Annotated in this window: 54 protein-coding genes (1 of these 54 cut by a window edge); 37 read left to right on the top strand and 17 right to left on the bottom strand. The window is 66.0% G+C overall.

Annotated features, from left to right (window positions below; all coding sequences use genetic code 11):
- Positions 1-128 carry the beginning of a DUF488 domain-containing protein gene (locus ABT313_RS00265; RefSeq protein WP_350846962.1) on the bottom strand. 241 nt of this gene lie to the left of the window's left edge, so the window shows 128 of its 369 coding nt (coding positions 1-128); the start codon lies at positions 126-128; its stop codon lies off the left edge, out of view.
- Positions 125-577: a MarR family winged helix-turn-helix transcriptional regulator gene (locus ABT313_RS00260; protein ID WP_350846959.1), complete on the bottom strand. Its 453-nt coding sequence runs from the start codon at positions 575-577 to the stop codon at positions 125-127. Before ABT313_RS00260 ends, ABT313_RS00265 begins: the two co-directional genes overlap by 4 nt.
- A gap of 200 nt (positions 578-777) precedes the next feature.
- Between ABT313_RS00260 and ABT313_RS00255 the strand changes: the two genes are divergently transcribed.
- The 12 genes from ABT313_RS00255 to ABT313_RS00200 all read left to right on the top strand — a co-directional run bounded on the left by ABT313_RS00255 (position 778) and on the right by ABT313_RS00200 (position 12,574).
- Positions 778-1,446 (top strand): V-type ATP synthase subunit D, encoded by a 669-nt coding sequence (locus ABT313_RS00255; protein WP_350846957.1) that lies wholly within the window; start codon positions 778-780, stop codon positions 1,444-1,446.
- Entirely contained in the window at positions 1,443-1,817 is a 375-nt protein-coding gene (locus ABT313_RS00250) for a hypothetical protein (protein ID WP_350846954.1), read from the top strand. The genes ABT313_RS00255 and ABT313_RS00250 overlap by 4 nt, the downstream gene beginning before the upstream one ends.
- Positions 1,814-3,757, top strand: a complete 1,944-nt coding sequence (locus tag ABT313_RS00245; RefSeq protein ID WP_350846951.1) for a V-type ATP synthase subunit I — start codon at positions 1,814-1,816, stop codon at positions 3,755-3,757. Before ABT313_RS00250 ends, ABT313_RS00245 begins: the two co-directional genes overlap by 4 nt.
- A gap of 13 nt (positions 3,758-3,770) precedes the next feature.
- On the top strand, positions 3,771-3,995 hold the full coding sequence (locus ABT313_RS00240; RefSeq protein ID WP_350846947.1) for an ATP synthase subunit C-like protein: 225 nt from the start codon (positions 3,771-3,773) through the stop codon (positions 3,993-3,995).
- The gene (locus tag ABT313_RS00235) at positions 3,995-4,558 is read left to right on the top strand and encodes a hypothetical protein (protein ID WP_350846944.1); all 564 of its coding nucleotides are present in this window, start codon (positions 3,995-3,997) and stop codon (positions 4,556-4,558) included. The genes ABT313_RS00240 and ABT313_RS00235 overlap by 1 nt, the downstream gene beginning before the upstream one ends.
- A complete protein-coding gene (locus tag ABT313_RS00230; protein ID WP_350846941.1) occupies positions 4,555-5,562 on the top strand; it encodes a V-type ATPase subunit in 1,008 nt (335 codons plus the stop codon). The genes ABT313_RS00235 and ABT313_RS00230 overlap by 4 nt, the downstream gene beginning before the upstream one ends.
- Before the next feature lie 26 nt (positions 5,563-5,588).
- Positions 5,589-5,930, top strand: coding sequence for a V-type ATP synthase subunit F (locus ABT313_RS00225; protein ID WP_350846938.1), 342 nt, complete (start codon positions 5,589-5,591; stop codon positions 5,928-5,930).
- Positions 5,927-7,669, top strand: a complete 1,743-nt coding sequence (locus ABT313_RS00220; protein WP_350846935.1) for a V-type ATP synthase subunit A — start codon at positions 5,927-5,929, stop codon at positions 7,667-7,669. Before ABT313_RS00225 ends, ABT313_RS00220 begins: the two co-directional genes overlap by 4 nt.
- Complete coding sequence (locus tag ABT313_RS00215; protein ID WP_350846932.1) at positions 7,666-9,078, top strand: V-type ATP synthase subunit B; 1,413 nt, start codon at positions 7,666-7,668, stop codon at positions 9,076-9,078. Before ABT313_RS00220 ends, ABT313_RS00215 begins: the two co-directional genes overlap by 4 nt.
- 232 nt (positions 9,079-9,310) lie before the next feature.
- Positions 9,311-10,384, top strand: coding sequence for a TerC/Alx family metal homeostasis membrane protein (locus ABT313_RS00210; protein ID WP_350846929.1), 1,074 nt, complete (start codon positions 9,311-9,313; stop codon positions 10,382-10,384).
- A gap of 294 nt (positions 10,385-10,678) precedes the next feature.
- Positions 10,679-11,467: a hypothetical protein gene (locus tag ABT313_RS00205; RefSeq protein ID WP_350846926.1), complete on the top strand. Its 789-nt coding sequence runs from the start codon at positions 10,679-10,681 to the stop codon at positions 11,465-11,467.
- A gap of 90 nt (positions 11,468-11,557) precedes the next feature.
- Positions 11,558-12,574 carry a cytochrome c oxidase assembly protein gene (locus tag ABT313_RS00200; protein ID WP_350846923.1) on the top strand — a complete coding sequence of 339 codons (1,017 nt, stop codon included), beginning with the start codon at positions 11,558-11,560 and terminating at the stop codon, positions 12,572-12,574.
- Positions 12,575-12,874: 300 nt separating this feature from the next.
- On the opposite strand, the gene ABT313_RS00195 is transcribed toward ABT313_RS00200, so the two are convergent.
- The 7 genes from ABT313_RS00195 to ABT313_RS00165 form a co-directional block, all read right to left on the bottom strand.
- The gene (locus tag ABT313_RS00195) at positions 12,875-13,870 is read right to left on the bottom strand and encodes a caspase family protein (protein WP_350846920.1); all 996 of its coding nucleotides are present in this window, start codon (positions 13,868-13,870) and stop codon (positions 12,875-12,877) included.
- A complete protein-coding gene (locus ABT313_RS00190; protein ID WP_350846917.1) occupies positions 13,860-14,204 on the bottom strand; it encodes an effector-associated constant component EACC1 in 345 nt (114 codons plus the stop codon). The genes ABT313_RS00195 and ABT313_RS00190 overlap by 11 nt, the downstream gene beginning before the upstream one ends.
- Before the next feature lie 105 nt (positions 14,205-14,309).
- A complete protein-coding gene (locus ABT313_RS00185; RefSeq protein WP_350846914.1) occupies positions 14,310-15,353 on the bottom strand; it encodes a slipin family protein in 1,044 nt (347 codons plus the stop codon).
- Between the two features lie 31 nt (positions 15,354-15,384).
- Positions 15,385-15,816 (bottom strand): DoxX family membrane protein, encoded by a 432-nt coding sequence (locus ABT313_RS00180; protein WP_350846911.1) that lies wholly within the window; start codon positions 15,814-15,816, stop codon positions 15,385-15,387.
- Positions 15,817-16,022: 206 nt separating this feature from the next.
- Complete coding sequence (locus tag ABT313_RS00175; RefSeq protein ID WP_350846909.1) at positions 16,023-16,967, bottom strand: NAD-dependent epimerase/dehydratase family protein; 945 nt, start codon at positions 16,965-16,967, stop codon at positions 16,023-16,025.
- 42 nt (positions 16,968-17,009) lie between these two features.
- On the bottom strand, positions 17,010-19,763 hold the full coding sequence (gene aceE, locus ABT313_RS00170; protein WP_350846906.1) for a pyruvate dehydrogenase (acetyl-transferring), homodimeric type: 2,754 nt from the start codon (positions 19,761-19,763) through the stop codon (positions 17,010-17,012).
- Positions 19,760-20,749, bottom strand: a complete 990-nt coding sequence (locus ABT313_RS00165; protein ID WP_350846903.1) for a universal stress protein — start codon at positions 20,747-20,749, stop codon at positions 19,760-19,762. Before ABT313_RS00165 ends, aceE begins: the two co-directional genes overlap by 4 nt.
- 183 nt (positions 20,750-20,932) lie before the next feature.
- Here ABT313_RS00165 and ABT313_RS00160 point away from each other — a divergent pair, with 183 nt between their 5' ends.
- The 3 genes from ABT313_RS00160 to tal all read left to right on the top strand — a co-directional run bounded on the left by ABT313_RS00160 (position 20,933) and on the right by tal (position 24,198).
- Positions 20,933-22,171: a PucR family transcriptional regulator gene (locus ABT313_RS00160; RefSeq protein ID WP_350846900.1), complete on the top strand. Its 1,239-nt coding sequence runs from the start codon at positions 20,933-20,935 to the stop codon at positions 22,169-22,171.
- A 121-nt stretch (positions 22,172-22,292) separates the two neighbouring features.
- Positions 22,293-23,045 carry a hypothetical protein gene (locus ABT313_RS00155; protein ID WP_350846897.1) on the top strand — a complete coding sequence of 251 codons (753 nt, stop codon included), beginning with the start codon at positions 22,293-22,295 and terminating at the stop codon, positions 23,043-23,045.
- A gap of 43 nt (positions 23,046-23,088) precedes the next feature.
- A complete protein-coding gene (gene tal / locus ABT313_RS00150; protein WP_350846894.1) occupies positions 23,089-24,198 on the top strand; it encodes a transaldolase in 1,110 nt (369 codons plus the stop codon).
- 66 nt (positions 24,199-24,264) lie between these two features.
- Here the strand turns inward: tal and ABT313_RS00145 are convergent, their stop codons facing one another.
- From ABT313_RS00145 to ABT313_RS00135, 3 genes are read right to left on the bottom strand one after another with little or no spacing between them, the layout of a single operon-like run.
- Positions 24,265-25,119, bottom strand: coding sequence for an NAD-dependent epimerase/dehydratase family protein (locus ABT313_RS00145; protein WP_350846891.1), 855 nt, complete (start codon positions 25,117-25,119; stop codon positions 24,265-24,267).
- Complete coding sequence (locus ABT313_RS00140; RefSeq protein ID WP_350846887.1) at positions 25,104-25,409, bottom strand: universal stress protein; 306 nt, start codon at positions 25,407-25,409, stop codon at positions 25,104-25,106. Before ABT313_RS00140 ends, ABT313_RS00145 begins: the two co-directional genes overlap by 16 nt.
- Positions 25,297-26,088 carry a universal stress protein gene (locus ABT313_RS00135; RefSeq protein ID WP_350846884.1) on the bottom strand — a complete coding sequence of 264 codons (792 nt, stop codon included), beginning with the start codon at positions 26,086-26,088 and terminating at the stop codon, positions 25,297-25,299. The genes ABT313_RS00140 and ABT313_RS00135 overlap by 113 nt, the downstream gene beginning before the upstream one ends.
- Before the next feature lie 585 nt (positions 26,089-26,673).
- Between ABT313_RS00135 and ABT313_RS00130 the strand changes: the two genes are divergently transcribed.
- From ABT313_RS00130 to ABT313_RS00080, 11 genes are all read left to right on the top strand, one after another.
- A complete protein-coding gene (locus tag ABT313_RS00130; protein WP_350846881.1) occupies positions 26,674-27,285 on the top strand; it encodes a toprim domain-containing protein in 612 nt (203 codons plus the stop codon).
- 88 nt (positions 27,286-27,373) lie between these two features.
- Complete coding sequence (locus ABT313_RS00125; protein ID WP_350846878.1) at positions 27,374-28,267, top strand: hypothetical protein; 894 nt, start codon at positions 27,374-27,376, stop codon at positions 28,265-28,267.
- On the top strand, positions 28,264-29,331 hold the full coding sequence (locus tag ABT313_RS00120; RefSeq protein ID WP_350846875.1) for a toprim domain-containing protein: 1,068 nt from the start codon (positions 28,264-28,266) through the stop codon (positions 29,329-29,331). Before ABT313_RS00125 ends, ABT313_RS00120 begins: the two co-directional genes overlap by 4 nt.
- A 49-nt stretch (positions 29,332-29,380) precedes the next feature.
- A complete protein-coding gene (locus tag ABT313_RS00115; RefSeq protein ID WP_350846872.1) occupies positions 29,381-30,118 on the top strand; it encodes a hypothetical protein in 738 nt (245 codons plus the stop codon).
- Between the two features lie 36 nt (positions 30,119-30,154).
- A complete protein-coding gene (locus tag ABT313_RS00110) occupies positions 30,155-30,919 on the top strand; it encodes a hypothetical protein (RefSeq protein ID WP_350846869.1) in 765 nt (254 codons plus the stop codon).
- Entirely contained in the window at positions 30,916-31,470 is a 555-nt protein-coding gene (locus tag ABT313_RS00105; RefSeq protein WP_350846866.1) for a CHAP domain-containing protein, read from the top strand. Before ABT313_RS00110 ends, ABT313_RS00105 begins: the two co-directional genes overlap by 4 nt.
- Before the next feature lie 11 nt (positions 31,471-31,481).
- A complete protein-coding gene (locus ABT313_RS00100) occupies positions 31,482-31,793 on the top strand; it encodes a DUF6112 family protein (protein ID WP_350846863.1) in 312 nt (103 codons plus the stop codon).
- 14 nt (positions 31,794-31,807) lie between these two features.
- Positions 31,808-33,019 carry a TrbL/VirB6 family protein gene (locus ABT313_RS00095; RefSeq protein ID WP_350846861.1) on the top strand — a complete coding sequence of 404 codons (1,212 nt, stop codon included), beginning with the start codon at positions 31,808-31,810 and terminating at the stop codon, positions 33,017-33,019.
- Complete coding sequence (locus ABT313_RS00090) at positions 33,016-34,452, top strand: SCO6880 family protein (RefSeq protein ID WP_350846858.1); 1,437 nt, start codon at positions 33,016-33,018, stop codon at positions 34,450-34,452. The genes ABT313_RS00095 and ABT313_RS00090 overlap by 4 nt, the downstream gene beginning before the upstream one ends.
- Complete coding sequence (locus ABT313_RS00085; protein WP_350846855.1) at positions 34,452-35,855, top strand: putative type IV secretion/conjugal transfer ATPase; 1,404 nt, start codon at positions 34,452-34,454, stop codon at positions 35,853-35,855. The genes ABT313_RS00090 and ABT313_RS00085 overlap by 1 nt, the downstream gene beginning before the upstream one ends.
- Positions 35,856-35,861: 6 nt before the next feature.
- A complete protein-coding gene (locus ABT313_RS00080; RefSeq protein WP_350846852.1) occupies positions 35,862-37,604 on the top strand; it encodes a type IV secretory system conjugative DNA transfer family protein in 1,743 nt (580 codons plus the stop codon).
- 428 nt (positions 37,605-38,032) lie between these two features.
- On the opposite strand, the gene ABT313_RS00075 is transcribed toward ABT313_RS00080, so the two are convergent.
- The 3 genes from ABT313_RS00075 to mobF form a co-directional block, all read right to left on the bottom strand.
- Positions 38,033-38,563 (bottom strand): hypothetical protein, encoded by a 531-nt coding sequence (locus ABT313_RS00075; protein WP_350846850.1) that lies wholly within the window; start codon positions 38,561-38,563, stop codon positions 38,033-38,035.
- Complete coding sequence (locus ABT313_RS44675) at positions 38,560-38,802, bottom strand: NucA/NucB deoxyribonuclease domain-containing protein (protein WP_502883941.1); 243 nt, start codon at positions 38,800-38,802, stop codon at positions 38,560-38,562. Before ABT313_RS44675 ends, ABT313_RS00075 begins: the two co-directional genes overlap by 4 nt.
- 66 nt (positions 38,803-38,868) lie before the next feature.
- The gene (gene mobF, locus ABT313_RS00070; RefSeq protein ID WP_350846847.1) at positions 38,869-42,495 is read right to left on the bottom strand and encodes a MobF family relaxase; all 3,627 of its coding nucleotides are present in this window, start codon (positions 42,493-42,495) and stop codon (positions 38,869-38,871) included.
- 503 nt (positions 42,496-42,998) lie between these two features.
- Between mobF and ABT313_RS00065 the strand changes: the two genes are divergently transcribed.
- The 5 genes from ABT313_RS00065 (at position 42,999) to ABT313_RS00045 (ending at position 50,079) form a co-directional block, all read left to right on the top strand.
- Positions 42,999-43,454, top strand: a complete 456-nt coding sequence (locus ABT313_RS00065) for a DUF4352 domain-containing protein (protein ID WP_350846844.1) — start codon at positions 42,999-43,001, stop codon at positions 43,452-43,454.
- Positions 43,455-43,662: 208 nt separating this feature from the next.
- The gene (locus ABT313_RS00060) at positions 43,663-44,349 is read left to right on the top strand and encodes a hypothetical protein (RefSeq protein ID WP_350846841.1); all 687 of its coding nucleotides are present in this window, start codon (positions 43,663-43,665) and stop codon (positions 44,347-44,349) included.
- Complete coding sequence (locus tag ABT313_RS00055; protein ID WP_350846838.1) at positions 44,346-46,331, top strand: AAA family ATPase; 1,986 nt, start codon at positions 44,346-44,348, stop codon at positions 46,329-46,331. Before ABT313_RS00060 ends, ABT313_RS00055 begins: the two co-directional genes overlap by 4 nt.
- 26 nt (positions 46,332-46,357) lie before the next feature.
- Positions 46,358-48,313, top strand: a complete 1,956-nt coding sequence (locus ABT313_RS00050) for a hypothetical protein (protein ID WP_350846835.1) — start codon at positions 46,358-46,360, stop codon at positions 48,311-48,313.
- A 602-nt stretch (positions 48,314-48,915) separates the two neighbouring features.
- Positions 48,916-50,079, top strand: coding sequence for a hypothetical protein (locus ABT313_RS00045; protein ID WP_350846832.1), 1,164 nt, complete (start codon positions 48,916-48,918; stop codon positions 50,077-50,079).
- Between the two features lie 46 nt (positions 50,080-50,125).
- On the opposite strand, the gene istB is transcribed toward ABT313_RS00045, so the two are convergent.
- Entirely contained in the window at positions 50,126-50,944 is an 819-nt protein-coding gene (istB, locus tag ABT313_RS00040) for an IS21-like element helper ATPase IstB (protein WP_350846829.1), read from the bottom strand.
- The gene (istA, locus tag ABT313_RS00035) at positions 50,944-52,182 is read right to left on the bottom strand and encodes an IS21 family transposase (protein WP_350846824.1); all 1,239 of its coding nucleotides are present in this window, start codon (positions 52,180-52,182) and stop codon (positions 50,944-50,946) included. Before istA ends, istB begins: the two co-directional genes overlap by 1 nt.
- A gap of 109 nt (positions 52,183-52,291) precedes the next feature.
- Here istA and ABT313_RS00030 point away from each other — a divergent pair, with 109 nt between their 5' ends.
- From ABT313_RS00030 to ABT313_RS00005, 6 genes are all read left to right on the top strand, one after another.
- Positions 52,292-52,597: a hypothetical protein gene (locus tag ABT313_RS00030; protein WP_350846821.1), complete on the top strand. Its 306-nt coding sequence runs from the start codon at positions 52,292-52,294 to the stop codon at positions 52,595-52,597.
- 919 nt (positions 52,598-53,516) lie between these two features.
- Positions 53,517-53,864: a hypothetical protein gene (locus tag ABT313_RS00025; protein ID WP_350846818.1), complete on the top strand. Its 348-nt coding sequence runs from the start codon at positions 53,517-53,519 to the stop codon at positions 53,862-53,864.
- Positions 53,845-55,161: a hypothetical protein gene (locus tag ABT313_RS00020; protein ID WP_350846815.1), complete on the top strand. Its 1,317-nt coding sequence runs from the start codon at positions 53,845-53,847 to the stop codon at positions 55,159-55,161. Before ABT313_RS00025 ends, ABT313_RS00020 begins: the two co-directional genes overlap by 20 nt.
- A 3-nt stretch (positions 55,162-55,164) precedes the next feature.
- Positions 55,165-56,160: an ImmA/IrrE family metallo-endopeptidase gene (locus ABT313_RS00015; protein WP_350846812.1), complete on the top strand. Its 996-nt coding sequence runs from the start codon at positions 55,165-55,167 to the stop codon at positions 56,158-56,160.
- A gap of 30 nt (positions 56,161-56,190) precedes the next feature.
- The gene (locus ABT313_RS00010) at positions 56,191-56,502 is read left to right on the top strand and encodes a hypothetical protein (protein WP_350846809.1); all 312 of its coding nucleotides are present in this window, start codon (positions 56,191-56,193) and stop codon (positions 56,500-56,502) included.
- On the top strand, positions 56,489-56,701 hold the full coding sequence (locus ABT313_RS00005) for a helix-turn-helix transcriptional regulator (RefSeq protein WP_350846805.1): 213 nt from the start codon (positions 56,489-56,491) through the stop codon (positions 56,699-56,701). The genes ABT313_RS00010 and ABT313_RS00005 overlap by 14 nt, the downstream gene beginning before the upstream one ends.
- Positions 56,702-56,911: the final 210 nt, after the last annotated feature.

Genomic DNA, 56,911 nt, shown 5'->3' with positions numbered 1-56,911 from the left:
AAGTCGATGGCGGCTGCTTCCTTGCGGATCCCCCGCGGCCACACGCGATCGACCAGCACCCGGATGCCGTCGCCGGCCGCGGGCCGGTCGTAGATCCTGCGGACGTGCACATCGTGGCGGCGTGTCATGCGACACCGTCCGCGGTTTCGCCCCAGTCTGGTACTGCGAGGGCCGTGCCCAGGCTCCGGAGCTCGTCGCGGTGGAGTGCGCTCAGCCGCGCCAACGCGCGCTCGCCGTGCTTCGTCAGCTGAACCCGGACCAGCCTGGCGTCCGTCGGATCCGGTGCCCTGGTCACGAGGTCCTGCAGCTGGACCCGGCTGACCAGTTCGCCGACGCTGTGATGGCGGAGCTGAAGGCGGTCGGCCAGTTCGCTCACCGTCGCCCATTCGCGGCCTGGAAATCCCTTCAACGCCAGTAACAACTGGTACTGCTGCGGTGTCATTCCATGACTGCGGACAGCCTGCTCGCTGAAGCGAAGATACCGGCGGATGCCGAAACGGAAGCGCGCCAGCGCCTCGAAATCCGCCTTGGTCAACGGCTCCGCGGCTTGCTTGTCGCGCATCGTGTCAGACGGCATGTGATCACGTCCTCGATGGTTCCACCGGGAGAGCCCGGTTCTGCTCCAAGTGTATCGCGTTACGACATACCTGCTGGCGCTGCACCGTTGCCGGTTCCCGGCAATCAACAAGCTGTGACCTTCGCCGATTGCGCCAATACCCGGCACCGCGGCGTACGGGCAGTGTCGGAGGTACCCGATCAAGCCTCCGGGAGCGTGCCATGCAATCACTCATCGCCACACGGAGCGAGTTGCTCGACCGCCGGCGGCGGGCGGTATTCGTCGCTCAGGGCCGCGACCTGCTCAAGGACAAGCGGACGGCGCTGGTCCGCGAGTTCCGCAACCACCAGACCGAGCTCCTGGACGGACTCGAGCGGCTCCGAGCCCTCGCAGCCCGGGCCCGGCACGTCCTCGACGAAGCCACCGCGGTGTGCGGGCCGGAGGCACTTACGTCCGGAGCCCTGGCCGCCGCGACAGGGATCGGAGCGGAGTTGCGTTCCCGGACCGTCGCGGGTGTTCACGTTTTCGATCTTCGCCATGACGCGGTACGACGCAACGCCGCAACCCGCGGGTGGGCGCCGGCGCTGGCCTCGTCTCATCTTGACGCCGTCGCGCTGGCATACGAGGAACAACTGGAGTGGCTGCTGGATCTGTGCGCGGTCGAGTTGAGCGTACGCCGGCTGGCCACCGAGATCGCGCGGACCACCACGCAGATCAACGCCTTGGACAACATCGTGCTCCCGCAACTGCATGACGAGGCGCGCCAGATCGCTCTCATCCTGGACGAGCGCGAACGCGAGGAACACGCCCGGCTCCGGCGAGCTCGCACCCGCCGCGCCTCCCGCGATGCGAGCTCCGACGGGGCCAGCCGCGTTCGGAGCGCGGCATGAGCCGGGTAGATGACGACAGTGGAACGGTAGATCCGGCGACTTCGCACGAGTTGGTGCGGGAGCTCGAGAAGTCGATCGCCGCCCGGCTTGCCGCGGCGGATCAGGCCCGCGATGAGGTGGCACTAGCTCAAGTGCAGGCGGAGCACCTCATCGCCGAGGCCGAAGCGCAGGCGGCGGAGGAGGCGCGGCAACGGACAACCGCGATCTTGTCCGCCGCCCGCGCCGAGGCCGCCCGGTTGACCCAGGCCGGCTACCACCGCGCAGCCGACCTGACCGCCGCCACTGCCAGGCGTCGCGACCGGGACGTCGCGACCGTCGTCGCCGCGGTCCTGCCCCGGACGAACATGGTGCAGGAGGTGGACGACTCATGAGGGTCCCACTCACGCAACTCGAGGTCGTCGGGCTTCGGCCGCGCCTGGACGACGCGCTGGCTGCGCTGCAAGAACTGCGACTGGCGGAGGTCGTGACGATCGTCGATCCTGGTGAGGCCCCGCCAGACCTCGCCGAGCTCATCGCTCGGACAGACGCAGTGCTCGGGCTCGTCGACCAGTACTTGTCCGCTCCGTCGCCGGGCCACACTGTGCTGAGCGATGCTGAGCTGCGCAGTACCCTCGCCCGCCTCGAGCCTGAGATCACAACGTTGCTGGCCACGGAAGAGGGGCTCCGCGGCGAGGCGGAATCGTTGCCTCGCTCCATCGATGCCTTGGACGCTCTGCAGCCGCTCGTACCGGAACTCGGCCAGCTGGACGACAGGCAGCTGGCAAACCTGGGCTTAGCCAGTATGGCGTTGGTCCTGGACGACCCGGACCTGCGGATCGTCCCTGCCCTGACGCGGCAACTTGCCGACCTGCTCGGTCGGGGCCACCTGCTGGTCACCTCCACGCCGGCACCTGGCAGCCCGGTCGGCTGTTTGCTGGTACTTCGTCGCCGCGACCTGCCTGCCGTCGACGCTCTGCTCGGCACGGAACGCATCGTCGAGGTCGGTATCCCGGCGGCGTACGCCGGTAGGTCATTGCGCGCGACTGTCGAGGCGATGCGGGAACGCCTCGTCGCAGTGCCTGGCGAGCGCGAGCGTCTACAGGACCGATTGGCAGCCACGGTCGCACCAGTCGCAGGGACTCTGCAACCCACTGCCGTCGCACTGCGAGCTCGCGCCGAACGAGCCGTGGCGGCAACGCAGGCTGATGTGTCCGCGCGGACGTTCGTACTTCGGCTCTGGGTCCCGACCAAAGAGACCGCGCGGATCGAGCAGACGCTGGCCGACCGACTCGGCCGGGCGGTCGCCGTCGAGCGCCTGGACAGCGGTGTCCAGGCCGAGGACCAGCCGGTACTGCTCCGGAACCGACCAGGCTGGCGGCCGTTCCAGCAGCTCGTCGGCCTGTTGTCCTGGCCGGCCCGTGGTGACCTGGACCCAACCGGGCTGACGGCGCTGGTTCTCCCGCTGTTCTTCGGCGTGATGGTCGGCGACCTGGTCTATGGCGCGATCCTGCTGGTTGCCGGGTGGTGGCTGAAATCGCGCCGGCCCAGGCAGGGCATTATCGGCGAAGTAGGCAAGGTGATGACTCTCGGCGGTGCCTGGGCTGTCGTCTTCGGGCTGTTGTACGGCGAAGCTCTCGGCAGCTTGGGCCACCGGCTCGGCTTGCCGGCGCTGTGGTTCTACCGAGGTGGTCCGACCGCGCTCGAGCCGCTGTTGCTGTTCGCCTTGGCGATCGGCCTGGTCCATGTCGTCCTCGGGTTGCTGCTGGGTATCTGGACAGCCGCGCGCGGACACCACCGCCGACCACTTGCCTCGAAGGTGGGGACACTACTCGTGCTGGCCGGGTTGTTCGGGCTGGCAGGCGTCGCCGCCGCGGAGTTCCCCGCACAGGTGCTGACGCCTGCCGTCGCGGCGCTGGTCGTCGGCGTCGTCGTGGCCTGCGTGTCCCAGGGTGCGCTCGGCGTCCTGCTGGGCCCGCTCGACCTACTCGGTGCCCTCGGCAACGTTCTGTCCTACCTGCGACTCGCCGCGGTCGGTCTCGCTTCGACATACCTCGCCGAGGTCGCCAACCAGTTGGGCGCCCGGGGCCCGCTGCTTCTCGGAGTCCTCGTCGCCACGTTGTTCCATGCGCTGAATCTCGCCCTGGCGGCGTTCAGCCCGACCATCCAGGCACTCCGGCTGCACTACGTCGAATTCTTCGGACAGTTCTACGAAGGCGGCGGGCGACTCTTCGCGCCCCTCGGAGGTTCCGTCGCTCCGGGGCCCGAGAACCTCACTGCGCTGCCGGTCCCTGCCACCACTTCACCCGAGCCGGTTCCGGCCGTTCAACACTGAAAGGACACACATCATGGAACTCGGACTGATTGCCCTCGGCGCCGGTCTCGCTGTCGGACTCGCCGCCCTGGCCACCGGATACGCTCAGGCACGGATCGGGGCCGCAGCCATGGGCGCGGTGGCCGAGAAGCCTGAACTGACCGGCCGCGCGATCCTGCTGGTGGCGATCCCGGAGACGCTCGTCATCCTCGGGTTCGCCGTCGCCGCGATGATCATCCTGCTGCTCGGCGGCAAGTGATGGCACTGCGCGACCTGCTCACCGCACTGGAAGAGGAAGGCGCGGCCGAGCACGAGGAGGCTCAGCGAGACAGGCGCCGGCAAGCGGCTCAGCTCATCGCCGCTGCACAGGAGCGAGCCGCTGGGATCCACCAGGGCGTCGTGACAGCAGCCGAAGCCGCTGCACACGAGGAGGCACAGGAGCTGTTGATCGCCGCGCGGTTCACGGCGCGTCGGTCCGTTCGAACGGCGCGGGACAAGGCTTTGGAAGCTGTCTACACCGACGTGCGCGAGCAATTGCTCGCGCTGCCGGGCAGCGTGGAAGGCCAGAGACTGGCGGCAGCTTGCGCGGAGGAAGCCGTCACGGCGATGCCGAAGGCCACCAGTGTTCATGTCCACCCAGCCGACGCAGCGGCGCTCGGAACCGAAGGAACGGTCCCGATCGTTGCCGACCTCGAAGACGGTGGCGTCATCGCCGAAGACGACCAGGGCCGCTACATCGACAACACCTACCTCACTCGGCTGGCGAACACCTGGCCGCAGCTCCGGGCCGAACTGAGCCGCGATTGGGACGAGGACTCATGACACCCCGACCCGACTTCATCGCCGGCAACACGCGACTGCGGGCGCGGCTACCCGCGCTGCTCGGTCCCGCCGAGTACGACCAGCTCGCCGGCCTCTCCCGCGAGACGGTTGTCGAACGCCTCGCAGCGTCGACGTACCGGCCGTACCTCAACCGCGACCACCCAGGCGAACGGCAACTCCTGGACGCGGTCGGGCGCCGACAGCGTGACCTGCTGCGCGGAGTACGCGGGCTGTACGGCGGGATTGCCGGCATCGCCGTCGCGGTATTGCTGGCCCGGCACGACTTGCAAGACGCACTGGCGCTGATGCGCGGCGCGCGCACCGGACAGGCCGCCTCCGTTCGGCTTACCGCCGTGATGGGTGTCGGCGCGATCGACCAGGCGACCGCTGCCGATATCGCCGCAGCGCCTGATGGCGCAGCCGCGGTCCTGCGGTTGACGTCGAATCAGCTCCCGGACACGCTGACTGCCCGGGTGCTGCCGACAGCCTGGGAGCAGTACGAGTTGCACGGTGACCCCGACGAGTTCGAGACCGCGGTCGCGAGCGCTGCGATCGACGGCTGGCTCGACCGGCTGGAATGGGTCGGCCGGCCGGCCCGGCCCGTTCTGGACCTGATTCTGGCCGAGTGCGACCGGGCCAACCTGCTCGCCGTACTGCGCGACCCGGCGGCCGAGCCGCCGCGACTTCTCCCTGCGGGCCTGGTTGCCGAATCGGCGCTGATGGCTGCCCGGCAAGGAGATCCGCAGGCGGCAGTGGCAACCCGTCCCGAATGGCGGGGCCCGCTTGAACGGCACCTTCGGGACAAGGACCACGCTGTGCTCGAAGGGGAGCTGGACGTCGCCGTCTGGCGCCAGGCCGTGCGAGGGCTGCGACGCGGCGATCCTCTCGGTGCGGACATTCCCGTCGGCTACGTGCTGGCCGCCGAATGCGAGGCGCGGGCCGTCCGGCTGCTGCTCACCGGCCTCGGCCCGGCGTACCACGTCCGAGATCTGCTCGTCCCATGAGTGACACCGATCGGAAGGACCCAACCGTGACCGACGCACTTGTCATCGCCACCCCCATGACCGCCATCGGGTTTCTCCTGGCCGGCGCGCGGACGATCACTGCCGTCAACGCCGACGAGACCGTTGCCGCGGTCACCGAAGCGATCGCGGATGGCCGGGCCGCGGTCGTCGCGGTTCACGGCGCGCTTTGGTCGGCGGTCGGAGGACAGGTTCGCGCCGGCTGGGCCAAGCAGGCCAGGCCGCTCATCCTGAGCCTCCCCGACGAGGACGGCGATGTCTCCGCAGCCAAGGACGCGGCGCTCCGCGACCTGCTGGCCCTTGCGGTCGGCTACCAGATCACCTTCACGCCGAGCGGAGGTACCACGTGACCACAATCATCGACACCGGAAGGGTGGCGCGGGTCTCCGGTCCGGTGATCAGTGCGACCGGGCTGCCCCGAGCCCGCCTGTTCGACGTGGTGCGGGTCGGCGCCGAACGACTGCTGGGCGAGGTCATCAAGATCGACGGCGAAGTCGTAGTCACGCAGGTCTTCGAAGACACCACCGGCCTACGTGTCGGCGAACCGGTCGAGGCGACCGGCGAACCGCTGTACGCCGAACTCGGCCCAGGACTCCTGGGCTCGATCCTCGACGGCACCCAACGACCGCTGCAGAACCTCAGCACGAGCGGCGACCTGTATATCGCCAAGGGCGCCGACCCGCCACGCCTGGACCGCGATCTTCGCTGGGACTTCCGGCCCGTGGTCGAGCCCGGCGACCGGGTCGGACCTGGTGACATCCTCGGAACGGTCTCCGAGGGACGCGCGATCGAGCACCGCATCCTTGTACCCGAAGGCATCAACGGGGTGGTCACCGCGGCCCGTCCCGGGCCGGCCACTGTTCTCGATCATGTCGTCGACGTCGACGGACAGCCGGTGGCGATGATGCGACGGTGGCCATTACGTCGTGCCCGCCCGGTCGCGAACCGGCTGCCGCTCACCGTGCCGCTGATCACCGGTCAGCGCGTCCTCGACCTGCTCTTCCCGGTCGCCCGCGGCGGAAGCGCCATCATCCCAGGCGGCTTCGGGACCGGAAAAACCGTGCTGGAACAGGCGTTGGCGAAGTTGTCGACCGCCGACATCGTCATCTACGTCGGCTGCGGCGAGCGCGGCAACGAACTGACCGAAGTACTGGAGGAGTTCCCCGATCTGACCGATCCGCGCAGCGGCGCTCCACTGATGGAACGCACCGTGCTGATCGCGAACACGTCCAACATGCCGGTCGCGGCCCGCGAAGCCAGCATCTACAGCGGAATCACTATCGCGGAGTACTACCGCGACCAGGGGTACGACGTCGCCATGATGGCCGACTCCACCAGCCGGTGGGGCGAGGCGCTGCGTGAGGTGTCGAGCCGGCTGGAGGAGATGCCCGCCGAGGACGGATACCCCGCCTACCTGGCCACGCGATTGGCCGGGTTCTACGAGCGCGCCGGCGCGGTCCGATGTCTCGGTACGCCAGAGCGCACGGGGTCGGTGACGATCGTCGGCGCCGTCTCACCGGCCGGCGGCGATTTCTCCGAGCCCATCACCCAGAACAGCCTCCGGCTCGCGGGTTGCTTCTGGGCACTCGATACCGCATTGTCCCGGCAACGTCACTTCCCGGCCGTGAACTGGCTGCGCAGTTTCTCGCAGTACAGCCTCGACGAATGGTTCGACCGGGAGATCGGTCCGGACTGGTCGCCGTTGCGGGGCTGGGCGGCGTCGACCCTGCAGGACGAAGGCGCACTGCAGGAGGTCGTATCGTTGCTCGGCGTCGAAGCGCTGGCCGCCGAGCAACGGATCACGCTGCGGATCGGGCAAGCCTTGCGAGAAGACCTGCTCCAACAGTCCTCGTTCGACGACCTCGACGCATCCTGTCCGCCGGCGCGGCTGGCGGCGATGCTGCGCGTCGTCCACCAGGCCGGCGCCGCCATGACCTCAGCGCATCAGCGCGGCGTCGCGGTCACCGAGATCACCTCGGCGAGCGTGCTGACGAAGCTCGGCGCGATGCGCCGATGGCTCCCTGAGAACGTCGAAGACTCTGCGACCCGGTTGAGCCGGGAGATCGCTGATGAAATGAGCTCACTGTGACCACGACCCAAGCCCCCTATACCGTTGGGCACCGCACCGTGACCCGGGTGGCCGGGCCGCTCATCGTCGTGGACGGGATGGACGGCGTCGGCTACGGCGAACTGGTCGAGGTCGACACCGGCGATGGCTCGATCCGGGAAGGCCAGGTGCTCGAGCTCGACGAATCACTGGCCGTTGTCCAGGTCTTCGGCGGAACTGTAGGTATCGGACGCCGCGAAACCTCCGTACTCACCCGCGGCCGTGCCACCAGGACCGGTGTCGGCGCCGACTACTTCGGGCGCGTCCTCGACGGGGCCGGCAGGCCGCGCGACGACGGCCCACAACCCGTCCCGGACGAGTACCGCCATGTCAATGGTCTGCCGCTCAACCCGATCACCCGCGCGCACCCCGACCAGTTCATCGAAACCGGCGTCTCGGCGATCGACGGGCTCTGTACCCTCGTCCGAGGCCAGAAGCTGCCGATCTTCTCCGGCGCCGGATTGCCCGCGAACGGCCTCGCTGCACGGATCGCGGCGCAGGCGCGAGTGCCCGGCGACGACACCGAAGTCGTCGTCATCTTCGCGGCCATGGGAGTCACCCGCAGGGAGGCGGAGTTCTTCCGCACCGAATTCCTCACCGGTGGCGCCGCCGCGCGTAGCGTCCTCTTGCTCAACCTTGCCGACGATCCGACCATCGAGCGATTGCTGACGCCGCGGGTCGCGCTGACCATGGCCGAATACCTCGCCTTCGAACAGCGTCGGCACGTCCTGGTCGTGATGACCGACATGACGGCGTACTGCGAAGCGCTGCGCGAGATCTCCGCCGCCCGCGAGGAGATGCCGGGCCGCCGCGGTTACCCCGGGTACATGTACACCGACCTGGCCTCGCTGTACGAGCGGGCCGGCCGGGTCCGCGGCGGCACTGGGTCCCTTACCCAGTTGATGATCCTCACCATGCCCGATGACGACATCACCCACCCGATCCCCGACCTCACCGGCTACATCACCGAAGGCCAGATCGTGCTGTCGCGGGAGCTCGACCGGCAAGGCGTGCAACCGCCGATCGATGTACTGCCTTCGCTGTCGCGCCTCATGAACGCCGGCATCGGCTCCGGCAAGACCCGCGACGACCACCGTGCCCTGGCCGATCAGCTGTACGCCTGCTACGCACGCGGCCGCGAGGTCCGCCGGCTGATGTCGATCGTCGGCGAGAGCGGCCTACCTCCGGAAGACCGGCGCTATCTCACCTTCGCCGCGGCCTTTGAGCGCACATACCTCGACCAAGGCCCCGACCGCCGTACTTTGACCGACACACTCGAGGTGGGCTGGCAGCTGCTGTCGCCCTTCCAGGCAGCCGAGTTGAAGCGCGTCAGCGCTGAACTGCTGGCGCGTTACCACCGTGAGCCGACCGAGACGGCGACCGATGGTTGATGGACGTTCCGTTGCTTGTCTGGGCCCTGGCCGTCGTCGCGATTCTTTCCCTGCTCCTGTTCGACTTCCTCTTCCATGTGCGCACCGCGCATGATCCGTCCCTGGGCGAGGCCGCAATCTGGTCCGCCATCTACGTAGGCATCGCCGTCTTGTTCGGTGCCGGCGTCTGGCTCCTGGCGCGACACTGGGCAGCGAATACTTCGTCAGCTACATCACGGAGAAGGCGCTGTCGGTGGACAACCTCTTCGTGTTCGTCATCATCATGGCCAGTTTCAAAGTGCCGCGCGCCGACCAGCAGAAGGCCCTACTCTTCGGCATCGTCTTGTCTCTCCTCGCCCGCACCGCCTTCATCCTCCTGGGTGCTGCGCTCGTCAACTCCTATGCCTTCGTGTTTTACATCTTCGGGCTTGTCCTGCTGGTCACCGCCGGCCAGATGCTCAAACCCGGGACCGCGACGGCCCGCTCGGCGAACAACGTCGTCGTCCGCCTCGCCAAGAGGCTCCTGCGGAGCTCCGCAACCTACGACGGCGACAGGCTGTTCACCATCGACCAGGGTCGCCGGGTGATGACTCCGATGCTGCTGGTCATGGTGACCATCGGCGGCACCGACGTCCTGTTCGCGCTGGACTCCATCCCGGCGATCTTCGGGCTGACCCAAAGTGTCTTCATCGTGTTTACCGCCACCGCGTTCTCCCTGCTGGGGCTGCGGCAGCTCTATTTCCTCATCGACGGACTTCTGGACCGTCTCATCTACCTGTCCTATGGCCTCGCCGCGATCCTCGGCTTCATCGGGATCAAGCTCATCCTGCATGCGCTGCACGAGAACAACCTCCCCTTCGTCAACGGCGCCGAGCCCGTACATGTCCCCGAGATCAGTACGCGTCTGTCGTTGACCGTGATCGCCGGCCTCCTGATCGTTACCGTCATTACTTCGCTGGTCAGCGTCAAGGTCCCCGCCGTACAGGCCGAGCACCTCACCAACAATTCCCGCGGCAGTCATCACGACCCGAGCGCAGCGGGGGCGACCGCGTGGCCGGCGCGCGTACATCTCCCCGGGAACGGTGGGCACCTGAACGGTATGGCGAAGCGCCGTCTGTCACTGATTTCCGGGATTCTCGTCCTGGTCGCTCTGGTACTCGTCCTGCTCGCAGCAACGGTGACGAGCGGCGCGATCGATGGGTTCGAAATCGGTGTGGCTCTCGTCCTCTTGGTCGTCAGCTACCTTGTCCAGCGCGACGTACGACGGCGGACGACGTACGAGCGACGTCCCGATGACAAGCCACCTCCACCGATGTCATCCCCGTGAAGCAGGCGTGTATGCCTGCCGTTCGCCCTGCCGTGGCGTCTACTGATAATTGAGTTAGTGACGTCGTCACGTTGGAGGGGGCGATGGCGTGGGGTGTTGCAAACGACGCCCACGGGGTCGGCACGATGCCCCCTGCGCTCCGTCCGGTGACGTCAGATGCTCTGGTTGTGGGAAATGTTCCGCTGGCCGTGTTCGGCTTGGGCCCGACCGTGGTCGGCCTGCTTGTGCAGGGAGTAGGAACGTTCGTCTAGTGGCACTCCCTGACCGCAACAGCATGACGCTTGGAGCTGACGGATGACTGAGATGTCCTTGACGGAGCCGGAATCACGCGCGATCCAGCTGGTCGACCACTATCTGCAGGTCATCGAGGATGATTGGGGACCAGGAGCGCTTCCTTCGGCGGTTTACCAACATGCAGCCGGGCTGCGGGTTTTGCTGGTACACAACGAGTTGAGCCGGGCTTGGGGAAAGGTGTGGCCCGCTGGCGCCAGGCCTGGGCTCACCGTTGTCGCACCAGACCTGCGATCGCTCGTTCCGGAGCCAATGCTTCCCCAGGTCGTCTACGCACAATCGGCAGGTCTCGCGGTACCAGGTATGCACCTGTGGATGCCCGTCGCGCTGCGGAGGGCGCCGCAGGCCCCATCGGACGAACTTCCTGTCCCGGTCGCTGACGACGCAGAACGGATACCCGTCGGTCAATCTCTCGGGTTTGGCCTCAAAGGCGGCATTCTGTCCGGTCTTATCGACCAGAGCAAAGTCCCGTTGGCGCCAGCGAGTTGCTATCGGCGATACAAGCTCAAGCAGTTCATGGCATCGCCATGCATTGTCTCCGATGGCCGCTGGATCAGTCGCGAGAGACTCGTGAGCGACTTCGTCAATCAGTTCGGCGGCGCGCACCTGACCTGGAGTGACATTGACTCGAAGTACAGGGATCTAACCGACTCGGGGCGGTGGATGAGGATCCGCGGACGAAGCCCAGCGGTCTTCGAGCTGCTCTCGATCGGTCAGATCGTCGTCCGATCCGAGTCCGTCCGGCTGTTTCGTGAGAGGGTGCGGCAACTACGCCTCGAGCCCCTGCTCTGATCGGATCGCAGACTCGGGACGCGGTGGTGTCTGACCCGGTGCGGGTCGTGGATTGCACTATGCAATGCTTGCAGCGCGCAAGTTACGCAGATGTGGATGGCGAGGTCGATGTCTGATCCGAGTGCGATGCAGCCATTGGACTGGACGTCCTTCGTGGGTAGTTGGAGGCTTGTGCCGGGCTGGCTCGCGGTTGTCCTCTTGCTTGCGGTCGGGTACGGCGTTCTGCGGGTGCGCAGCCGAAGCCGGTCGACGGTTCACCCGTGGCGGGCGGGGTCCTTCGTTCTCGGGTGCGCACTGTTGTGGGTCTCCGTGGCTTCCGGGATCGGTCGCTATGCGATGGATCTCTTCTGGATGCACATGGTGCTCCATCTGCTGCTGATCATGGTCGTGCCGGCACTCCTCGTGCTCGGGCACCCGATCACCGTTGCGCTCGAGTCCCTTTCGCCGGGCCGGCAGTCCCGGGCGCGATCGCTGGTGGCCTCGCGCGCGGTCGGGGTCCTGGTTCATCCCGCGAGCGGCCTGGTCGTCTACACGGTGGTGATCGTCGGGACGCACCTGACCGGTTTCATGGACCAAATGGCGATGCATCCGTGGCTGATGCCGGCCGAGCAGGTCTTGTATGTCGTCTCCGGCTGCCTCTTGTTCCTGCCCCTTCTGGGGGAGGAACCGATCCGGTCGGACCTGGGGTACCTGCTGCGGCTGGTGCTGTTCCTGCTGGCGATGGTGCCGGACACTGTCGTCGGCATCGTCCTGCTGCAGGACACCGCGGATCCGTTCCCGATGATGGCGGAGCACCACCCGTCGTGGGCGCCGCCTGCCTTGTCCGACGTTCATACTGCCGGCGGACTCATGTGGGCCGTAGGGGACGGGCTGATGATGTTCGCTGCCGTCGGGCTGATGATCAGCGTTGTGACCTCGCCCAGCAAGCGTGAGCGAATGACGGGGCGTTGGCTGGACGCGGTACGGAGCAACGTGATTGCGACCGAGGTCGGTGCGGACCCCGCACGGCCCCTCGATCCAGACAGCGATGATGCGTACGCGGCTTACAACCGCATGCTCCAGCGGCTCGCTGCCGAACGGGGCAGCGACGGGGACAGGAGTCGGTAGTCTCGCCCGCGACGCCGGCGAGGTCTGACGGTTCACGTCCCTCGATCGAAGCGTGATTCCACCACTTTCATTTGGGGGATGCCGGCGACAGGCGCCCCTCAACGCCCGCCGCCCGGCATCCACTCGGCCCGAGTTCGCGCGTGGTCAGTTGGGCCTCGCATCGACGCTAGACAAGGACGTTTCTGGTCTCCAGCCGGCGGCCGCCGCTGTTGAGGAACGTCAACAACTCTCAACAAGCGCGTCAACGACCTGACAAGGACTAGCAAAGACCCGACTCGGCGCGGACCTGCAGTCACTTGGTCAGCCGTCGAGCGCTCTGAGACTCTTGTGGGCTTGTGCCAAGAGTGCCTGGCGGCCTGCGAGTTCCTTCTCCAGGTCGAGGACCCGGTCTGTTTCGCCGGCAGCGCGAGCCCTCGCCAGGTTTGCCTGGACCTTGTCCACGGCCTCTTGGAGCTCAACAGTCAGTTGCACGGCGCGTGCCAGCCGCGCCGGGTCGACGACGATACTCGCGTGCTGAGATGCGCCGACTGAGGACGTCGTACGTCTAGTTGCAGCGTTGGCGGCGAACCGATAGAGGTCTGCCGTGTCCGTACCACGCCGCTCTGGCGCGGGCAGGCCCCTGGCCCTAAGCCGTGTCCGCAACTCGGGGTAGATGTCTGAGAATGTGAGCCAGTCGGGCTTACCGGCGATACCCGCACGGACCAGGTCGCGGAACTCACCGGTGAAGGACGTGCACGCGTGCTCCTGTTCCGCAGGGGGCGGGACATGAGCGGCGTCGTTACTCCTTGCTGCAGTGAGGATGTAGGAGCCACGAATGTCGGCGAGGTCGGCGAGGGTGTGGCCGCCGTCTCCGCCGAGGGCTTCGATCGCTCGCCCGGCGAAGCAGCAATCCAGGATCGCGACGCGTACCCGAGCGCCGGAATTGAGGAAGGCGTGCCTGACGGTGTCCCACCTCAGCCCGCTGAGCTGCGGGTGTGCAGGGTGGGTCGAACTCACTGTGAGACAGAGATCCGCGCGGTCGGTGATCTTGCCGTGGCCGACGTAGTACAGCAGGAAGACGCCTGTCGTGTTCCTGGCGAGTTCGGTCAACTCTATGCCGAGATCGGATGCCGATCGTGGGTTGGAGATGACTGTGAGCTGGTCCCGGGACCAGCCGCACAGCGCCGGATCCCGGAGCATTGCTTCCATGGCTGCAAGGCTGTTCCGGGCTGAACGGATCGGCGTGAACTCGGCGTGGTCATACTCTGAAACACCGATCAGTACGGCACGAGAGCCGCCGTTGTGGTCAGCGCGCATCGCTGGAGCGGAGGATCTCTTCGAGGATTGGCCTCACATCGCGGGCGGTCTGAATTTCCAGCGTGACCGACCTGCGACCCGACTCGACGGTGATCTTTGCACTCGTCCGTCGCGTGTTCAGCCAGGCGATCAGCGATGACGCAAGGACTGTACCGGCGCCGCCCGCACCGAATGCCACGGTCAACAGGTCCGGTCCCGCTCCGAGCTCGGTGTCACCGATGGGAGCGGCTTCGATCCCGACTCGCCCGCGAAACTCGTCTTCGTTGCGCAGCCAATCGTGCAACGCGATCAGGTCATCGCTGCTTCCGTCCGTGATGCGAATCCGAGCGCCCATTCCCACCGTCCCTAACCTCAGTTGGAGCGAGACATTGTGCCAGTTGAGAGGCGCACGCCCGATTGAGAGGTCAGGGGCCCATGTTGTCCGCGACCTCATGCTTCGTCACGGCTGCCATGCCGGGTCCGCACAGCCCGCGTGGGCACCGCCCCACCGATGTTGTATCGGCCCGGCCGTTCCCGGTGGGGTAGTCGCCGTCGCAGGGGCCGCGACGTGCGCCTTGGTGGCCAACACTTGGGGCGTGCGCACGCGGCCGAGTGGGACCGGGCTGGCGCCCGAGTCGGAGTGCTCCAGTTCCTGCACCTTCGGTGCATCAGCCGCGCCCGCTACCGCGGCGTCTCGTACTGGGTCCCGAGTCCCGGCAACTTCGGTATCCGTTGCCTTGGTGGTTTCTGACGGCGTTGAGCGTTCGAGAAACCGGAGCAGCTCGACGGGGAAGGGCAGCACGAGGGTGGAGTTCTTTTCGGCAGCGACCTCGACGACCGTCTGAAGCAGGCGCAGCTGCAGTGCGGCTGGGTGTTGTGTCATGACCTCGGCGGCCTGGCCGAGTTTCTCCGACGCCTGCAGTTCGCCGTCCGCAGTGATGATGCGGGCCCGACGCTCGCGTTCGGCCTCGGCTTGGCGCGACATGGATCGCTTCATCGTCTCCGGCAGGGCGACGTCCTTGATCTCGACCCGTTCGATGTGCACACCCCAGTCGAGTGCTGGGCTGTCGATCATCAGCTCCATACCCTGGTTGAGGCGTTCGCGGTTGGACAGCAGGTCGTCCAGATCGCTCTTGCCGATGATCGAGCGAAGCGATGTCTGTGCGACCTGGCCGATGGCCGACACGTAGTCCTCGACATCGACTGCGGCTCGGACCGGGTCGATGACGTTGAAGTAGACGACTGCGTCGACGCGAACCGTCACGTTGTCGCGGGTGATGCCGTCCTGCGCGGGGACCGGCATCGTGATGATCTGCAGGTTGACCTTCTGTAGGCGATCCGCGATCGGCACCAGCAAGGCAAGACCGGGTGGCCGGATCGCCGGTTGTACCCGGCCGAACCGGAATACGACGCCTCTCTCGTACTGCCTGACCACGCGGATGCAGGCTGACGCTCCGATCAGGCCGACAGTGATCGCTATGAGCAGTAGATAGAAGATGATCATTTCTTTCTCCGTTGGGGCATCCGGGTCGGTGTCAGGAGCTGCGCCGTGCGGGCGCGTATTTGGTGGAGAGGCGGGCCAGTGCGAGAGCGGCTACGAGAAGGCCGAAGTCGCGCAGGGCGACGTCGTAGAAACCTGACAGCGTGAGCAGGTTGAGGATGATGCCCGCGAGCCAGGCGGCGACCAGCAGGGCGCCGTAGCGCGGGATCAGGGCGACGGCGATGCCGGCGACGATCTCGATAACCCCGATGACGTACATCGCGTCCTGGCCGGAGCCGGGGACGATGTCGTTGATCCATGGCGCGAGGTAGGAGGGCCAGTCGGTGAGCAAGTTGGCGAACTTGTCCAGGCCGAAGGCGATCGGGGCCACAGTGAAGACGGTTCGCAGGACCAGGAATGCCTGGTATGCCGGGTCGGACATCGTCTCCCGGCTTGGTTTGCGGGCGGTGTGCCCCTCAGTGCTCATGATCTGCTCCTTCCAGAGCGTCCACGTACTTCCATGCTCGTCCGGCGGCGACGGACTAACACGGCCTCTGGTCGGCCGACTTGGAACCCCTGTGGTTGCCGATGATCGGCAACATGTGGAACCGTCGGAACGTTGGCAGGTCCAACGAACCCCTGTGCGGGTGCGTCAAGGGCGAGGCGCGTCTTTCGTGGTCGTCGCGGTTCGGATCAGGGATGCGCGGCGTGGATCAATTCGGCTGCGAATCCCTGTCGCCATGAGGTGTAGCGAGGTGCCCAGTCGAGGACGCGCCGAGCGAGGACGTTGTCAGCGCCGCGCAACCGGGTCATCAAGGCGACACCCCAGGCGCCGGCGGTCAATCTGGCGAGGGCTACGGGTACATGTTTGGGTGGCGGAGCCGCTAGCACTTCGGCCAGGATGGGCAGCCACTCGCGCACCCGTGCAGGCTCGTCATCGACCACGTTCAGTGCGCCGCGCACTTGGCTGTGTAGCGCCACTGCGATGGCCGAGGCGGCGTCGGCGACGTGGGTGAAGGAGAATGTGCCGTCACCGGAGCCGATGATCGGCATCTTCCCGGCCTGTACCTGACGGACGAATGATCCATGTCTGCCATAGCTCGTGCCGTGACCGTAAAGCTGTCCGAGACGCAGTACCAGCCCATCTGCCTGCCTGGTGCGCTGTTCGAGCGACCGCAGGGCGGCCAGCACCGGGGCGAACTGGTGGGGTGGATTCCGCCATAACGGTGCGCCCTCGGTGGCCGGGACCCATGTGCTCGGCTCGTAGATGCAGGCCAGGCCTTCGGTGATGATGCATTTGGCGCCGGCCTGTTCTGCGGCGTACAGCAGATTTCGGGTGCCTTCGGTGCGGAGCCGGTTGGTCTGCGCGAAGTCGCGGCTCATGCGCCGCGGATTGATTCTAGCCGGAATCGCAGTGAGCAAGTGGACCACCGCATCGGGTGCAGCGTCCTTGACGACGCGGCTCAGCGCGCCGGCGTCCAGCGCATCGGCCTCGGCGACCACGGCTCCCAGCATCTCGACCTCGACAGCGGCGCTGTTCGAGCGGGCCAGCCCGATCACCTCATGGCCCTGGGAGATGAGCAGTGGCAGCAGCCGGCGCCCGATGACGCCGGTTGCCCCGGCTACGAAGACGCGCATGGTTTCTCCTGGAAGCGGTGCCGTCCGTACTCGGCCCGGGCGTTATTGTGGGGTGTCATCGCCGCCGTACGTCGGGTTTGACTGCTCCTGTCCAGCCAGGGATGTCGTTCTAGCCAACTGTGGGATCGACTCGTCCACCTCGCCGCAATCGGCCAGCTGCTGCAGCGTCCGTGCGACGATTGCCTGCGCGTCGACCTCGAAGTGGCGGCGTAGGGCTGCACGAGTGTCGGAGTGGCCGAATCCGTCGGTGCCGAGAGACGCCCATGGCCTGCGGACGAACGGGGCGATCTGATCGGGAACGGCGCGCATCCAGTCCGAGACCGCCAGGACTGGGCCTTCGGTCTCTCCGAGCCGCTCTGTTACGTACGGAACGTGGCGAGGCTGGTCGGGGTGAGACAGGTTCCATTCCTCCGCGGCGAGAGCGTCTCGGCGCAGTTGCGTCCACGACGTGACCGACCAGACGTCAGCCTGAACGCTCCAATCGCTGTGCAAGAGGCGCTGCGCCTCCAGTGCTGCGGGCATGGCGATGCCGGAGGCAAGGATCTGCGCCTTCGGCCCGTCTCCGTCCGAACCGGGGGAGTAGCGGTGCATTCCGGCGAGGATGCCCGCGACGTCGACGTCATCTGGCTCGGCTGGTTGGGGGATCGGTTCGTTGTACAGGGTGAGGTAATAGAAGACGTTCTTGTCCTCGCCGGGCCGCGGTTCGCCGTACATCCGCCGTAACGCGTCCGCGGTGATGTGGCCCAGCTCGAAGGCATAGGCGGCGTCGTACGCAATGCACGCGGGGTTGGTCGATGCCAGCAGCAACGAATGGCCGTCCTGGTGTTGCAGGCCCTCGCCGTTGAGCGTGGTCCGGCCGGCCGTAGCTCCGAGCAGGAAACCTCTGGTCATCTGATCTGCCGCGGCCCACAGCTCGTCGCCGGTGCGCTGGAACCCGAACATCGAGTAGAAGATGTAGAGCGGGATCATCGGCTCGCCGTGGGTTGCGTACGACGTACCGGCCGCCGTCCAGGACGCAGCGGATCCGGCCTCCGTGATGCCCTCGTGGAGGAGGACGCCGTGGATGTCTTCCTGATAGCTGAGCATCTGTTCGCGGTCGACGGACAGGTAGTTCTGTCCGTGCGGGGAGTAGATCTTCTTGGACGGGAACAGGGAGTCCAGCCCGAAAGTGCGGGCTTCGTCGGGGATGATCGGCACGAACCGGTAGCCCATGTTCGGGTCCTTGATCAGGTCTTTGAGCAGGCGGACGAACGCCATCGTGGTGGCGACCTGCTGCCGGCCCGAGCCGCGTCGAGCGATCGCGTAAGCGGCCTCTCCCGGGAGAGCGAGAGGCGCACTGGTGACTCTGCGAGCAGGCAGGTAACCGCCCAATGCGCGGCGCCGCTCGTGCAAATACTCGAGTTCCGGTGAGTCTGCCGGCGGCAGGTAGTACGGCGGCTTCACCGCGTCCAGGGCCGAGTCGGGAATCTCCAGGAACAGCCGGTCCCGGAAGCCCTTGAGATCGTCGAGCGTCAGCTTCTTCATCTGATGGGTGGAGTTGCGTCCCTCGAAGTGGGAACCCAGGGTCCAGCCCTTGATGGTCTTGGCCAGGATCACGGTCGGCTGTCCGGTGTGCTCGGTCGCGGCCCGGTATGCGGCGTACAACTTTCGGTAGTCGTGTCCGCCGCGTTTGAGATTCCAGATCTCGTTGTCGGGCAGATGCTCCACCATCGCAGCGGTGCGCGGGTCGCGGCCGAAGAAGTGCTCGCGGACGAACGCGCCGGACTCGGCCTTGTAGGTCTGGAAGTCCCCATCGGGCGTGGTGTTCATCAGGTTGAGCAGTGCGCCGTCGGTGTCATTGGCCAGCAACGGGTCCCACTCGCGACCCCAGATCACCTTGATGACGTTCCAGCCGGCGCCGCGGAAGTACGACTCCAGTTCCTGGATGATCTTGCCGTTCCCGCGAACCGGACCGTCGAGACGCTGGAGGTTACAGTTGATCACGAAGGTGAGGTTGTCGAGCTCCTCGCGAGCGGCGACGCCGATCGCGCCGAGGGCCTCAGGCTCGTCCATCTCGCCGTCGCCGAGGAACGCCCAGACCCGCTGTCGGCTGGTGTCTTTGAGACCGCGGTGGTACAGGTAGCGGTTGAAACGAGCCTGGTAGATCGCGTTGAGCGGCCCCAACCCCATCGACACGGTCGGGAACTCCCAGAAGTCCGGCATCAGCCGCGGATGCGGGTACGACGGCAGTCCGCCGCCGAGGCCGGCATGGGAGAACTCCTGCCGGAATCCGTCCAGCTGGTCGCCGCTGAGCCGGCCCTCCAGGAATGCTCGCGCGTAGATGCCGGGGGAGGCGTGTCCCTGGAAGTAGATCTGATCGCCGCCGCCAGGTGCGTCGTGGCCGCGGAAGAAGTGGTTGAACCCGACCTCGAACAGCGCTGCGGCGGAGGCGTAGGTGGAGATATGTCCGCCGACCCCGACACCCGGCCGCTGCGCACGATGGACCATGACTGCGGCGTTCCAGCGGTTGTATGCCCGGATCCGCCGCTCGATGTACTCGTCGCCCGGGAATTCGGGCTCGGCGTCTGGAGCGATCGTGTTGATGTAGTCGGTACTGCGCAGGTTTGCGACACCGACGCGCCGGTCACGGGCCCGCTGCAGGATGCTGAGCAGCAGATACCGGGCGCGGTTCTGCCCGGCATGGTCGACGACCTGGTCGAGCGATTCCAGCCATTCCTGGGTCTCGGACGGGTCCAGATCGAGTAGTTGGCTGTGCAGGCCGAGGCTTTCCGGCAGCCCTTGCGGTGTCGGTGTCATGACCGCTCCTTGAGGTCCGAAAGGGCGTCCGGCGCCGCGACGGCCAGCCGTGGCCGTCGCGCAGGCGACGACTTCCCGACGGGTTGGGACCGGTGTGGACGAACGATCGCGACCGGGCAGGCGGCGTGCTGCAGCACCGCCTGGCTGACCGATCCCAGCAGCATGCCGGCGAACCCGCCGCGGCCGCGCGATCCGACCACGACCAGCTCGGCGCCGGCCGATGCATCGATCAGAGCCTGCGCAGGGTGGTCGTGGACGATCTTCGTGCGTACGTCGATACCCGGGACGAGCACACGTTTGCTCTCCATCGCTTCGGCGAACAGTTGCTGCTCGACCTGGTCGGCGATTTCGGGAGGAACGCGCAGCGCCGGATTCTGTCGGTTCGGCATTTCGGCGTGTACGGCGGTGATGCCGATACGGCGATGCGCCGCCTGCCGGAAGGCGAACCGGATCGCCGCGGCCGAGATGTCCGACCCGTCGACGCCGACCACGATCCGTCCCGCCGGCGACGCGCGGAACGCCGTACCGTCTCCGTGGGGGTGAACGACCACCACCGGGCACGAGGCGTGCGCGGCCACCGTGGCGCTCACCGACCCCACGAGAAGCCCGCGGAAGCCGCCCGCACCCCGGCCGCCGACAACCATCAGGTCGGCATCGTGCGCCTCACTCAGCAGCGTCGGCGCAGCGGGACCGACGATCAGGCTGGCCACGACCTTGACGTCGGGGGCGATGTCGCGCGCGTATGCCTCCGCCTCGGCGAGGATCCATTCGGCAGCCGATTGGAGGCCGAGATTCGAGTCCACGACGGAGCCCATGTCCAAGGCGGTGCCGATCATCGGCCAGCTGAAGGCGTGGACGATGCGCAGGGGACAATGCCTCGACGCTGCCTCTGCGGTGGCCCAGGCGAGCGCTCCCCGCGCCGATACCGAGCCGTCGACCCCGACGAGAACCGGTCGCCGAAGCCGCTTGTCCACAGTAGTTGTCATCATCATCTCGTCGCTCCGCATCAGCTGTCCGTGCCCTGCGGTTCCGACTGTGCCGTTCCAGTGGTCAGACAGGTAGGGCAGTGATCGGCGAACCTGTGACGGCCCTTATGGCCGACCTCCGGCAACGATGCTCTACTGGGACATGGCCCAGAAACTGTGTCCATCCGGCTCGAGGGGAGTGGCATGAACGGATCCGGTGGGCTGCGTTGGCCGGGTTCGGCCGGGAACAGCGCGGATGAAGCCTGGTTGACGGCAATTGCGCAAGCGGCCGCCGGAGACTCCCAGGCGCCGTTGGAGCTGCTCGTCCAGTACCTCAGCCTGCTCGCGGATGCGGCCATCTCCGGGAGACGGCCCCGTGAACACGAGCTGGCAATCGTCCGTGAGCTGGGGCGTCGCGCGGCGGAGCAGGGCATCCCGGCGGGCCGGGTTGTCGATCTCTACCTGTCCGCGGCCTGGCGGATGTGGCGCGACCTGCCTGACGTGGTGCCGTACCGGGACCGTGACACTGTCCGGGCCTCGGCACAGGCGGTTTTACATGCGGTCGGTGAAGCGATTGCGGTACTCGTCGACAGCTATCAGGTCGCCACGCAGCAGCTGGTCCGGCAGGAGGAGTCGCTGCGCCGCGAGCTGGTTGACGATCTGCTCCGCGGGGACCCCGACGTCGCGGGAATAGTCGAGCGCGCCGAACCCTTCGGTATCGACCTCGGCCGGCCGCATCAGGTGGTTCTGGCCCGGCCCGCGGACGGGCTACCGGAGGGCGATACAAGCGCGAGCATGCTGGAGCTCTTCATCCTCGACCGTTTCGGGGATCGCGAAGTACTCGTCGCGACCAAAGAGGGGCTGCTCGTGGTGCTGATCCCTGCGACTCCGCCCCGCACGGCCCCGCGCACGATCGTCCAGGACGTGGGAACTCTGATCCACGACGCGTTGATCCGGCACCGGTCAGGCCGTCAATGGCGGGTCTCCACCGGCCGGCCGTACCCGGGTTCATACGGCATTGCGCGCTCCTACGAAGAAGCGCGGGAAGCGCTGAAGCTGGCGGACCGACTGCGATTCGACGCCCCGGTCGTCGATGCGAAGGACATGCTCGTGTACCGCGTTCTCGTCCGGGACCAGGCCGCGATCGTAGACCTCATCCAAGCCGTCCTCACGCCGTTGACCCAGGCTCGCGGCGGTGCGGAGCCGTTGCTTGAGACCCTCGAGGCCTACTTCGCGACCGGCGAAGTCGCCACCGACGCGGCACGGCGCTTGAACGTGTCGGTCCGCACGGTCACCTACCGGCTGGCGAAGGTCAAGGAACTGACGCGACACGACCCGGGTGATCCCGCTCAGCGGCTCATCCTGCACATTGCAGTGCTCGGGGCGCGACTTCTCGACTGGCCGACGCGTGAGGTCTCTCACAGCGCGGAGGTCCTCCCTTAGCCGGGTGGCATCGGGTTGCCGGGCGTCGGCGATGAGGGCGGCCTCAGTTCGCCGATCAGCGCCGTACCGGTTGTGTGTCGCCGGAGGCAGAGTTGTGGGTGCACGGAACAAGGAGGTTGTCATGAAGATCTATCGAGTCTTCTGGCTGGTCTTCTGTGGTGTGCTGGGTCTCCTCGGGGCAGTCGTGGCCTTCAGTTGGTCACTCGCGAACGTCATCATGCTGGTCGTCATGGCGGCCCTGATGGGTTCAGTGGTGGCCGTGATCGTCCTGGCGGACCCGGACGGACCGTCCCGGTCCCCGCGGGAGCGACGAGGAATCATCGCTGTGACTACAGCCCTCAGCGCCGCCGGAACGCTCGCGTTCATCGGGCTGGGCACACTTCTGGGCGCTGCCACGGCGCTGCTGTTGGTGGTCGTCCTCGCGGCCCTGTCGCCGTACACGATCCGCTACTGCGTGCGCTGGCTCACCGAACACGGCCATCTGGTCGCCGCATCACCTGCTCCTGTCCATCTGGAGCGTGCCGACTGGTCCGCGACGCTCGCGATCGCGCCGATCGCAGAGACCCGGCCGCACGAGGAAGCCAAACCCTACGTGGCGCCTGATGCCTTGAGCGACGAAGCGCTCTGCTTGGCGTGGCGCGCCAGCTTCTCGGCTCTGCAGAAGGCCGGCTCACCGGCGGAGCAACTGCGGATCGCGGATGAGCGGCGGGCATATCTCGACGAGATCGAGCGCCGTACCACTCACGGGATGGCGGCGTGGCTGGCATCAGGACCGCGAGCAGCGGGGGATCCTAGCCGATTCGTCCTGGGAGACGGCGCGGCAGGTCGCGCTCGCATCAACTGGGACGACCTGTTCCACGACATGGGCAAGTGAGCATCTACTACTCCGGCGAAAGCCGGGCGAGATCGAGAATGCGATGACCAAGCTGCAATACCTCTACGACGTCTGCGGGCAGAGTCCCTGGCTGGACAACCTCACCCGCGCGTACCTGCGGGACGGAACCCTGGCGCGCATGGTCAACCAGGGCATCCGGGGCGTCACCGCGAACCCGACGATCTTCGCCCGGAGCATCACCGGGTCGCACCACTACGACGAACAGTTCTCAGCGCTGATCGCGGCCGGCAGATCGGTGGACGACGCCTACTGGGAGTTGGTCACCTCCGACGCCGCCGACGCGCTCGCAGTACTGCGCCCGGTCTTCGACAGGGGCGACTGCTTCGACGGGTTCGTGTCGGTGGAGGTGTCGCCCGAGTTGGCACACGACACGTCCGCCACGATCGCCGCCGCCCGATGGCTGCGCCGTCGACTCGCACAACCCAATCTGCTCGTCAAGGTTCCCGCGACCGCCGAGGGCGTCGCTGCCGTCGAGAAGCTGACTGCCGAGGGGGCGAGCATCAATGTCACGCTGTTGTTCTCCCTGTCCCGGTATGCCGAGATCATCGACGCGTATCTGTCCGGGTTGGAGCGTTTCACCGGCAAGGGCGGCGATCCCTCGTCCGTCAGCAGCGTCGCATCGTTCTTCGTCAGCAGGGTCGATACCGAAGTCGACCAGCGACTCCAGACGCTTGGCACCGAGGAGGCGCTGGCCCTACGCGGGCAGGCTGCCGTCGCACAGGCCAAGCTGGCCTACCGGTTGTTCACCGAACAGTTCTCGAGCAGTCGCTGGCACCGGCTTGCCGCCTTGGGCGCAGATGTTCAGCGTCCGCTGTGGGCATCGACGTCCACCAAGAATCCCGACGACCGCGACACGCGTTACGTCGAGCAACTCATCGGCCCCGACACCGTCACGACCTTGCCCGAGGCAACGATCGCCGCCTTCGAGGACCACGGCACTGTCGCTCGTACTGTAGACCGTGGCGTTCCGGAGGCAACCGAAGTCATGCAGCGGCTAGCGGCGGTCGGAATCGACATGACCGCAGTGGGACGCACCCTCGAGGGCGACGGCATCGCCGGCTTCGAGAAGGCCTATCGCGGCGTACTTGCAGACCTCACTGTGTCCGCGCGGTCAACGGCAGCATCCCTCTAGACCGCCGGGCCGGCACAACCGTGGGGCGGACTACCCACAGGTTGTGCCGACCCGGTGCGGCACCTGTTACACGACCGATCTGCTCTCAGCCAGCTCGGTCGCGAATCCTTGTCGCCACGACGGGTACTTCGGGTGCCAGCCGAGAACTCGCTTCGCCGCAGCGTTGTCGGCACCGCGAAGCCGGGTCATGAACGCGACACCCCAGCTGCCGATCGTCAACCTGGCCAGCGTTTCCGGTACGGCGAACGGCTGAGGTGCATTCAGAAGCCGGGCTAGGACGGGCAGCCACTCACGGACCAGGGCCGGCTCGTCGTCGACCACATTGAGCGCGCCGCCCGCAGTACTGTCCAGGGCAGCCGCGATGGCGCCGGCGGCATCGTCGGTGTGCGTGAAGGAGAAGGTTCCGTTGCCTTGCCGAACGATCGGCAACTTACGTGCCCGGACGAGGCGAACGAATGCTCCGTCGGGCGCGTAGATCGTGCCGGGGCCGTACAGATGTCCGAGGCGCAGAACCAGTCCGCCCGCTTCCTGGGTGAGCCGTTCCAGGTCCTCGATGGCAGCGAGCACCGGAGCGAACTGCTCGGGGGACGGTGCCAGAACGGATCGCCCTCTGTCGCCAACCCGGGCCTGTTCGGTTCGTAGGCGTAGGCGTAAGTCCCGCGCCATCCGCTTGGGATCGACCTTGGCCGGGATCCGGGTGAGTAGATGGACGACGGCGTTGGGCGCTGCGATCCGTACGGCGCGGCGCATCGCCGCATGGTCGAGCGCGTCGGCGTGGACGACGTCGACGCCCAGCCTCTCCAGAGCGACGCCGGCCTTGGGCGATCGTGCGAGTCCGATGACGTCGTGGCCGGCTGTGCGGAGGATTGGCACCAAGCGGCGACCGATGACGCCGGTGGCGCCGGCTACGAAGACACGCATGATTCCTCCTGCACCAAGGGCTGCCACGAGCCGCCGCCAAATGCTTGCCTTGGATGAACGACGGCGACCGGGCAGGCGGCGCACTCCAGCACTGCCTGACTTACTGATCCCAGCCGCGCGCCGGCGAGTTCCTCGGGTTTGTGCGCGCCGACCACGACAAGTCCTGCATCGGCAGACTCATCGATGAGTGCCTGTGCTGGGTCGTTGCGCACGAACTTGGTGTGAAAGGGGGATTCCGGACACACGCAGATGCTCGTAGGTGGGATGAGGCCGCGGCGACATCGAGGCATGTACGGCAATGACCCCGACGTGGCGGCGCGCAGCCTCGTGGAGCGCAAACCGGACAGCCTCGGTCGACATCTCCGGCCCGTCGACGCCCACTACGACCTGGCCGCGGGGGGAAGCCCGGAAGGCCGTGCCCTTCCGGTGCGGGCGGACGACAATCACCGGGCACGGGGCCTCCGCGGCCAGGGCCGCGCTCACAGATCCGACCTGCAGCCCCCGGAGACCGCCCGCACCCCGGCTGCCCACGACCGCGAGTGCGGCGCCTTGTGCCCGACTCAGCAACATCGGTGCCGGGTCGCCGACGAACACCTCGGCGACGACCCCGGTGCCCGGAGCCGCACGTCGTACGTGGCTCTCCGCCTCGACGAGGAGCGACTCCGCCGCCGCGTACGAATCGCTACTCATGGATCCGCCGGCATGAACAATGTGCAACGGGCAATGCCTGTACGACGCCTCCGCGAGAGCCCAGGACAATGCGCCCTGGGCGCGGCCTGACCGTCGGATGGAGTCGTCACCACCGAGTCGCGAAGGTGTGTCCTGGATCCAATGATCCTGGTTCTGCGATCGAGGCAGGCGGGTGACCGTCTGGGGTATGGAATCTGGGAAAGCCAGGGCAACGACTGCGGGTGCGAACGTACCACCACCGTCCGCCGCCGTGGCGCAGAGCAAGGTCAGCTGGAGCATCGCCGAATTCATCAGGATCGTCGATGACGCGATCGATGCGGCTGGGGCGCAGTTGGCTCGTTCGGCTGGGCTTTGGGCTGACTCGCCGACGCCATATGACGAGCGTGATCGACCGACCGTACGCCGGCGGACCCCGCCTCAACAGCTGCCCTTGGACGAGCTCGACGGAGATCGGGACGTCAGCTTGATGTGAGCGTCACCTGGCCAGGTCCTTGAACCGACGTTCCAGGTTCTCCCCGGTGGTCGGGGCGAGATGAGCTTCGTGGCAGTCGGTTGTGCTCGCTGCTTCGGAGGTCTTCGTGAAATCTCAAGGGTTTGGGCTGTCGCTGGAGGAACGGCGGCGGTTGCTGGAGGCAAATGCTGCGGCTGCGCGGTTCTTCAGACTGGAGTTGCTTCAGGCCACGGATGGGTGGCCGGTCCAGTACCTCAAGGCTCACGGGGCGGAGTCCGTGCTGTCGACGGAGTCGCCCTGGAAGTTGGCTACGCGCTAGGACGTGGACGAAACTGGTTGATCATCTGCGCGAGGCAGGGGTCGGCTATGGCACGTCGGCTCGGGCTGGGCTGATGGCCTGGAACGGTCGCGGTGTGGCGATCGACAGGCATCGGGACAAGTTGATGCTGGTCACGCGTGATCGCCGGCTGTCGCCGGTTGGACTTGTTGGGATCGGGCCGGATGGTGAGGCGCGGTCAGTCAGTCCGGTGACGATGATCCACCGGCCGTCGAACGTTCTGGTGGGGATTGAGGAACAGCGGAACTTGCTGGCAGGCGGTGCGGTTCCGCTGATTGTTGACGATCCGATGGATGCCATAGCCGTCTCGAACGCCGGCCTGCTGGATGGGCAGTGGGCTGCCATCCCGGTGTGTGGTGGTGGCTTGTCGACGTCGCAGGCGAAGACCCTGCGGGAGTTCAGTACGACCGAGAAGGTCATCGTCGTTCTGAGTGGCACGGAGGCGCAGCGGAACCAGAACGCTGGCTATCTGCTGGACCTCGCGTTCTTCTTCAACCGAGTGCGGGCCGTCTCCTTGGGTCCCGGTGAGACCCTCGCCGGTCTGGCGGGCAAGGAGTTCGGTGCTGAGAGGTTGAGCGACCTGCTGGCGAATTCACGTCCCTTGATGACGTACCGGACCAGCGGTAGCGGGTTCTTCGCGCTCCGCAGTGTGGATCCAGATCCGCCTGCTCCGGGACTCGAGGTCTGAACTCCTGGATGTCGTGATCTGGGTTCGATCTCCAGCATTCCAAAGGGATCTTCGATGCCGGAACTGTTCGGCTTTGTTGGAGGTCTTGGTGAGTGATCTTGGGTTTGAGAGTTCGCCGGAGGAGCGGTGGCGGATGCTGGGTGCGAATGCTGCCGCAGCACGGTTCTTCCGGCGGGAGTTGCTTCGGGCAACGGGTGGGTGGCCGGCTGAGTACTTGAAGGATGCCGGCATCGAGCATGTGCTGTCGACGGAGTCGACGTGGAAGGTTGGATACGCTCCGGATACCTGGTCGAATCTTGTCGATCATCTGCGGTCGGAGGGGTTCAGCCACGCGACGATGGTGCGGGCGGGGTTGATGAGGTGGACGAACGACGGGGATGCGATCGATCGATATCGGGACGAGCTCGTTCTTGTTGCCCGTGACCACCAAATGTTGTCCGCGGGCTTCATCGGGATCGGACCCGAAGGGATTGCGCGGTCTTTGACTCCCGCTACCGCAGTACATCGGCCCTCGAATGTGCTTGTCGGCATCGAGGAGCAGATCGATCTTCTGCGCGGTGGCGCGATGCCGGTGATCGTCGACGATCCCGCGGACGCGATCGCGATCTCGCAGATGAGTCGGCAGCGGGACGGTCAGTGGGCGGCAATCCCGGTGTGTGGTGACGCGCTGTCGACTGCACAGGTGCGGTTGCTGCGCAAGTTCAGCATGACCGATTCGGTGGCCGTGATGATCAGTGGCGACGAGCGCTCCCAGCTGCGCGGGCTTGGGTTCATCCCCGATCTGATGTTGCAGTACGACAGAGTCCGTGCGGTCGCGCTGCCGGGCAGCGGACGGGAGTTCACGGCTCTTGCTGATGCGCCGGACCGATTACATGAACTGTTGACCACGGCGCCTCCCACGGTGAGTTATCGGGTCGGTAGTCGAACCGCGCCGTTGATCAGTCCCGATCCTGAGCCGCCGGATCGCGGACTGGATCTGTGAGTTCCGAGCTGTTGGAGGCTCATCGAGCGGCTGCGTCCTTCTATCGGCAGCAGCTGCTGGACAGCCCTGACGGTTGGGCGGCGCAGCATCTGCGTGGCCGCGGGTTGGGTGCCGTGCTCGCGCCTGACGCGCCCTGCTGGGCGGGGTACGCACCTGATGGTTGGTCTCGGCTCGTCGATCATCTGCGTCGGTTGGGCTGCGACGATCAGGTGCTGGTGGCCTCGGGCCTGGCGTCGGTGACCGGGTCCGGCTATCTCGTAGACAGGTTCCGCGACCGCATTGTGTTTGCCGCCCACGATCGCGACCTTCGCACCGTCGGCTTCAGTGGTCGCGCGCGCAGTAGCCGGCTGAGGTACCTGAATTCGCCGACCACACACGTCTACTCCAAAGCACAGACACTGGTTGGACTCGACGGCCAGATCGACAGGCTTAGGGCGGGTTCCGTTCCGGTCTTCGTCGAAGGCCCGATGGACGCCGTCGCCGTCACCCTGGCAGGAGACGAGTGGGTAGGCGCGGCCTGCTGCGGTACGGCACTCACACCGGCGCAAGTTCAGATCGTGAGTAGGCACTCGCGAGCTGGCGCGGTCGTCGTCGGATTCGATGGTGATCCGGGTGGCCGGATGGCAGCAGTGCGGAGTCTCGAGGTGCTGTCCGGTGTGTTCGACGAGGTGCTGTTCGCTCGGCTGCCTGATAGCCAGGACCCGGCAGCGATGTACGCCGCGGCTCCAGCGCAATTGAGAGCCGCACTGGATTCGGCCCGCCCGCTCGTCGACTTCGCGATCGAAGTTGAGCTCAAGAAGTGGGACAAGGTCCTGGATCACCTGAGCGGTCAGGTGAATGCGGTTCGGGCCGTTGCACCCCTGGTTGCGAGCCTGCCTCCGACCCGGGTGGCCGGCGGGATTGCGAACCTCGCTCGCGCCGTACATCTCGACGAGCAAATCGTGTCGCAGGAGGTCGTTGCCACTGTCGGGCGTCGCCGCGAGCATCGATCTCGTGGGCGGCGCCGCCCTTCTGTCCACCTGGATGCGGGGGCCGAACCAGGTGACTATTCAAGGAGTCCTTGATTCCGGGATCCAGGTTCTGATGCGGCGCATCTGCCAGCAGATTGTGGGCATGGACGTTGACCTGGAGGTACTGATCGCCGACGCGGAGCGCTCCGGCTGGGCACCGGAGCCGTCGCGCCGGCTGGCGGATGGGATCGAGGCGCGGATCGTCGTACCGCTGTCGAGTCGGCTCCGTACGGCGCTTGGCCCGGATGAGGCCGCGCAGCTCGCGCGGGTGATCGCCTGGGAGCGGTGCCTGGAGTTGGCAGTCGACCCGCCTGAAGGCGGGGTGTCGTGGGGATACCTTGCGAATCTGGTCCGGTGGCGGCTGCAAGACGCCGTACGTGCAGAGGTGGTTCGGCGTAGGCGTCATCCGCTGACCCACCAGTTGCCGGACGGTGAGGCTGCGCACCGGCCGGTCCTGGGTCAGCACCTCGATCGGATCGCGCTGGAACTGGTTGGCGAGGGACTCGCGCTTGTCGTCGGCCGGCGCCTGATCAGGGCTGCAGCTGACGGACCACCGTTCTATCGCGCGGGGATCGTTGCCCGAGTCTGTCGGGCCGGTGCGACGAGGTCACAGGCAGAAGCCTTCGCCTGGCTGCTTCGAGGAGGCGCGAGCCAGACCTCGGCGCTGGCGCGGTTGGCGCTCGGCGAGCCGGCCGACAGCGTCTTCGCGGACCCTGCCGTAAGGCGCTGGATGCGCGTCGCATCGGGCCGTGACCAGCGGTTTTTCGGCGGACCAAGCCGCCTCGGCCACCGCCGAGCGGCTGGCGTCGAGTGGCTCACCGCTACCAACAGAGCCGCCTGACGAAAAGTCTCCCGGCCTCAACCGTTGAGGCCCGTTATGACGAACAACCACCACGAGGCACCCCGCCATCACTGGGTCGTCCGGTACTACCGCGCGCAGTTGCGGATCGCGCTGCGCGTGTTCAGCGCGCTGTGGCTCATCCCACGGCCGATCGCGGGCGCGGGGTTCGCCTGGCTGCGCCGTACCGAAGTCCCCAAGAGAGGAACCACTGTGAAGTCATCGATCCGGTCGAAGGTCTTGGTGCCGGTCTTGATCATCACTGGTGTTGTCGTCCTGATCGTGATGCTTGCTGCCCGCTGGCAGCACCCGGACGGGAAGCCGAGCTCGGACGGTACCGCGATACCGGGAGAGTCGCCCGTACAGCTGAGCACATGGCGGCGTCCAACGACGACTGACCCGCAGGTCTTCGCGATCGCCTATGCCCGGGCGATGTGGACCTACGACACCAGACAACACAGCTACGTGGACTGGCAGAACGCCGTCAGCGTGTTCGCCGATCCGTCCTCGGCTGCACCGCAGGTCGCGAAGAGCCTGTTGCCGCAGTGGGCGGAGTGGGACCAGCTCCAGTCGCACAAGGCTCGTGCGACAGTCGGCACTGTCACGGCCGAGGTCACGCCGGAGCTCGAGGCGATGATCAACCGCAGCGAGGCGCCGACCGGCTGGCATGCCTATGTGGTCCACGGCAAGCAAACGGTCGTGACAGACACTGATACGCGGTTCCTCGATCGGCAAGCCGCAGTGGCTGTTGTCTGTACGCCGACCTGCAGTTTCTGGTCTGCGACGGCCCAGGTGTCGCCGTGATCCTCAAGGTGACGCTTGCCGCCGCGCTGGTGGCCGGCGGAGTCGGTCTGATGGCACCGATTGCTCTCGCAGCCAGCGGCACAGATGGATGTGTCGCGACGTCCATCCAAGCCGTGCCGGCCGGTTGCAAGTCTCCGGTCGGCACTGGCGGGGAGGCGCTGCCTGGCGCGGATCAGGCGGTGGCTCGTGCGCTGCGCCTGGTCGGCAGTCACGGTTACTACCAGCTGTGCGCACGCCTGGCTGCCAACATCTGGGGCCGGCCGCGCGCCGGCTACTTCTCCGCCGCAGAACAGTGGCACCAGATGGTTGCCACTGGCAACGCACATCCCGGCGACCGGCAGCCGCCGACCGGTGCCCTCGTGTTCTGGGAGACGGGTGGTCCGTACGGCCACGTCGCGGTGTACGTCGGCGACGGCCGCATCGTCTCGAACGACGTCGGCGACGCGGTCGCCGGCGAAGGCGGCGTGTACCTCGTCCCGTTCGGACTCATCGAATCCAAATGGGGCGCCACCTACTTGGGCTGGACGCCGCCCATCTACTCCTCTACCTGAAGGACATGGACGTGTTCAGACGTACTGCCGCTCTGCGGCAATTGGTCGCCATGCAGGATCCTGGCGTCAGCCCCAACGCCAATGGGCTGCCGGGTTTGCCCGAGGTGCGCACGCTCGCCGGGGCGACAATCACGTTCGCCCTCGTGACGTGCGTCGTTGCCTTGGTCATCTGCGCGGCCGCGTGGGCACTGGGAAGCATCAACGGCAATCCGCATGTCGCCGGCAAAGGGCGGATCGGCGTACTGGTCAGCCTCGGCGCCGCCATCCTGATCGGCTCGGCCAACAGCCTCATCCGCTTCTTCAGCGGCATCATCATCGGCTGACGGGCGTACGGCTGATGTCTTGGATTCAGTGCCTGGTCAATCCAGGGGCCTGTGCGGTCTCGGCAGGCAAGGACGCGCTCACCGATTCGGTCTGGGACTCGTTCGTGAGCTGGCTGGCGAAGGGGCTGAGCCAGATGACGACTTACGTGTTCGACAGCTTCAGCGACAGCACAACGCCTGACTTCAGCCAACGCTGGTGGACCGACAACCTCGACCTGGTCGTGTCGATCTCCCTGCCGCTGCTCGTCATCGCCTTCGTGATTCAGTGCGCCTCGGCGGCGATCCGGCGGGAGCCGGCCAGGCTAGGACAGGCCGTGCTCGGAGCTCTGCTCGGCACGGCCGGAGTCCCCTTTGCCGTTGGCATCGTAGGCGTGACTGGTCAGGCAGTCGACCAGATGGCAACGGCGATTCTCGGCAATCCGAGCACCAGACCCGGCTTCGAACGGATGCTAAACGTCACGGCGCTGCTGAGTGCTGGGACGCTTGGTGGCTTCCTGGCAATAGCGGTCGTGTTCGCTCTGATCGCGACGGCGCTTCTGTACTTCGTGATGCTGATCCGCGAGGTCGCACTCGTCGCCTTCGTCGTCTTTGCCCCGATCGCCCTGGCGAGCTGGACGTGGTCGGCGACCAGACACTGGTTGCGGCGGTGGATCGAAGTTGTCGGGGCACTGCTGTTCTCGAAGGTCGCAATGGCCGTTGTGTTCACTCTCGGGGTATCGGCTACTGGTGCGGCCGACAACCCCGCCGACGCGAGCATCGGATCGTTCCTCACCGGGGTTCTGCTGTTCGCGATGGCTGCCTTCGCCCCGCTGGCGACGTATTCCTTCATCCACTGGGCGGGGGACCAGGGACACACCGCCATCCATGCGCTGCAGCAAGGCACGGCCGGTGCTTCTGCGGTGAAGGAACGGGTCGAGCAGGCGCAGCAGTGGGGTGCGCATCATTTCGGCGGGTCGAGTGGGAAGGACGCATCGGGACCGGTGGTCGGCGACACGCGGGATGCGAAGTCAGCCGATACGTCCGCAGGTAGTGAGGCCGCGTCTCAAGGGCAGCCGGGTGGGGACGACCAAGCCGCAGCCACGTCGACTGGCTCGCAGCCTGCGCCGGCTGGCGAGGGCGCGACGGCCGTTGCGGTCGCGACGAGTCAGGTGTCGGTGGACGGTTTCGGAGGCCCTGGACAGGCCTCGGACAGGGATAGCGACAACCGGGGAGGTGGGCAGCAATGACGAGTCCCGATTCACTCTCGACGCGCTTCCCACGACCCGAGCGGCACGCCGTACTGCTCGGTCTGCGTCCCGTACAGGTCGGTCTCCTCCTGGCCGCAGTCCTGCTGGTGACCGTGGCGATTGCGACACAACTGAACCCGATAGCCAAGGCGGCCGGGTTGGCGATGGCTCCGGTCTGCGTCGCGGTCGCCTTCGCTCGAGCTGAGGAACTGCCCGTGTACAGATGGCTTCTGCTGAGGTCCGTTCATGGTTGGCGATCCTTGCGCGGCCGGCAGTCGTACCGCGCTCGCGTGATGGAGCCGCGCAAGCATGGGCGTCTGCAGTTGCCGGGTGAGAGTGGCACGCTGCGGATCCTGACTTCGGGTACGGGGTTAGGTGTCGTCCACGATCCGCGGCGTCGACGTCTGATCGCAGTCGCACGGATCGAAGGTCCGGCGCATCTGTTGCAGAACGCCGACGAGCAGGATCGGCGAGTCGCGGCGTACGGGCGTCTGATCGCGAGTCTGTGTCAGGGCAACCGGATTGCACGGGCGCAGATCCTCGAGCGCACCCTTCCTGATCCGGGCGACGAGTTGGGGGAGTGGGCGAAGCAACGCAGGGTCGACCCTCGGACCGCGGCCGGAGCGATCTACACCGATCTGCTCGAGCGCGCCGCACCCACCGCGGCACGACACGAGACGCTGTTCAGTTTCGCGGTGAACCTCGACGCGGTCTCGCGTGAGGTGCGCAAGCATGGCGGGGGACTGATCGGTGCCATGGCCGTGCTGGAGTCCGAGGCGCGCGCCTTCCAGACCTCGCTCGCCGCGGCGGGCGTGGCAGGGGTCTGGCTCAGCGCTGGAGATCTGGCCGCAAGTCTGCGCGTCGCGTTCGACCCAGCTGCCACGAGGACACTGCAGAAACCGCAGACGATCGACGCGGTGGACGCTGGTCCGTTGGCCGTCGATGTCGGTTGGGACCAGCTGAGAACCGACTCCTCATTGCACAGGGTCTATGTCGTCTCGGAGTGGCCGCGGATCCGGGCGACTCCCTCGTTCCTGAGCCCGTTGCTGCTGAAGCCGGGCATTCGCCGTACGTTCACCCTGGTTCTCGAGCCGATCCCGATGGCCAAGGCGCTTCGAGATGCGCGGCGCCATCAGGTCGAACGAATCAGCGACCGCGCGACACGCAACCGGATCGGGCAGCTGGAGTCTGAGGAAGACCGCCAGCTCGATGCCGACGTCGCCCAGCGGGAGCGTGACCTGGCGGCAGGCCACGGCGATGTGCGGTGGCTCGGGCTGGTGGCGGTCTCGGCCGACTCAGAGGACGCGTTGGACGACGCTTGCATGGAGGTCGAGATCGCCGCGGGACAGGCCCTGCTCGACCTGCGCCGCTTGGTCGGCCAGCAGATGGAAGGCTTTCTGGCTGCAGCACTCCCGTTCGGGATGGGGCTGTGATGGCGCGTCACTCTGTGTACTACGAAGCCGACGGAGCCGACCGGGCCACGAGGCGAGCGAACAAGCAAGCGGCGCAGTTGGGACCCCACAAGCCGCGGGCGAGTGCGATCGAGGGGGAGACCGGCAGCGGGCGTGGACGACGACTCCTCGTCGACGCCCATCGAGCTACCACCAGAGTGCTACGGGTCGCCTACCCGTTCCTGGCTGAAGGCGGGTTGGGGGCCGATGGCACCTACATCGGTTCCGATGTCTTCAGCGGTGGATCGTTCGTCTACGACCCGTGGGTGTTCTATCAGAGCCGAGTCATCACCAACCCGAACGTCCTGCTCGCCGGTGTGATCGGCAGCGGCAAGTCGTCGACGGCCAAGGCTCTGATCACTCGTTCCATTGCCCTAGGCCACAAGGCGTACGTGCCTTGTGATCCGAAGGGGGAGTGGACGTCAGTCGCCGAGGCGGTGGGCGGTGCCACCATCAAGCTCGGACCTGGGCTGCCGACCCGACTCAACCCGCTGGACGCCGGCCGCAGACCTGCAACGCTCGACCCCGACGAATGGCAGCGAATCGTCTGGTCACGCCGTCGAGCCCTCCTAGGCACGCTCGCCGAATCGACCCTCGGTCGTCCACTGGCCGCCGTCGAACACACCGCGCTCGACCTCGCGCTTGAGACCGTGTCGAGTCAGGTCGAGTCGCCGACGGTCCCCGATGTCGTGGTCGCTCTCTTTACCCCGGACTCGGCCTTCGCCAGTCGCGCCGGCCTGCAGACGACAAGCCTCACCGACGACGGGCGGCAGGTCGCCCACGCGATCCGCCGGCTTGTGCACGGCGACATGTCCGGGATGTTCGACGGACCGTCGACGACCGAGTTCGACCCGACGCTGCCGATGGTCACGCTCGACTCCTCATGGCTCGGCAGCGGCGGCAACGACGAGGCCCTGCGGCTGACACTTGCCTGCGCATCGTCATGGCTTGAATCCGCGGTCGCGGACCCAGCCGGAGGCAATCGCTACATCGTGTACGACGAGGGCTGGCGAGTCATGCGCGATCCGGCGCTGCTTCGCCGGATGCAGGAACAGTGGAAGCTCTCGCGGGCCTGGGGCGTCTCGAACATCCTCATCGTCCACCGCCTCTCCGACCTCGCAGCCGTCGGCGACCTGGGCTCCGAAGCCCGGGCCCTGGCCGAAGGCCTGCTGGCCGACTGCTCGACCAGGATCATGCTCCGCCAGGAGCCTGACCAACTCGCCCGTACGGCGAGCCTGCTCGGCCTCACGGACGTCGAGATCGCGACGATCGCGAAGCTGCCCAAAGGCCGGGCGTTGTGGCGGTTGCCCAGCCGATCATTCGTCGTACAGCTGGTCCGTCATGCCCGCGAAGTCGAACTCTTCGACACCGATGCCCGGATGTAGAGGGACATGAACCAACGACCACCACGCGACCTGAACGAGACCCTGGCTATCTGCGCAGCCATCCTCTTCTGCACCACCGGCATCCTCTACCTCGCGGGCGGCATCGCATGCCTACTCACGACCGGCAAATGGCCCAGGTCGGCGTGGATCGACGCCCTGAAGGTTGTCCTTCATCCGAGCAACCCAGCGACTGCCTTCGGGGTGACCAGGCTTGCGCCTGCGCTCTACTGGACAACTTTGGCCGTGCTGATTGCCGTGCCCATCATCGTCGGTCTCCTCGGTGCTCGACTGTGGCAAGGCCGGCGGACGTCCCACGGGCGTCGACGTGCCCTCGCGGGACGCCCCGGCCTGGCCACCGCCGCTGAGGTCGAGTCAGCCGTCGGTCGCCGACAGGTGGTACGACGAGGACGCACCGCCCGTCCGCAGGCACCAACCCGATCACCCGCCGAGGTAGGAACTCTGCTCGGGCGTTCCCGCAATCGCGAGTGCTGGGCATCCGTCGAGGACTCCCGCATCGATGTCGGCCCACCTCGCTCAGGCAAGGGTCTCCATCAGATCATCGGCGGCATCATCGATGCACCCGGTGCCGTCGTCACGACCTCGACCCGTCCCGACAACCTTGCCGCCACCCTTGAGCTCCGCCGCAAGATCGGTCCTGTTGCCGTCTTCGACCCCCAAGGACTCGGACGCGCCGAAGGCGTTCGCTGGTCACCCGTGCGCGGCTGCGAGAACCCAACCACCGCCATGGTCCGTGCCAGCGGCCTCGCCGCCGGCGCCGGCTTCACCAAAGGCGGCGTCACCGACGGCGCCTTCTGGCACGGCCAAACCGAGATGGCGCTCCGCGGTCTCCTCCACGCCGCCGCCCTCGACGACTGCGGTATCGCCCAGCTCTACCGCTGGAGCCTCGAACCAGCCTCCGCCACCGAGGCTGTCACGATCCTCAACCGCACCGACGACGCGGCTGACGGCTGGGGCGACACTCTCGACGGCATCGTCCGCATGGACGGCCGCACCCGCGACGCCATATGGGCCGGCGTCCGCTCCGCCTTGTCCGCCCTCGCAGATCCCGCCGTACGACGCTCCTTCGACCCACCACCCGGCGAAGGCCTCGAGCCAGCCACGTTCATCCGCGAGCGCGGCACCATCTACCTGCTCGGCACCGGAGCCGGCGCCAGCGCAACCTCGTCCTTCATCGCAGCCCTGCTAGAAGACATCACCGAATCAGCCCGGCAACTCGCCGCCCACAACCCCGGCGGCCGACTCGAACCACCACTGGGCCTCGTCCTCGACGAGATCGCCAACCTGTGCGCCGTACCATCCCTGCCCGGACTCATGGCCGACGGCGGCGGCTCCGGCATCTCCACCCACGTCGTCATCCAGTCCCTAGCCCAAGCCCGCGAGCGCTGGGGCGAACAAGCCGCGGCTGCCATGTGGGACGCCGCGACCCTCCGCCTCATCCTCGGCGGCTCCGCCCAACCCCGCGACCTCCAAGACCTCGCCGCCGTCTGCGGCGAACGCGACGAAGAGATCCGCAACTGGAGCCGCGGCCCCGACGGCGGCCGCACCACCTCCACGAGCACCCGTCGAATCCCGATCCTGCCACCTGACGTCATCCGCACCCTGCCTTTCGGCACCGGCGTACTCCTTGCTCGTACCGCCCCACCCATCCTCCTCACCATGACCCCTTGGACCGACCGACGCGACGCCGACCAGATCCGCAACAGCATCGGCAAGGCCGTCCTCCGATGAACCGCGACGAAGAACTCGCCAGAGCACTAGCCTTCGCGCCACCCACCGATCCGTACGTCGTCTGCTGGCGCGACCTAGACCCCGCCAGCACAACCGAAGAACTAGAACACCTCGCCGAATGGGTCTCCTGGGCAACAAGTCGCTACAACCTCGACCACAAGGTAGTCCCACCCTGCTGGCCCCATCACGGTGCCATCGTCGAAGAACTCTCCGCTCTCCGCACGTTCTGGGAATCCTGCTACCAAGACGATGCTGCGCCGTCAGACCCGCTCGCCTTCCACCGCGACCTAGCCCTCACGCAACGCCGGCTGCGGGACTGGACCTCGTCACTCGGATGCACCCGAACTATGCACCGCTCAAGCGACTCGACCCTCTAGCGGCCTATTCGGCGATTCGATGATTTTGGGCAGGCCTTCGTCCAGGCAGAGTTACCGAGGACGCATCATGCGGCTGAACGCGCTCGCCTGCTTAAGTGTCAACGCAGGTTGATCTGCCGCTCTCCAGAGTTGAATCAGGTGAGTCTCCTCGGGTTCGCCTGGCACCGGTCCTCTACTGTGTGCCAGGTCGCGATTCGTGCCGTGGATTCGTAATCGATACGCCCCTGCGGAATCGTCGTCGAACGGGATTCGGACCACAGGCACGAAGCCGAAGCCACAGACCAGCAAGGGAGCCTCGCTCAGCTGAAGCGATAGCTCCGAGACATCTTCCCAGGCGTCAAGTCGGACCGGCGGAACAGTCGTATGAACCTCCACGGTGAGGGACAGGCCGCCAGATTCGGTGGCAGCCGTCACGAACACGCCCCCACCAGCGGTGGCGACGAACCCGTCGGACAACGATGGATCCGGTACAACGGGATCTTGATCGGGCTGAATCAGGTAGTACTGCCATTCGGAGATCGGGACGTGGCAGGCCAGAGTATGGACGGGCCTACCACGTCCGACCGCATCATCCTGGGTCATCCGCTAACGGTAATGAAGAACGGGTCCCCGTCAATCATCCGCTGAGTTGTCAGGAATGCGCTGTACAGCGTCCCGCCGTACCTGTTGTCAGGCAAAGGGACATGCGCAACCGACGTGCGGTCTCTGCCAACTAGGTACGCACCTTGGTACGTCGCCGCGAATGGGTACTCGTCGCAGCTGTCGTCATCGTCTTGTTTGACGAAGCCTTCGCACGACGTATCGCGATTCCCCTGCGCCATCACGTCGTTGTACATCCGATGGGTCTGCTGCGCGTGTAATGGCCGTTGGAATGTCAGCTGCGTGCGTCAGGCTGGAGCAGGTCGCGTGGGGGCTGCGGCAGGAGGCTCGGAGCGATCATTTAGCGTTGAAGCCTGCCGATAGATCGTTGCTCGCCTTGCGAGGTCAATGTATCGCGTTCGCTGCAAGGCAGCGTCGTGGGAGGGCCGGGCACCGAGGATTGGGCGCCCGCGAACGCTGTAGAACTCCCTGTAGCTGGCGATATCCCGAACGAGCGATCTGAACCCGTCTGTTGACTGAGGGACCTGTTGGATGAGTTCCGCGTACCACTCGGTGGCTTGGACTGCAGCCTGGTTGGCCAGGTAGTCGGCACGAGCTGAGATTTGGCTTTCGATCTCGCGTAGTGGTGCGACCAGACTTGGGTCGCTGACGTTTCCGGCCGGAATGATCAGGCCCGCGATCAGTACTGATTGGCGACCAGTTCGTTGAAGGCTTCGGTTGACGAGCCGTTCGACTCTCCCGTGCAGAACTGCCGCGAGGTCAACGGCGTCATGCAATGCCGACTGGCGTACCGCATGCTGAAGAACCTTCGTCGGGTTGAACCCGACGGCCTCGGCCCGGCGAAGTTCGGCTACGAGGGCGCCGTACGCCGCGGAGGCTTGTATAGCTGCTTGATCGCTCGCATTCGAGACGCTGGTGCCTATCGCGGCGCGGTAGCGGTTGCGGGCATCGAGTTGACAGAGATGTTCGTGGATGGGGACGAGGCGGTCGAGGCGAGTGGCCCGATCGAGTTCATGGCGCATGATTTCGTGGGCCGCCTCCTCGACCCCAGGGTTGTCGAGGACGGCGTCGAGGATGTCCTGCATGGTCTGTTCGGCAGAGGGTTCGTGGAGGTCCGAGGCGTTCTGATGGGTGGCGACGTAAGCACTGTTGGAGTGGCGTCCGCGGGTCATGCCGACATAGAGGAGAGCTCGGCTGAGTTGCTCGGTGACGATGAGGTGTGCCGAGTCGATGGTGGCGCCCTGGGCTCGGTGGGCTGTGGTCGCGTAGGCGAGTTCAACGGATTCTTGGACATAAGAGTTGGGCAGCGTGACGGTGCCGCCGGTGTGGTTTTGGACGGTGAGGGATCCGTCAGGCCAGCGGCGGATGACGGTCCAATGGTCGCCGTTCTTGACGTGGTCATTGGCTCCGTGGCGGAGGCGGCGGCTGTTGAGGCGGGTGACAATGTGGTCGCCGAGCCCGACCTGGTTGCCGTTGTGGAGTTCGACGCCGTCGGACTCGACCTCGCCGGTAGTGATGCGATCGAGGCGGGCGCGGGCGTTGAGGCGGGCGACTGTGTCATTGTCTGCGGCGATGAGAAGGCTGGATCGGCCGGCTCGGGTATCGGCGAGCCAGGCCTTGTACGCGGCGTCTTCCATCTCGTCGGATGAGCCCGCGCTGAGTCGGTTGTGGTCGTCGTAGAGATCAACCGCGGTGAGGTCCCCGGCGCGGAGGGCGAGGCTGGCTTCGCGTTCCCATGGGTTGGTGAAGCGCCAGACGTCGGTGAGCTCGGCGGCTTCGGTGTCCTTGGCGACGAGGCGGAAGGCTCCGCCTGTGTCGGCCGCTCCGAGTTGGGCGTCATCGCCGACGAGGAGGAGTTTGGCGCTGGCCGCGTTGGTTGCGCGGGCGAGGGTTGCGAGTTCCATGGTGGAGGCCATGGAGGCTTCGTCGATGATGACGAGTTGGTTCTTGCGGAAGGTCCAACGGTCCTGTTCGGCTCGGAGCGCTGCGAGTTGTACAGCGAGACGTTGATGGCGTCGCCGACGGCGTGACCGGCTGGCGAGATGTACGGCGTACTCCGTTTGTCGGATCTGTTCTCGGCGTTGTTCGGCACCGAGTCCGGCGGACTCGTAGATCCACTTGGCGATGTTCTCGGTCGGGATTCCGATCGCGTCGGCGAGGACGGTTGACGCGGCGGAGGATGGTGCGAGCGCGATGATCGAGCCGTCGCCGTGTACCGCCGTCCAGTTGTTCGTGAGGGTGGAGAGCAACTTCGTCTTGCCTGTTCCGGCTGGGCCGATGAGGGCCTCGAGCTTCTGGCCGCTGGTCGAGATGCGGTGCAGGGCTTGGAGCTTGTCGGGGCTGAGATCTGGCGTCTGTGAAGTGCGGATTGTTGGCCCGGATGAGTCGTGGGCGAGATCGAGGAGTAGCGACTCGGCGCCGAGGATCACCGGAGAGGTGTAGATCTCGCCGTTGTGGATCGTGAAGACGCTCTCGCCGCTCGATCTGGTAATGGGGGCTGCGACGATTTCCGGGGCGGTGAGGCTGATGGAGTGCTGTTCGGCCTTCTTGGCGATGTTCTCCAGGACGGCGAATCGCTCGTCGGCCGTGGTCAGACGGAGCAGTCGGGTCTGGCGAGCAGCCTCGGCCAGGAGGTTCCAGCGGGTCCAGGTTGCGCGCTTGTTTTGCAGTGTGAGGACGGTCGCAGCGCCCAACGCCTCGACGGTCTCTTGGCTGAGGTCGGCGGCGGTCAGCGGGCGGTCGCCGACCTGTTCGAGCGTGCGCTGAAGGGACGCAACGGCTTCGCGGCCGATCGCCAGTTCGGCGCGAGTTCGCCATCGGGACATGAGCTCGTACAGTGGCTTGGCGAGGTGCTTGGGTGGACGATTCATGAGGGTCGCCTGCTGCCGCAGTACGTAGATCTCGCGGCGACTAGGTGGATGAATCGGGTCTCCGCGCTCCTCGAGAAGTGCGCTGAGGTTGGCCTCGATCTGCTCCGTTCTGGCCGAGAACTCGGCGATCAGCTCGTCCGGTACGGCGGTGATCTCGAAGGCCGGATTGCGTCCCCGACCACGTTCGCGCAGCTCCCAATCGACGCCGAGCCGCCGGGTCAGGTTGTCGGCAAGAAGCACGTTGTGGACCTCCGACATCGCGACTGCGGCGCGATAGAGAACACGTCCGTCAAGCGTTCGCCAGGCGCCGTCAGGACCCTGTACCCGGTTCGCGACCACCACGTGAGTGTGCAGCTGGGGATCGCCGCTGCGGGTGTCCCAGTGATCGAACGCCGCGCCAATGATGCCGCGAGTTTCGATCTGCGCGACGCCTCCAGGCCCCGTCCTGGTGAACGCTGCATGCCGCTCGATCAGGTGGATGACATCACGGACGGCCTCGTGGTGGGCTGCGACGATCTGCTCCTGTACCCCGACATCGCTCGTTGCCCACAGCGCCGAAATCGACTTGGCGGGGGAGAAGGTCAGGTCGTACCCGGCCACCGCCTGCTTCGACTTCTGCCGCATCTCCTCCTTGCGGATTCTCCGCATCGCGTCTTCTCGTTCGACGTCGCTCAGCCCCGGATCCAGTTCGTCAGTCCGGTCCTGAATGCGCTCCGACGGAGTCTTGTAGACCGGGTAGGGCCGGCCGAGCGGTACGCCGGTTACAGGGTCCTGAGCACGCCCGAACAAGGCCGCCATCTGATCTTCGTTGACCTCGGCACCAGCCAGGAGCAGACCGCCGGCGACACCGCTCAGCCCGGCGCCGAGCCACCGGCCAGGCGGATATCCCGAGGCTGTGTAGTACGCCGTCAGCGGCGTCGCCATCCGGCGATCAACATCTCCCGAGGCGATGTGCCGCAGCAGATACTTGTAGCCATCTCCAGCAGTCAGCCGATGAATACTAAGCACGATCGCCGACCCGACGAATGCTCCATACAAGCTCAACGGCAACGAACTTCAGGTCTGCATATGGCGTCCGCCACACCGCCCGCTCCTCAAGTGCAAGATGTGTGGCAGTGATCTTCCCTGTCCATCTCGGTGACCAATGGCTGCCAGCGCTCAGACTAGGCCTGGTCTGTGTATCACGTACGCGATTCCGCGGAGGTGGAGCGCCTGACGTAACAGTTGGGTTCACCAGAGCGATAGAGGATCAAGGCCATTGATTTTGTGCGCAGGTGTTTGACGGCGGGTCGAAATGACGGGGGATCATGAACCATCGGTCAACGCTGCTCGGTTGTCTTCTTGCCGTGACAGCAATAGGTGCAGCGACGGGCTGTTCGGGCGACAACGGAAGTGGCACCGCGGACGAATCCAGGTCCGTGTCGAGTCCAGCTGCGACGGAGGGTGTGCCAGCATCAGAGGGTGTTGAGACTCCGGGGCCGCCACCGCCACTCAAGGTCGCGGTCGGAGATGAATTCGTCCGATACGACGACAGCGACGGCGATCGAGTGGAGATCCAGGTAACGGCCGACAAGTTTCGCTGTGGCATCAAGCGCTACCCGTTCGCAGCCTCGTCGGTTTCGGGATCGATTCCAGCTGATGTCCCTGCTGTTCCTTCGGCCGGTCAGCAGTTCTGCCAGGCTGACTTGTCGGTGAAGAACGTCGGCAAGAGACCGTTGAAGGACGGAGCGCAGCCGGGTGCGGACGCCTCGATCAGCGTCGGCGATACCCAGTACGCCGCCACTGACCTCAGTGAGGCGATCGTTTACACGTTCCTTAGCAACGCCAACAACTCGGGCAAGAACGTTGGATGGTTCCTTGGGGACGTGATCAATCCTGGACAGGTCGTACAGCAGATTCAGGTCTGGGAGGTTCCGGCGGAAGCCAAGCCGACAGCGATCGTCTTTGCGTCGCAGCAGGAGGAAGCTGGGGAGACCGCGGCTGTCGAAGTCCGCGTCCCGTGATGAATCGACCGCAGTTCGAGGTCCTGCTCCAGCGTTCTAGCGAGATACGCCGCTCCGACGGGGAGCTGATGTCTCAGTTTCGGTTGTGGAACGGTTGTCCGAAATCAGCATGCATTTTCGACGCCGCCAACGGGAACGTCGCAGCTAGTCGCGTCCTCGCGAGCGGCGTGTCGTACCTCGGGCTCGGCTGAGGTTCTAGGGTCGGAGGATGGCGGGGAACGCGGATGCCGGGGGAAGCGGCCAGACCGTGCTGCAGGATGCCGTGCGGTTGTTGCTGTTGATTCAGGCAGCGGGTACGGATCTGCACGAGTCCGAGGTGGAGAGCGCCCCGGACGGTGCCGTGGCGGTAGTCAAGGGGCAGGTGCTGCTGCAGGCCTTGGACTTCTGGCTGCGGAATCCGGACTACCTGGCCGACGAGTTGCTGAGCCGGTATGAGTGTGCTGGTGACGCGGCCGATCTCGAGGTGGCGGCCTCGATCTTGGACAGCGAGGAGCCCGAGGTGCGGTCGTACCCGATGCTTAGGTACCTGTTCGGGGCGTACGAGCCGCTCGACGAGGCGCTGGCGGTATTGCGGGCGCCGGGGCTGGTCATCGTCCGGCGTGTCGGTGCTCCGGGGGCGGTCAAGCAAGCCAACTACTACCTGACCGCCGCGGGCAGAGATGTTGCGACGGCGGTGATTGGCGCGGCTGCGGAGTTCTCCTACTACGTCGAGCGAGCGAAGGTCGTGATCGATCTCGCGGCCGGCCGGCCCGGAAGCCAGCTCAAGAAGGTCCAGTACCAGCAGTTGGAGTACGGCGAGACCGAGTTGCTGCACCACATCACCGGGATCGCCGACCGCGTTCGGACGCGTCTCGCCTCGCTGCGATCTGGTCTCGGAGAAGGGAACGCGTCGTGATCAGTCCGGGAGAGCTGCGGGCCGAGGTGGTCGACCGCGCTCAGGTGAGTGCCAACGAGGTCGACCAAATCCTCCGGAACAACGATCTCACCCTGCAGAGCGTGTCGATGCCGCAGCGGACGCTCCGGGTGAACCGGCTGCGCCTGACTGGCGCCAAGGCCGGACCGCTCGACCCAGGACCGTTCGATGAGACGTTCGATTTCCCCAGCGGTGTAACTGTGCTCACCGGCGACAACTTCCGTGGCAAGACCTCAATCCTGGAGATCATCAAGCTGATGCTCCGGGGAGAGTCGGCCGATCTCCAGCAAGACGTGCGGAAGTGGCTGAGCGCTGTCAGCCTCGACGTCCTGGTTAACGACCAGCCAGTTGGTCTGCGCGCCCGCTTCGAGGGCGGTCGGATCGTGTGGGGTGCGCTGATGACGGGCACGACGGACCAGCTCGCGGCCGCGCACTCGGAGATGCCGGCGGGTCTGTCGGTCCTTGCCGAGGTCCGGGACGAGGAGTCCTGGAGCGCGACGGTCGCGGCCCGGATGATGCAGCTCCTGGGCCTCGAGGAGCTCCGCGTGTACACCGCCGCCAAGTCGTCTGACACCGTCGGGCAGGTCAACCCGCATGGCTGGCCGTCGTACTTCGGTGCCATCTATCCCCCGAGCGGATCGGACAAGATCCTCCTGGGTGCGACGTCCGCGGCCGGTTTGGCAACTCGGTTACTCGAGGTGTTCCTCGATCTCCCACACGCAGCGCTGTACACCCGCGCGAATGCCGCGATGAAACGACTGGAAGGCGCTCGGTCGGCGCAGGCTCGCCGAGCGACGACCGCGGCCGCCGGGCTCGAGGCGCGGCGTGCGGCAGCCGAGCAGCGGCTGAACGAGGCCAGCAAGGCGCTCGCCGAGCTGCAGAAGGTACAGACCGGAGGAGTCGAGCTTCGCGCCGCCGCTGTGGCGGCAGATGAGGCGGCGAGAGAGTTGAATGCCGCGGCCAGGGCACACGACGTCGCCTCCGCAACACTCCAGCAGGCAACCCAGAATCGGATCACCGACGAGCGTCGAGTGCACTCCCTCAAGGAAACCGCGGTGGCGGGTGCACTCTTCCACGGGCTCGACCCAGCCGCCTGCCCTCGGTGCGAGGCTGTGATCGACGCGGACCGCCGGGCCGGCGAGGTGAGCAATCACCAGTGCTCGATCTGTAGGACGACGATCCAGTTCGATGACTCGGACGACGCTGCTGCCGAGCTCGAGGCAGCGGAAGCCGCACTGGCGGCTAGTGTGCAGGCTGCATCGGCACTGAAGGAGAAAGCCGAGCAGACAAAGACCGCGATGGCGGCAGCAAAGACGAAGATGGAGGCGGCAGAGACGCGCTTGGCGCAGGCCGAGACCAGCCGTCACGTCGATGCCTTGATGCAGGCGGAGATCGACGTCGCGACCGCGAGAGGAGCGCTTGAGGCTTTGGGTCCCGAGGTAGCTGCCCCAGCGGACCCGCCACCGGAGGAACGGGTGCTCAAGGCGCTGGTTGCCGTCCTCGAAGACGACAAGCTGGCCTCGTGGCAGTCGCTGGTGCCCGAGCTCGACGACGAGATCGCAGAGCTGGCTCGTCGCTTCGGCATCGGCGAGCTCGAACGAGTGTCCATCAAGCGCAACGCGAACATGGATGTCTTCAAGGGCGGTGGCGCCAAAGGTCCGTTCGGCGGGCAGAGTGCGGGCGAGCGGATGCGGCTGCGGTTCGCCGTGGTGCTCGGTTTGTTACGAGTTGGCCGGCAGCACGGCATTGCGAGTCATCCCGGGCTGCTTCTGCTGGATAGCCTCAAGGCGGAGGAGATGCAGGACGCCGACGCCGCGGCGCTGCTCGAGGTGCTGGTCGAAGTCGCTGGGAGCGAGGGCGGCATCCAGGTCATCGCGACGACGCAGGACCGGAAGCTAACGAGCACAGTGTCCGGAGCTGCTGCGACGATCGGTCCGAGGACGCCGGCGGGGTGCCTGTTCTGAAGGACGTCAGTGGGAGGCGGTAGCGGATGAGCGATCTGGATCTCCAGGAGCGGTTGCGCCAGATCGTCATGTCGGGTGACGGAGTGGCGCTTGACGACCTCGGAACCGGTGCGGATCTCCTGAACGCCCTTCGTGCTGCGGCAGTCACGCCGACGGCCCCGCTCGTGGCGGACGCCTTGCGCAACGAGCATCACCGCGAGTCGTGGCAGGAGGAGATCAAGGCGTTCATCGAAGGCCTGCCCGGGCAGCGAAGCCAGCTCTCGATGGTGGAGACCTGCGATGTTCTGCTGGCCTCGCCGACCGTCGTTGATGTGGCGGGCCAGTTGCTGCACGACGTACTCGTCCCCGACGCAGGTCGGATCATGGCAGCGCCCACAGTGGCTGCAACGGGTCTGGAGACTGCGCTGCGACTGGTGCTGCTCGGCGCGGCACGTCGGTATCGGGTGCTAGAGGCTCTGACCTCGGCGCCGACTGACGCGCCGGACGACTACACCGATCGGTTGCCTCGCCTCATCGGCATTACGCTCGACCTGTGGGATCAGGGGGAGGATGCCGCCGACCTCGAGGCCGCGCTTCGCCAACTGGATGCGAGCGGCGCCGAGGATGCCGGGATGGAACTCGCGCGACTGGAGCTGCGGCGAGCCACTTTGCTCACGGATGTTGCCGAGGTGCGGTCCGGTCTGAACGCTGCCGCGGAAGCCTTCGCAACAATCGCGCAGACATCAGAAGCCCGGGACGATGCCGCGGCCTACGCGGCGGCTTGCCGAGCGGTTGTTGCGTTCCATGACGAGGACCGGGCAGCGCTGCAGGAGTCTGCTACCGCGGCGGCATCGGCAGCGCGTCACGTCGCGATGGGCTATCACGGCATGCATCAGCGATCGTGGTCGGCTCCACGACGCAGTACGGAGTTCGCCTGGTATGGGCTGGCCGCGCAGTTGGAGCAGGCCGCGATGGAGCTCGCGGACGACGAGTTCATCAACACATGGTCCGCGGTGGATACTTTGATGGGTGTCTACGCCCTCGACCGCACAGTTGCGCCCGCCGGATCCGGTCTCGATCGCCTGATCGCACCGAGGGTAGAGAATGCGGTCGCGCAACGGGTCGGCATGCTGCGGCAGCTGCAGCGGGTCGTTGATATTGACAACAGTCGCGACACTCCCCAGCTTCCGCCGGGGGCCGCGATGCTGGTCGCCGCGGCCAAGGGCGCCACCGCCCGCGAGCCGTCGGCTGAGCCCGACACCGAGGAGCCGGCTGTAGGCGGCTACCTGTTGAAGCTGCTGCCCCCTGACGTGGTGCTTGAACTTGCTGGGAAGCACCCGGACTCGATGGAGGCTTTGGAAGACTTGGCGGCGCGCCTTGCGATGACTCATGTCTTCGGCACGGCGTACGACCACACGATTGCGGGACCCCTCCGCGAGCGTCTGTTCGCGGGCCTGGCGACGAATCCGGCGTTCGAAGGTCCAGCGCGAGTGGAGTTCGGCCTGCTAGTCACCGTCACCGTATCGTTCCTCCTTCACGTTGCCGATAGCAAGCGTCCCTGGACGCGTCCCATCAAAGAGCTGGACTCGGCACCTCTCGAAGCCGCGTTGCAGGAGGACCTTTACCAGATGTTGTGCACGGTGCCTGCGTTTGCAGGTCGTGTCGTCTGGGAGCCGCGGAACATAGCGACCGGTCGAGGCGACCTCGCCTTGCAGTTCGACGCCGGACGTCGATATCTCGTGGAAACCAAGCGTGAGTCGTCCAACGCCGACGCAGAGCATCTCAACGCGACCTACACCGCGCAGGCGGCGGAGTATCAGGCGACCAACGTCCCGTTGTCGGAGCTTGTTGTGCTGGATCTCACCGACCACAAGGACGGCACCAGGCATCTCAGTGAGAGTGCCTGGGTCCACCATCGGAGAGCTGAGGGACAGGAAGTACTCCGGAGCGTTGTGGTAGGTGTCGTGACCGGGAACCGGGAACCGCCCAGCTCTCTGCGCTAGGCGTGGCCCTGTGCGTCTCGTGCGGAGGACTGAGCTCACGTCGTCGTTCAGAGGGGGGTGAGACCTGGCGGCCTGGGCGATACTCAACGTCCGAGCGTTGCTGGATGCCGCGGTGGAGGGTCTCGCGGAGGCGTCGGATCGCGTTCAGGTGGCGGAGAACTCCTCGCTCTCCGTCTTGAACGTCGGGCCGGCACCAGTGTCGATCGCCATCGCGTGGGTGGACGGGCGAGATTTCGATCGCTCGCCGTAGGGCTGGGGCGATATCGCTCTCCAGTTCGCTGAGCTGGGTCTCCCACGCGTCCGTCCTGGTGCCGGCGGATAGCACGATGGTGTGGAGGTTCCGGATGACGGTGGGGTTTTTGACAGCGACCTGACGTCGCGCGCAGGTCACGACATCCAGATGCACCATCTCCTCCTTCGCCGAGGCGAACTTGGGGAGGTGGAAACGTGGAACGGTGCGGTGCCGCTGGCGACGCCTGCGCAGGCAGACATTCAACGTGTGCCGACCGACAGAAACACGCGACGCCTGTGGCGACACGCACATCCCCGGTTCGGTGCGCGTTCCGTTCGACTCGGATAGCGTCATCGCGCAAGATGTCCGAGTGAACGACGAACTCAGCCAGAGCCAGGAGCTTCTAGCCTGGCTCGAGCAGCCGCCGACCGCAGTACCGCCAGCGATCCCCGTGACAGCGCCGGCGCGCCTCCCATTCGAGGCCCTCAGACCGGACGACTTCGAACGTCTGGTTCTCGATGTCACCCGCATCAGCTACGAGGTCGAGGAGGCGAGGCGGTACGGCGAGCCCGGCCAGAAGCAGTATGGAATTGACCTCTTCGGGCGATTGGCGTCGGAGGGCGACGCTCGTCTCCGGTATGTGACCGTCCAGTGTCGCAACGTCAAGGCGGTCAGCCCGAAAGCTCTGGGTCGGGCCGTGGAAGAGTTCCTCGCGGGTACCTGGGCCAGTCGCAGCGACGAATTCGTCTATGCCACCAGGGCGTCCGCGCAGCGGACGGAGCTTCTGGAGGCGATCGAGAACGCCGTGGCTCGACTTCGCGAAGCGCATGTTCGCTTCGAAGTTTGGGATGGCGAACGGCTCTCCGAGGTCCTGCGGCCTCGGTACCAGATCGTGGAACTCTACTTCGGGCCCGCCACAGCGGCGGCGTACTGCCTGCCGACAGCAGGTCGGACGCCTGGCGTGGTGGCAGCGGTCGACCCGGAGACGCTGCCTCAGCGGCGTGGCGGCTCACAGCCTGAAGCGGCGACGGAGCGCGCTCGGCGTCAACGACGTTCCGTCGTCTCGCGGTGGAAGTCAGTGTCGCCTGGTGATCCGGTGACAATCGGTCTAAGCAATCTCAAGGAGTTCAGCAGCCCGCACCTTGATTCGCCTTCTCGGTGGGACTCCGAATCCCCCTCATCGGTGGCCATCGGCATTGGGGTCGCCTCTTCACCGCTGCCTGCTCGGGGGCCTTCGACCTCCCAGCTCAGGCGAGAGTTCCTGCGCTTGCTCAACGACTCGTCGATATCGAAACTTCTCGCGGCGCTCATTCCTCAACGAGCTTCCGAGCAGTGGCGGAGTTACAACGACGTCGGACGCGGAAACTACGCAGCCGTGCGTTCCGCGGAAGCGGATCTTGGTGTCCCGTCGGCCTGGGCGAGGCTGCTGCTGGCTGAACCGGATCGTCGCTCGAGTGGCCTGGACCCTCGATGCACGTACCTGTTACTCCATGTCGACTGGACGAGCTCCGGGACGGCTGTCGACGGCGCTTGAAAGCTGGTCGGTTTCGGCGGTTGAAAAGTGAGCGGTTGTTGGCAGTCTAGGACTCGTTGTTGTCTGTGGTGGTGCGGATGCTGGGGAGGCTGTCGATGCCGCGCCCGCGGAGCCGATAGCTGGCGCCTTTGAGGGTGAGGACGTCGGCGTGGTGGACAATGCGGTCGATCATCGCGGCAGCGACGGCTTGGTCTCCGAAGACACCGCCCCAGCCGGAGAACGGCAGGTTCGAGGTCAGCACGAGCGAGGCGTGTTCGTAGCGGGATGAGACGAGCTGGAAGAACAGGTTCGCGGCGTCTTGCTCGAAGGGGAGGTAGCCGACCTCGTCGACGATGATGAGGCCGTAGCGGCGCAGCCTGGCGAGCTCGTTCGGTAGCTTGCCGGCTCGGTGGGCGTCGGTGAGGCGGGCGACCCAGTCGGTCGCTGTCGCGAACAGGACGCGGTGACCGTGCCGGGCGGCCGCGACACCCAAGGCGGTGGCCAGGTGGGTCTTTCCGGTGCCGGGCGGGCCGAGGAGGACGACATTGCGGGCCTCGGTGAGGAACCCACCGGATGCGAGTGCTGCGATCTGTTGATGTGCTGCTGGTTGGGCGTCGAAGTCGAAGTCCTTGAGGGTTTTGACGGCACCGAACCCGGCGGCGCGGATGCGTAGTCGGGCGCCAGATGAGTTGCGGGCACTGACTTCGCGTTCGAGGACCGCGGCGAGGTAGTCCTCATGAGTCCAGCCGGCGTCACGGGCTTGATCGGCCAGCCGGGCGGCGGCCTCGGTAATCCGGGGTGCTTTCAGCGCGGCGGCCAGATAGGTGATCTGCTTGAGCGCCTCCGTGGCCGCAGCGGGGTTCCTCGTTGATTTGGTGGCGGCCATCAGCTGATTCCTTCCTCGGCGGTGAACTGGTCGGTGAGCCCGAAGGCGCGGTCGTAGTCGGTGAGATCGCGGGCCAGATCATCACCGGCGGCCGCGACACCCCCAAGGGCGTGGGGTTGCTGGAACTGTTTGCGCAGCCAGGCGGCTGTCTGAACGTGGCCGGGGTCGGTGACGGTGGTTCCTCTGGCCCAGACCCGGCAGTGCTCGGCCACGACGCGACCTTCTGCGCGGACCCGCACCCGTTCCAGGTCTGCGGCGACGTCGACCATCCGGCCGATCACGGCCGGATCGACGGAGTAGTCGTTGGTGTCGAGCCGGACGTAGTAGTCACGGCCCAGCCGGATCTTGTTGCGCCAGCCCAGGTGCAGCGGGATCGGCGGCAACGCCAGCATCGCCGCCCGATCCGTGTCGACCAGATCGGCCGGTGCGGCCTTGATCGTGCGGACCACCCGTGCGTTCGCCTTCGTCAGCCAGTCGGTGAACTGGGCGTTGAAATCTGCCGGTGAACTGAACGTCCGGCCGGGCATGAACGAGGTCTCGAACCAGCCGTTGCGGCGCTCCACAATGCCCTTGGATTCAGGGTCTCTGGGCGGCAGCAGCACGAGTTTGGTGGCCAGCGTGCCCATGAACGCCCCAACGCCTTCGGCGCGACGCTGTCCGCGGCCGATGCCGGGTTCGTTGTCCCAGATCAGCCGGCGCGGGACCCGCCCCAGTTGCTGGATCAGCTCCCACGACCCCAGCAGCAGGTCCTCGGTCTTGCGGGTCGGGATCATCCGCGCCGTCACGAACCTCGAATACGCGGCCGTGATCACCAGCACCGGCAACAACTTCGCGCTGCCGTCTTCCAACGGGATCTTCCGCGGCGGGAACCACAAATCACACTGCGCGGCATCACCAGCCGCCCACACGATCCGGTCGACCGGATCGATCGGCCGCTGCTCGGGCCGCAACCGCGCCACGTTCTCGCGGAACCACCGGATCGATCCGGTCCACCCGACCCGCTCGGCCAGCACCGTGGCCGGCATGTCAGGTGTCTGCTCCAGCAACTCCCGCACCCGCGCCTCGAACACCGTGAACGACGTCGGTGCCGGCCTGCGCACATAGCTAGGCGGCGCATCCGAGTTGACCGCCTTGATCACCGTCGTCCGCGAGATCCCCAGCCGCTGCGCGATCTGCGCCTTCGGCACCCCCTCAGCCGCCAACCTCCTGATCAGCGCCCAGTCCTCCAAAGTGATCACTCTCCAATCGTCGAGTGCTCACTTTTCACCGCCGAAAGTGTTCAGTTTTCGAGCGCCGCCGACAACGGCGACGGTTCCACCACCGTTAGCGCTCCGCCGGTGGCGGAGGATGATGACGCTTGCGCTCGCGACCCCCGCGTCGGTTGCGAGGTATCTTGTCGACCAGGTCGGTGTCGCGGTCAGAGATGAACCGCAGCCGGCGATCGGCTTCTGGATGGCGACGTCGTCGAAGCTGACGAAGCTAGTTGATATCGATGGCCTGGATCCGGTCGAGGGTTCGCAACCGTCGCAGTGGTACGACGCCTACGCGGTCGGCGATGCAGCTGGCGAGACTCCGAACGAGATTGCCACAGATTGGCTGACCCGGATGGGCGATAGGGCGTTGCACCTCGACGATTACGAAGCGTCCATTTGAGCTGAGCGCCGAGCGAACTCCCCACCTGGCTCACCACAATGGATGATCAACAGCGGTCAGAGGTGCAACGTCATGACACTAGCCCCAGGCCGTTCATGCAGGTCAGACCTGATTTCGGCAAACGACAAACAACCTCAAGCAGCGCGGGTCCGTAAAGCGGGGTTAGGGGTCCCGGCCCCGCGCCTCGCTACTACATCGATGAGCGAACAGAGTCCGAGCCATAGCGAAGCGACTACTCTCGGGCGCTGCTCCTGTCGGTCGCCCAGATCTGTCAGGCGTAAGTGTTGTCTCGCGATCGATCCGCCCGCTCAGGCCAATGCTGCAGGCGGCACTGTATGCCCGCAGTGCCTGCCTGAGGAAGGTCGTGGACAACGTCGGCGACCCATTGGCTGTCGGGGTGCGGGATCCTGTGCCCGCCTGCAAGCGATGAAACTATTGCTGTAGGCAACTTCCTACTCCGTCACAGCTCCGTGAGAGACTGCGAAACGCTGGCAACTGCTGATCATCGACGGGAGCCAAACTGCAGGTCAGACGCGATATCCAGAGTCCTGTGCCAAAGCCCCGCCACGCTGGAGGAGATCTACACCATCTTCGAGGAGCGTCGAAGAGTCCTGTCAACTTTGGACTCGGATCTCGTGATCTTGTGGCGCGAGTCCTTGAACGGTGTGGGATCGGCTGAGTGTTCAGTCAGGGAGTCGTCGAGCCTTCGGCGAGGTTGGTGTCCTCACCTTCGAATTCAATGAGCTTGCCTCTGCTCGCCTTGTCTCGGGCCGAGGTCCGACGCTCCTCTGTTCGCCCGGCTGCTGGCTGTCCCACTGCTTGCGTGCGCACAAAAGTTGTCTGCGGCATCCGTTGAGTGGCCGTGGTCTGGGACCAGACGTCCTGGAGCACCGATCCAGGACAGAGACGGAGGCATCAGGTGAGCGAGAACTTGTCGAAGGGCGGCGGCGTACGCCGGCAGGTTGTTGAGCTGGTGAATCGGGCTGAGGCGATTGTGGAGGCGCTCGAGGCGACGGCTGCTGATGGGCGATGGGCGATGACGGCGTTCAGCAGGTATCGCTTGTGTGAGCTGCTCAAGATCATGCCGTACGTACGGTACGACGGCGAGCCTGGCGATGATCCGGTGGCGTTGCTGGAAGAGGCGACGGGTCTGGTCGACCAGATCGACGTGCCGATCGAGGAACTTAGTTGGAGGCTTGCGCTCGGGGATGCGTTGCGGACCGCCGCGGCGGATGTTCGGAGGGTCCGTGATGCGAGCGACGTATGAGGATCTGCTTCGTACGGCCAGGCGGATCGCTGCGAACGCTCAGCGCGGCGTATATCCCGACAAGTCCGAGGTGCTCGCCGATTGGCAGGCTGTGCTGTTCGCGACGAAGAACCATCTCCGCTGGTTGCGGTTGCATCTGAAGGTGAAGCCCGGGGAGGCGAAGCGTTCGGACAATGCGCTGGGACGTTTGGCTCAGGCGATTGGTGCCGGTGCTGACCTGCTGGCCGTGCAAGATGCGGGGGCCGCGGCAGTGCTGGATGTTGGCGAGGATTTGGTCGCTGCAAGATCCGAGGTGGCGGCCATTGCGTTAATGGCAGGGGAAGTCGCCATGCGAAGTACTCGAGCGCGGGATCCTGAGCGAAGCCGCGTCCGTTCGGCGATGCGTGAGCTGGCTGAGATCGCGAGCGCCGACGTACGGCGAACCGGGCTCGGCGGTCTTGCCCTGCTGGCAGCTGGCCGGCCAGCCGCACTGACCGGCGATCTGTCCTTGATCGGCCCGGCTGCCGCGCGGTGGGAGCGTGCGCACGCGGCGACATCTCCGGAGATGGTGCTGACCCGAGACCTGCGGTCCGCGACGGCGCAGCTGCGGACTATTGGCGGCGACGTCTGGCACATCGCAACCCAGTTGCTGTCGGCGCAGTCAGCAGGCCTCGACGCCACTCAGCGACGCGATCTGGATCTCATGAGGAGCGAACTGCACAGCGCCGAGGCGAGCTCCCGCCGCGTAGAGAGCTCCTGGAGACGGCGCCTTTCCGACCTTGGCGGCCTCAGCGAGTCGCCGGCTGAGATTGCCTTCCTCGATCTGAAGAGCGCGGTTAGCCATGTTCTCGGCGACGATCGGGGCCTACGCCGTCCCAGGGACTTGATTCCAGATCACAGGACCGCGATGGAACTGGTCGACACGGTGGACGAGGTGCTTTGGTGTACCGAGCAGGTCTGGCGGCATCAGCAGCGCACAGTGCGCTGGCTGGTCGGAGCCGGACGTCTGTTCGTGCCGCGGCAGGAGGCGTCACAGGTCGATATCTACTTCCTTCGACGTCCCGGAGGTGGTTCACGTCCTCTGCAAGCGAGGTGGGTACGAACGGGTCTAGGCGGCTGTTTCGACGACCTGACGAGTGCGCTGGCCGAGTCCGCCGAGCATGGGAAGGCCGCCGGAGAGATCGCCAGGCGCCTGGCGGCAACGTCGGCGATTTCACGCCGCACTGGAGAGCCGCGACCAAGAACGCCTGGGCCGTACGTCGCGTACGCGTCCGGGATCGACGATCAAGGACAGGAGTTGGCTGAGCTCTGCCGTTGAGCCTTGCAACCGATCCAGCTGGAGGTTGCTGTGGGCAAAGAACCGGTACGGGCGGAGGATCTCCACCGCGCGCTCGACACTGAACTCAGCAAGATGCGGTCTGGGACCGACTGGTGCAAGTGGATGGATGCCGCGGCGTCGTTCCCGACGTTCGGCTTCGGCAACGTCGTGCTGATCAACCTCCAGATGCCACAGGCGAGCTGGGTAGCACATGCGAACACGTGGAGACGGTTGGGGAGGGAGGTGAAGCCGCCGCTGGCCATCAGGATTCTTTACCCCGTCCGTTCGCGGACGGCGGTGGCTGCGGCGATGGAGGACGCGTTGGGATCGGCCAGTGAGAAGCAGAGAACGGGCGGTCAGATCGAGCAGCAGGTGATCGGCTTTCAGGTCGGGGTTGTGTACGACGTGACAGGCACAGTCGGCCCGCCGCTCGCCCTGCCACCGTTGCCGGCAACTGCGAGTGCGACTGTGGCAAAGAGGTTGTGGAATGCCTTGACCCGCGAAGCTGGAGCAGACGGATTCACGGTCGACATTCGGCCGACCGGTGATGCGTCCGAAGGCTGCACCGACCACAAGGCCAAGCGGATTGTGATTGCCGATCATCTGGACGACTTCCGTGCAGTCGAACGACTGGCTCACGAGGTTGCACACGCCCGATTGCACTCGTCGGCCGAGACGGGGGAGTCAGCAAGCGTGCTGTGTCGTGGGATCCGTGAAGTGGAAGCCGAGTCCGTCGCTCATGTGGTACTTGCCCATCACGGGCTGAGCTTTGACGCACAGTCCTTCGAGTACCTCGTCGGCTGGGCGCACCATATCGATCCGGAGCAGCCCGGCAACGTCATCAAGGCGACTGGTGCGCGTGTCGTCGATACGACCAGAACACTGATCAAGTCGACCGACCGGTTCCTGAAGGCTCACAGACCGGCGCTCAGCTCGGTTCCGGCGAGGCCGCTCGGCTCCGTGTTGATCGCCCCCGACCTCGATGGCCCGATCCGGTGAGGTGGCTCGCGCATGGGAGCCAGCGAGCGAGTGGCCGCGCTGCGGCGTGCGCGCGAACGACAGGCGAGGATCGAGGCGGCGACAACCCGAACTCTCAAGGCGCAGGCATCGCTCGATCGTGCGGTCGAGGCGAGGAATCTCGCCATCGAGCGGTACGACGAACGAGTCGCTGATGCCGAGGCTGCGCGGGCGGCCGAGATCACCGAGCTCGTGCGAACCTGCAGGTCTTCAGAAGCGGCGGCGGAGATCCTTGGCTGGTCGGTCCAGGAGCTTCGTCGCGTCGTGAAGGTTGATCGCGACCGACGTGACGCGGCGACAGGGGCCTGCGATGGCGACTCTTGATGTGGATCCGCTGTGGGACATTGATCAAGTCGCGGCGTACTTAGGCGTTCCCAAGCGAACGCTCTATCGATGGCGAACGCTCGGCTATGGACCACCCGCCAAGAAGGTCGGCCGGCATCTGCGATACCGCGCGAGCGATGTCATCACATGGTTTGCAGATCTGCCGGACCACATCCTCGATGAGAGGTGTAACGGATGATCATGATCACTCGACCCTGGTGAGATATTGCACCATCTCGGAGGGTTGATGCATGGAGGCGACGGTCGGGTCGTCCCAGATGATGATCAGCCAGTTCGGGCCTGCGTAGTCGATATGGCGTTGACCCGGTTCGACGGACAGGGTTGGTGTGAGGTTGGTTCACGCTACCTGTTGGTGGGTGGCGTGGGTTGATTCGTAGGTGGCAGGGCT

The sequence above is a fragment of the Kribbella sp. NPDC000426 genome (assembly GCF_040300265.1).
Lineage (GTDB): Bacteria > Actinomycetota > Actinomycetes > Propionibacteriales > Kribbellaceae > Kribbella.
Note: the sequence above shows the minus strand (reverse complement) of the source record. Positions and strands in the feature narration are given on the sequence as shown.

What these genes read in the sequence shown, in the direction of transcription:
- ABT313_RS00145 (WP_350846891.1), bottom strand. Translation starts at nt 25,119, where the DNA reads ATGCGTGTCTTCGTAGCCGGCGCCACCGGCGTCATCGGTCGCCGCTTG.
- ABT313_RS00245 (WP_350846951.1), top strand. Translation starts at nt 1,814, where the DNA reads ATGAGGGTCCCACTCACGCAACTCGAGGTCGTCGGGCTTCGGCCGCGC.
- ABT313_RS00230 (WP_350846941.1), top strand. Translation starts at nt 4,555, where the DNA reads ATGACACCCCGACCCGACTTCATCGCCGGCAACACGCGACTGCGGGCG.
- ABT313_RS00080 (WP_350846852.1), top strand. Translation starts at nt 35,862, where the DNA reads ATGAACCAACGACCACCACGCGACCTGAACGAGACCCTGGCTATCTGC.
- ABT313_RS00050 (WP_350846835.1), top strand. Translation starts at nt 46,358, where the DNA reads ATGAGCGATCTGGATCTCCAGGAGCGGTTGCGCCAGATCGTCATGTCG.
- ABT313_RS00175 (WP_350846909.1), bottom strand. Translation starts at nt 16,967, where the DNA reads ATGCGCGTCTTCGTAGCCGGGGCAACCGGCGTCATCGGGCGCCGGCTG.
- ABT313_RS00260 (WP_350846959.1), bottom strand. Translation starts at nt 577, where the DNA reads ATGCCGTCTGACACGATGCGCGACAAGCAAGCCGCGGAGCCGTTGACC.
- ABT313_RS00255 (WP_350846957.1), top strand. Translation starts at nt 778, where the DNA reads ATGCAATCACTCATCGCCACACGGAGCGAGTTGCTCGACCGCCGGCGG.
- ABT313_RS00195 (WP_350846920.1), bottom strand. Translation starts at nt 13,870, where the DNA reads ATGCGCGCTGACCACAACGGCGGCTCTCGTGCCGTACTGATCGGTGTT.
- ABT313_RS00005 (WP_350846805.1), top strand. Translation starts at nt 56,489, where the DNA reads ATGGCGACTCTTGATGTGGATCCGCTGTGGGACATTGATCAAGTCGCG.
- ABT313_RS00095 (WP_350846861.1), top strand. Translation starts at nt 31,808, where the DNA reads ATGTCTTGGATTCAGTGCCTGGTCAATCCAGGGGCCTGTGCGGTCTCG.
- aceE (WP_350846906.1), bottom strand. Translation starts at nt 19,763, where the DNA reads ATGACACCGACACCGCAAGGGCTGCCGGAAAGCCTCGGCCTGCACAGC.
- ABT313_RS00135 (WP_350846884.1), bottom strand. Translation starts at nt 26,088, where the DNA reads ATGCTCCAGCTGACCTTGCTCTGCGCCACGGCGGCGGACGGTGGTGGT.
- ABT313_RS00165 (WP_350846903.1), bottom strand. Translation starts at nt 20,749, where the DNA reads ATGACAACTACTGTGGACAAGCGGCTTCGGCGACCGGTTCTCGTCGGG.
- ABT313_RS00235 (WP_350846944.1), top strand. Translation starts at nt 3,995, where the DNA reads ATGGCACTGCGCGACCTGCTCACCGCACTGGAAGAGGAAGGCGCGGCC.
- ABT313_RS00155 (WP_350846897.1), top strand. Translation starts at nt 22,293, where the DNA reads ATGAAGATCTATCGAGTCTTCTGGCTGGTCTTCTGTGGTGTGCTGGGT.
- tal (WP_350846894.1), top strand. Translation starts at nt 23,089, where the DNA reads ATGACCAAGCTGCAATACCTCTACGACGTCTGCGGGCAGAGTCCCTGG.
- ABT313_RS00060 (WP_350846841.1), top strand. Translation starts at nt 43,663, where the DNA reads ATGGCGGGGAACGCGGATGCCGGGGGAAGCGGCCAGACCGTGCTGCAG.
- ABT313_RS00030 (WP_350846821.1), top strand. Translation starts at nt 52,292, where the DNA reads ATGATGACGCTTGCGCTCGCGACCCCCGCGTCGGTTGCGAGGTATCTT.
- ABT313_RS00160 (WP_350846900.1), top strand. Translation starts at nt 20,933, where the DNA reads ATGAACGGATCCGGTGGGCTGCGTTGGCCGGGTTCGGCCGGGAACAGC.
- ABT313_RS00200 (WP_350846923.1), top strand. Translation starts at nt 11,558, where the DNA reads ATGTGGATGGCGAGGTCGATGTCTGATCCGAGTGCGATGCAGCCATTG.
- istB (WP_350846829.1), bottom strand. Translation starts at nt 50,944, where the DNA reads ATGGCCGCCACCAAATCAACGAGGAACCCCGCTGCGGCCACGGAGGCG.
- ABT313_RS00240 (WP_350846947.1), top strand. Translation starts at nt 3,771, where the DNA reads ATGGAACTCGGACTGATTGCCCTCGGCGCCGGTCTCGCTGTCGGACTC.
- ABT313_RS00250 (WP_350846954.1), top strand. Translation starts at nt 1,443, where the DNA reads ATGAGCCGGGTAGATGACGACAGTGGAACGGTAGATCCGGCGACTTCG.
- ABT313_RS00075 (WP_350846850.1), bottom strand. Translation starts at nt 38,563, where the DNA reads ATGACCCAGGATGATGCGGTCGGACGTGGTAGGCCCGTCCATACTCTG.
- ABT313_RS00180 (WP_350846911.1), bottom strand. Translation starts at nt 15,816, where the DNA reads ATGAGCACTGAGGGGCACACCGCCCGCAAACCAAGCCGGGAGACGATG.
- ABT313_RS00110 (WP_350846869.1), top strand. Translation starts at nt 30,155, where the DNA reads ATGACGAACAACCACCACGAGGCACCCCGCCATCACTGGGTCGTCCGG.
- ABT313_RS00185 (WP_350846914.1), bottom strand. Translation starts at nt 15,353, where the DNA reads ATGATCATCTTCTATCTACTGCTCATAGCGATCACTGTCGGCCTGATC.
- ABT313_RS44675 (WP_502883941.1), bottom strand. Translation starts at nt 38,802, where the DNA reads ATGGCGCAGGGGAATCGCGATACGTCGTGCGAAGGCTTCGTCAAACAA.
- ABT313_RS00115 (WP_350846872.1), top strand. Translation starts at nt 29,381, where the DNA reads ATGGACGTTGACCTGGAGGTACTGATCGCCGACGCGGAGCGCTCCGGC.
- ABT313_RS00085 (WP_350846855.1), top strand. Translation starts at nt 34,452, where the DNA reads ATGGCGCGTCACTCTGTGTACTACGAAGCCGACGGAGCCGACCGGGCC.
- ABT313_RS00205 (WP_350846926.1), top strand. Translation starts at nt 10,679, where the DNA reads ATGACTGAGATGTCCTTGACGGAGCCGGAATCACGCGCGATCCAGCTG.
- ABT313_RS00190 (WP_350846917.1), bottom strand. Translation starts at nt 14,204, where the DNA reads ATGGGCGCTCGGATTCGCATCACGGACGGAAGCAGCGATGACCTGATC.
- ABT313_RS00140 (WP_350846887.1), bottom strand. Translation starts at nt 25,409, where the DNA reads ATGCCTCGATGTCGCCGCGGCCTCATCCCACCTACGAGCATCTGCGTG.
- ABT313_RS00090 (WP_350846858.1), top strand. Translation starts at nt 33,016, where the DNA reads ATGACGAGTCCCGATTCACTCTCGACGCGCTTCCCACGACCCGAGCGG.